This window comes from Aporhodopirellula sallentina SM41 (assembly GCF_000346505.1).
GTDB classification, from domain to species: domain Bacteria; phylum Planctomycetota; class Planctomycetia; order Pirellulales; family Pirellulaceae; genus Rhodopirellula; species Rhodopirellula sallentina.
In genome coordinates this window covers 1-45,513 of sequence record NZ_ANOH01000097.1, presented here as the reverse complement: position 1 = coordinate 45,513, position 45,513 = coordinate 1, and the positions used below count along the sequence as shown (strand labels likewise).

General features: G+C 55.4%; 26 protein-coding genes. 24 read left to right on the top strand and 2 right to left on the bottom strand.

Annotation, left to right across the window (positions count from 1 at the left end):
• The 9 genes from RSSM_RS05810 to RSSM_RS05775 form a co-directional block, all read left to right on the top strand.
• Positions 1 to 3,079: tetratricopeptide repeat protein (locus RSSM_RS05810; RefSeq protein ID WP_044301297.1), on the top strand; the 3,079-nt coding region annotated here is incomplete at its 5' end.
• A gap of 262 nt (positions 3,080 to 3,341) precedes the next feature.
• Entirely contained in the window at positions 3,342 to 4,301 is a 960-nt protein-coding gene (locus RSSM_RS05805) for a MotA/TolQ/ExbB proton channel family protein (RefSeq protein ID WP_085979986.1), read from the top strand.
• A 207-nt stretch (positions 4,302 to 4,508) separates the two neighbouring features.
• Entirely contained in the window at positions 4,509 to 4,931 is a 423-nt protein-coding gene (locus RSSM_RS05800) for an ExbD/TolR family protein (RefSeq protein ID WP_008675570.1), read from the top strand.
• Positions 4,932 to 5,098: 167 nt separating this feature from the next.
• Entirely contained in the window at positions 5,099 to 7,798 is a 2,700-nt protein-coding gene (locus RSSM_RS05795; protein ID WP_236620972.1) for a prenyltransferase/squalene oxidase repeat-containing protein, read from the top strand.
• A 257-nt stretch (positions 7,799 to 8,055) separates the two neighbouring features.
• Entirely contained in the window at positions 8,056 to 9,852 is a 1,797-nt protein-coding gene (locus tag RSSM_RS05790) for an arylsulfatase (protein WP_008675565.1), read from the top strand.
• 519 nt (positions 9,853 to 10,371) lie between these two features.
• Positions 10,372 to 11,607, top strand: coding sequence for a DUF1559 domain-containing protein (locus tag RSSM_RS05785; protein WP_044301287.1), 1,236 nt, complete (start codon positions 10,372 to 10,374; stop codon positions 11,605 to 11,607).
• Positions 11,608 to 11,769: 162 nt separating this feature from the next.
• Positions 11,770 to 11,937 carry a hypothetical protein gene (locus tag RSSM_RS34075; protein WP_008675560.1) on the top strand — a complete coding sequence of 56 codons (168 nt, stop codon included), beginning with the start codon at positions 11,770 to 11,772 and terminating at the stop codon, positions 11,935 to 11,937.
• Positions 11,938 to 12,214: 277 nt separating this feature from the next.
• The gene (locus tag RSSM_RS05780; protein WP_044301283.1) at positions 12,215 to 13,588 is read left to right on the top strand and encodes a sulfatase family protein; all 1,374 of its coding nucleotides are present in this window, start codon (positions 12,215 to 12,217) and stop codon (positions 13,586 to 13,588) included.
• Between the two features lie 343 nt (positions 13,589 to 13,931).
• On the top strand, positions 13,932 to 15,434 hold the full coding sequence (locus RSSM_RS05775) for a sulfatase family protein (RefSeq protein WP_081613695.1): 1,503 nt from the start codon (positions 13,932 to 13,934) through the stop codon (positions 15,432 to 15,434).
• Positions 15,435 to 15,591: 157 nt separating this feature from the next.
• Here RSSM_RS05775 and RSSM_RS05770 read toward each other — a convergent pair whose 3' ends face one another.
• Both RSSM_RS05770 and RSSM_RS05765 read right to left on the bottom strand, forming a co-directional pair.
• Positions 15,592 to 17,469 (bottom strand): LamG domain-containing protein, encoded by a 1,878-nt coding sequence (locus RSSM_RS05770; RefSeq protein ID WP_044301282.1) that lies wholly within the window; start codon positions 17,467 to 17,469, stop codon positions 15,592 to 15,594.
• Positions 17,436 to 17,924 (bottom strand): sigma-70 family RNA polymerase sigma factor, encoded by a 489-nt coding sequence (locus tag RSSM_RS05765; protein WP_008675550.1) that lies wholly within the window; start codon positions 17,922 to 17,924, stop codon positions 17,436 to 17,438. The genes RSSM_RS05770 and RSSM_RS05765 overlap by 34 nt, the downstream gene beginning before the upstream one ends.
• A 742-nt stretch (positions 17,925 to 18,666) precedes the next feature.
• Here RSSM_RS05765 and RSSM_RS05760 point away from each other — a divergent pair.
• From RSSM_RS05760 to RSSM_RS05690, 15 genes are all read left to right on the top strand, one after another.
• Positions 18,667 to 19,611 carry an AraC family transcriptional regulator gene (locus RSSM_RS05760; protein ID WP_008675546.1) on the top strand — a complete coding sequence of 315 codons (945 nt, stop codon included), beginning with the start codon at positions 18,667 to 18,669 and terminating at the stop codon, positions 19,609 to 19,611.
• A 399-nt stretch (positions 19,612 to 20,010) separates the two neighbouring features.
• On the top strand, positions 20,011 to 21,252 hold the full coding sequence (locus RSSM_RS05755) for a DUF1559 domain-containing protein (protein WP_044301278.1): 1,242 nt from the start codon (positions 20,011 to 20,013) through the stop codon (positions 21,250 to 21,252).
• A 127-nt stretch (positions 21,253 to 21,379) separates the two neighbouring features.
• The gene (locus RSSM_RS33055) at positions 21,380 to 21,565 is read left to right on the top strand and encodes a hypothetical protein (protein ID WP_008675538.1); all 186 of its coding nucleotides are present in this window, start codon (positions 21,380 to 21,382) and stop codon (positions 21,563 to 21,565) included.
• A gap of 262 nt (positions 21,566 to 21,827) precedes the next feature.
• Positions 21,828 to 24,176, top strand: coding sequence for a PSD1 and planctomycete cytochrome C domain-containing protein (locus RSSM_RS05750; protein WP_236620969.1), 2,349 nt, complete (start codon positions 21,828 to 21,830; stop codon positions 24,174 to 24,176).
• A gap of 3 nt (positions 24,177 to 24,179) precedes the next feature.
• Positions 24,180 to 25,643: a DUF1501 domain-containing protein gene (locus RSSM_RS05745; RefSeq protein WP_008675534.1), complete on the top strand. Its 1,464-nt coding sequence runs from the start codon at positions 24,180 to 24,182 to the stop codon at positions 25,641 to 25,643.
• Positions 25,644 to 25,674: 31 nt separating this feature from the next.
• Positions 25,675 to 27,096: a sulfatase family protein gene (locus RSSM_RS05740; RefSeq protein WP_008675532.1), complete on the top strand. Its 1,422-nt coding sequence runs from the start codon at positions 25,675 to 25,677 to the stop codon at positions 27,094 to 27,096.
• Positions 27,097 to 27,197: 101 nt separating this feature from the next.
• Positions 27,198 to 28,466 (top strand): sulfatase family protein, encoded by a 1,269-nt coding sequence (locus RSSM_RS05735; protein WP_008675530.1) that lies wholly within the window; start codon positions 27,198 to 27,200, stop codon positions 28,464 to 28,466.
• Positions 28,463 to 30,475 carry a hypothetical protein gene (locus tag RSSM_RS05730; protein ID WP_008675528.1) on the top strand — a complete coding sequence of 671 codons (2,013 nt, stop codon included), beginning with the start codon at positions 28,463 to 28,465 and terminating at the stop codon, positions 30,473 to 30,475. Before RSSM_RS05735 ends, RSSM_RS05730 begins: the two co-directional genes overlap by 4 nt.
• A 447-nt stretch (positions 30,476 to 30,922) precedes the next feature.
• Complete coding sequence (locus RSSM_RS05725) at positions 30,923 to 33,850, top strand: glycoside hydrolase family 2 protein (protein WP_236620968.1); 2,928 nt, start codon at positions 30,923 to 30,925, stop codon at positions 33,848 to 33,850.
• Positions 33,851 to 34,141: 291 nt separating this feature from the next.
• Positions 34,142 to 37,549 (top strand): glycosyl hydrolase, encoded by a 3,408-nt coding sequence (locus RSSM_RS05715; protein ID WP_008675520.1) that lies wholly within the window; start codon positions 34,142 to 34,144, stop codon positions 37,547 to 37,549.
• Between the two features lie 84 nt (positions 37,550 to 37,633).
• Positions 37,634 to 39,058, top strand: a complete 1,425-nt coding sequence (locus RSSM_RS05710) for a BNR repeat-containing protein (RefSeq protein WP_236620966.1) — start codon at positions 37,634 to 37,636, stop codon at positions 39,056 to 39,058.
• Between the two features lie 26 nt (positions 39,059 to 39,084).
• Positions 39,085 to 40,500, top strand: a complete 1,416-nt coding sequence (locus tag RSSM_RS05705) for a sulfatase-like hydrolase/transferase (protein ID WP_008675517.1) — start codon at positions 39,085 to 39,087, stop codon at positions 40,498 to 40,500.
• Positions 40,501 to 40,593: 93 nt separating this feature from the next.
• On the top strand, positions 40,594 to 41,499 hold the full coding sequence (locus tag RSSM_RS05700) for a glycoside hydrolase family 78 protein (RefSeq protein ID WP_144059597.1): 906 nt from the start codon (positions 40,594 to 40,596) through the stop codon (positions 41,497 to 41,499).
• Positions 41,417 to 43,762 carry a family 78 glycoside hydrolase catalytic domain gene (locus tag RSSM_RS05695; RefSeq protein ID WP_044301273.1) on the top strand — a complete coding sequence of 782 codons (2,346 nt, stop codon included), beginning with the start codon at positions 41,417 to 41,419 and terminating at the stop codon, positions 43,760 to 43,762. The genes RSSM_RS05700 and RSSM_RS05695 overlap by 83 nt, the downstream gene beginning before the upstream one ends.
• A gap of 49 nt (positions 43,763 to 43,811) precedes the next feature.
• The coding region (locus RSSM_RS05690) for an alpha-L-rhamnosidase-related protein (protein WP_008675512.1) at positions 43,812 to 45,513 on the top strand (1,702 nt) is incomplete at its 3' end.

Below are 45,513 nucleotides of genomic sequence, written 5' to 3'. Positions count from 1 at the left end.
GTCGGATCCGCCGGAGTTGATCGAGGCTGCCCGCGCGTTCGGACAGGCGTTGCAAAACAAGAAGTACGAACTTCGCGAAGAGAGTCTTTCCAATCGCGGGTGGTGTTTTTACGCCGCCGCGATCGGGGACGACCAAATCGACAAAGGACTCCTGCAAGAATCGCTGGACGCGTACAAGCAATTGCTCAAAGAGAACCCGAAGTCACGCTACCGCGAACGAGCGTTCTTCTACAGCGGCGAGGCGGCGTACACGATGGGGGATCCTCGGCAAGCGATCGACTACTACAGCAAATTGCTAGCGATGGATGAGGCCGAGAAGTCACCGCTGCGATGCGACGCGTTGTACGCCCGTGGGATTGCTCAGGAAGAAATCGACGAGTTTGACGCGGCGGCGGAGTCTTACGAACAACTGTTGCAGGCCTGCGTGGAGTCGGACCTCGTGGTTGACGTGCAGTTGCGACTCGGGGACATCCATCTTTTTGCCAAACGTTATGATCGCGCGATCGGCATGTTTCAAAAAGTGATCGACGATCCGACCGATTTGGCCACGGATGGTGATCGAGCTCATGCGCTCTTTCGGCAAGGGTTCTCGTTTGCCCGGTTGAAGAAAGCGGACGAAGCCGCCGAGCGATACGAACGTTTGGTCAAACAGTATCCCGAATCGCAGTACACGACCGCGGCAACGTTGGCGGCGGCTCAAACCCGTTATCAATCCGGTGAAATGGATGCGGCAGCAGACGGGTTTCGCAAACTGCTCGGCAGTGACGACGTGAAAGCGTCGACCGAGGCCGCACACTGGCTCGCACGGATCGAATTGGCCAAGGCGTCTGCGGCACCAACGGGTTCACCGGAGATGCAACGTGCCGCCGAGAACGCATACTCGGTCGCATCGACACAGTTGGGCGTGGGAGCGGAAGGCGACTACGCTCTGACGCTGCGACTCGACGCGGCTGAAGCACTTTCATTTCAGAATGACAAACTCGCCGACGCACTCGACCTCTTTGTCGAGATCGCGAATAACCACCCGACGTCGCCTCTGGCGGCCCGTGCGATTTACAATGGTGCCTTCACCGCGCTGCAGCTCGGTGAACACGACCGAGCCATTCGTCTCGCCGACGACTTTGGGAACCGATATTCCGACAGCCCGTTGGCTGCGGACGCGGCCTTCATTGCCGCCGAGGCACGTTTGCTTTCCGGCGACGCGGACGAAGCGGCCAAGCGATACCAAGGTCTGATCGACAATCCGGCGTACCGAAACAACCCCCAACGTGTGCAGTGGATTCTGCGAGGAGCGACCGCGTACAACTCTGCCACGCAGCCGAAGCAGGTGGTCAGTCTACTCGCCGAGGAACTCACCTCGATCGACGATCCGAGTTCACGTGCAGAGGCGTTGTTGTTATCCGGACAGGCCCAGTTAAAACTCGGCGATGCCGCTGCGGCTGCGCGAGCGTTCCGCGAAAGTCGCGAGGCGGATCCGAAGTGGGCACGCAGCGATGAGGCGTTCTTGCTAGCCGGCGAAGCACAAATGCAAGCCGGCAATCGGGACGCAGCGGTTGGCGTTTGGCGTGAGCTGATCTCCACGAATTCCGAATCGAAACTCGCCGACCAGGCACGCTTCAAACTCGGCCAACTCGCCAGCGACGAGGGACGATACTCCGAAGCGATCGAAGAGTTTGATCCGGTGATTCAATCGGGGCGTGACGCGACTCTGCTACCGTTCGCGCTCTATGGCAAAGGTTGGGCACAAATGTCGCTCGGCGAACATGATGACGCGGTCGAGACGCTCAGCCTGACGATCGAGAAGTTTCCTGAACATGCGATTCGTGACGACGCTTTACTCGCGCGGGGAATCTCGTATCGGAGTCTTGAGGATTTCGACAACGCGGCGATCGACCTGACGCAGTTTCTCGATACCGACCCAAGTGGCATCTTGCGAGGACATGGTTTGTATGAGCTCGCGCTGGTTCGGCAGAATCAAAACCGCCCTGAACAAGCCGCTGAGCGTTTGGCGGAGCTCGTGCACGATGTACCCGACTATCCCGGGATGGACAAAGTCGTCTATGAACTCGGTTGGTCGTTGAAGGAGGCCGGTCAGGAGGAGCAGGCGATCGAGCAATTCGAACACTTGATCGAAACCTTTCCGGACAACCCGATGGTCAACGAAGCGGCATACTTCGTCGGCCAAAAACGATACAACGACGAAGATTGGGACGCGGCGGCCCGAGCGTTCGAGATCGCGGCTCAATCCGGTGACGCGTCTTCGAATGAGTACAACGAACTGCTCGAGAAGTCACTCTATCGACTCGGTTGGTCGTACTTCAAAGCGGGCAATTACCCGGCCGCGGAAGCCGCCTTTGTGCGTCAGTTTCGCGAGGCGTCGAGCGGCCCGTTGTTCCTTGACGCGATGATGATGGTCGGCGAAGCTCGTTTCAAACAAGAAAACTTCGATGCTGCCCTGCGAGCCTACGGGAAGGCCCGCGAGAAAATCGAAGCTGACAACGACACCGCACAGTCGATCCGTGACGACGCCGAACGACAGGTTCGTGAGCTTACCCTGCTGCACGGCGGCCAAAGTGCGGCGCAGTTAAAGGACTGGGATACCGCGATCAATTGGTACGACGAGCTGCGGAAACGCTTTCCGGCAACGACCTATCTCCCCCAGGTTTTCTATGAGACCGGTTTTGCCCACCAACAGGCGGGCAACGAGCCACAAGCTCTGAAGTTGTACGGCCAGGTTGCAAATAACTACCGCAACGAATTGGCCGCGCGGGCGCGTTTCATGATGGGCGAAATTCATTTTGCCAACAAATCGTATTCCGAAGCGATTCCCGAATTCCAACGGGTGATGTACGGATTTGGTGCGGAAAAAGCTGACCCGAGCATCAAAAACTGGCAAGCGAAGAGCGGTTTCGAAGCCGGGCGGTGTGCGGAATCTTTGTTTGATGTCGCGAAAACTGAGTCTGCAAAAGAAAAAGCCCGCGGTTATGCTGTGAGGTTTTACGAGTATGTAGTGAACAAACATCCCGGTCACGAGTTGGCGACTCAGTCGCGAGATCGACTCGCGGCGTTGAAGGGATGATCGGCGGGGGAGACCTCCCCCTACGGAAGTTTGCTTAGGCTCATTGGGCCGCCCTTGCGAGCGTTGACGGGATTGGCCCGTTCGACAACCCAGCGGGGCCATTGGTAAGATTACCTCGTCACACGTTCGAGTCGAAACCGAAAGTTCTGGTATGCGTTTTCCCTCGCCCGCAGAAAATATTCTGAACCGTTCGCGGTCTCTCCGGTCCCGAACGGATCGACGGAAGGTGGCTCGCCGTTGGGTGCACGTGTTGGTTCTCGCGATGGTCGGTTGGGTCGTCGCAACGTCGGCCTTTCCCTCCGTGACGTCACCTTTGCCGACCGCTCACGCGCAAGGCATCGCGCCGTCGGAGGAAGCCGGCCAGAACGTCGAAATGATCGATGCCGCCGACATCGAAGACGTGATGAACGAGGCACCGGAAATAGCGATCGGCGATGGAGGTGACGCTCCCTCGGGAATTGACCTGTTGTCGTTGTTTCGGCGCGGCGGATGGTTCATGGCCCCGATCGGATTGATGAGCATGTTGGTTGTGACGCTCGCGGTGGAACGATCGCTGTCGCTGCGGACCAGCAAAGTTCTGCCACGGGGCCTGATGGAGGAACTGTCTGACCTCTCGGCGCACCCCGATCACTTTCCACCTTCGACCGCATGGGAAGTTTGTCACGAATATCCCTCCCCGGCCGCTCGAGTTGTGATGTCGATGTTGATGCGGACCGGGCAACCGCTCGGCGAGATCGAACGAACCGGGACCGAAACGATCCAACGCGAAGCCGACCGATACGCGTCGCCGGTTCGTTGGTTGACGTTGGCCGCCGCGGCGACACCGCTGATGGGATTGCTCGGAACGGTTTGGGGGATGATTGTTGCGTTTCATGAGTCGAGCACACTGACGGCCGATCGCAGTCGCAGCGAACAACTTTCCGAAGGCATTTACACCGCGTTGGTAACGACGCTGGCTGGTTTGGTGGTCGCGATTCCCGCGGCGATCTTCGCACAATATCTGGAAAATCGGATCACGAAACTGTTTCACCGAATCGAAGAACTCGCCTTTGCTGTCGCACCGGGAATGGCTCGTTTCGCTGGCCGGTCCAAACTCGACAACGACGGGCAACTGCGTCCGATAGAGGCCTCGCCACCGCCGGTGGGCACCGGAGCGCCGCCGAAGGAACCCAATCACGCGAACGGAGTCGCCACACCGCCACCGGTTGCATCGCCGTCCTAATTACTCGCCGTTGTGATGTTGTTCAGCGGCGTGGATTGGCTCGAAAGCTTTGTGGTGATCGGAGCGATCAAACCGCTGCTCACTGGTGTCGCTCATACGAACGTCAACGCCCAATCCATCATCGCGGTCCACTCGCCGAAGTCCGTAAACTCGCCATTCCCCGTGGCATTTGAACGAAACCAACTGCCTGTTTTCAATTGATCACGCATGGCCATCGAACTCAAGAAATCGAACGTCGCCGGAACGCTCAGCCTCACGCCGCTGATCGACGTCGTTTTCCTGTTGTTGATCTTCTTTCTCGTTACGAGCGAATTCGAAGATGAAGAGCGACGCCTCGACATTGTCCTGCCGTCGGCAACCAGTGCGGTGCCGATGACCAGCAAGCCACGAGAGGTTGTCGTCGATGTCGACTCGGCGGGCAAGATTTACCTTCGCGGTAAAATCACACCGCTCGAAGAACTCGAAGAGTTGCTCAAGAAGGCCGTTGCCAACAACCCGACCAATCAAACCGTCGTGATCCGCGCCGACCAAGCGACGAGTTTTCAACCGGTTGTCAACGTGATGGACGTGTGCAATCGCACCGGCGTGAGTGACTACTCCGTCACGACCAAAGATGGCCCCGCAGGTTAGTCGTTCCCGTGACATCGAACCAACCCAAACAACCGTTGCCTCATCCGTCGGGAAAGCCCGCTGCGGTGGGCTCGCGTTCGGTTCACACGCCGTCATCAGACACGCATTCGGTATCGGGGAATCCGTTGTTTCCGATCGATGAGGTCGAGGACGAAGGTGTCGAACGGATGTGGCCGCTCGATGTCGGCATGGCGGCGCTCGGTGGGCTCGTCCTCTACATGGTGTGGAACTATCTGTCGTTTGACGACACGAGGATTCTGCACAACCGGCTGACTTACCTAATCTCGGTTCCGTTGATCACCGTCGCGATATCGTTCGCGCTGCGGATGATCGCCTCGCAGTTTGTTCAAAAGTCAATTCAGGTCGGGTTTCTATTCAGCACGATCGTTCACCTGTTATTGCTGATCTTGGCCGTGCAGTTGGTGATCTTCCCGCATTACTTTCCCGAGGCGTTTGCGGGGGCGAAACCGGAACGATCGCCGATTCGCAAAACGGTACCCGAGTATCTGTTTCAGAAGCCTGAGGAGACCGAAGCGGTGACTCCCGATTGGTCGCAACCGGTCGATGCTGAGACGACGTCGCGTGTTGTTCCCCGAGAAGATCGGAAACTGCCGCCGGTGGCGCGGTCGGCTCCGCAACTCGAAGTGCCGCGACCGCGTGAGAAGCCGCAACCGAACGAACGTAAATTCTTGATGAAACGCCCCGAGCCGGAGGCGTCGATCCCGAAACCCGCCGACGCGCCATCGAAACAGGCTCGGCGGCGGATGCAACGGGAAGCCCCCGCAATGCCAGCCCAAGCTTCGCCGCAGGCACCAACGATCGAAACGACGCCGACGCCGTCCCCTCGAGTCGCTAGCGCGGAGAAGCCGACTCGCCCCACGCGTCCGACCAAACGACCACGACAGCCGACGGTGTCGATCGCCGCCGCGGCGCCGGACCTGCCTCGCGTCGAACCGACACCATCGCCATCACCGGCGGTTCGGAAGCTCGCCGATGCGATGCCTCAGGTGGGCACGTCGGGCTTGTTGCGTCAGAAAAGCCAACGTCGCCGACCCAATCGCGAAGCGCCCGCCGGTTCGGCTCCCGCACCGCCGTCGGTTGCGATCGCCAAACTGGACGTGACCGCCGAACGCATGATCGCCCCGATCGATACCCCGATCCAACGCCGCAGTGATGCGGTCGGGGCACAGCTTTCCGCGGCATCGTCGGATTTCCCATCGCCCGCGGCGGAGTCCCGTGCCGAAGAATCGGCTGGCAATCTGCCCCAACGCAGCGAACTGGCGTCGATGGCTGGGTTGCCTGAACCGACGGTTGAGTTGCAGGAGTTCAGCCGTCCTCGATCGACACGTCGCCGGGGGAGATCCGGCCAAGGGCAAGCCGCCGGAGATGCACCGGACGCGGGAGCGATTTCGGAAATGCTCGCGGAGGCCCAAAGCGATCCGGGCGATTCGGGACAGGAGAGCGACGACGAGTCCGAACTCGCGATGCGAAACACGGAACTCGAACGGACCGCTCGCGCCGATGACGATGGCTTGCCCGATCTGTCGACGACGGCCGATCCGATCTTTGACCTCGCCGCGCCCGAAGGACCCGCAGGGCTAGCCAAAGCGTTCGCAGAGAAAGCTGGTGTGATCCCTTCTACCGATCCGGTCGAAATGGCGTCCATGGATTTGTCGCGTGACCGACGTGAGCGTCGCGAAGTCGGCGGTCCGATCACTCCCGCCGGAATGGCCATCGCTGCGGTTGAACAATTCAGTCGCCGGGTGCAGCGTACGAGCGGCGGTGCCGCGCCGGCACCCGCCGGCATGGTCGGACCGGCGACCGAAGAGGCGATCGAGTTGGGGCTGGCGTACCTCGCGTCGCTGCAGAACGAAGACGGCAGTTGGTCGCTGCAGGGGCACGGGGAAGACGTGTTGTTGCAGAGCGATACGGCGGCGACGGGTATGTGCTTGCTCGCCTTCCAAGGGGCCGGCTACACGCATCGACAGCATCAATACGCGTCGGTGGTCGCCAAAGGACTCGCGTTTTTGATACAGAACCAACGGTCCAACGGTGATCTCTACCGGCTCGAGAACGCCGTCAGCGATCAGAACGTTGCCTTGTACTCGCACGGGATTGCCTCGCTCGCGTTGTGCGAAGCGTACGGCATGACGCAGGACAGCGAACTTCGCGACGCGGCACAACAATGCATCAACTACATCGAGGCGACTCAGCACCGTCGTCGCGGCGGTTGGCGTTACACACCGCAGGTCAGCAGCGACACGTCAGTGACCGGTTGGATGATGATGGCGGTTAAGAGCGGCGAGTTGTCGAACCTCGATGTTTCTCCGGATGTTTATAAAGGGATCAACCGATGGTTGAGTCTGGCTCAGGTGAGCCCGGCCCGACGCGATCTTTATGTTTACAATCCCTATGCACCGGATACTCCGCAACAGGCCCACGGTCGACGCCCCACGCCAACGATGACTTCGGTCGGTATTCTGATGCGGATGTACTCCGGATGGAGTCGCGAGAATCCAGACATGCAATCGGCCGCTGACTATATTCTCGCCAGCCCGCCAAAAATCGGCACACGCCGCGCACCGATGCGGGACACGTACTACTGGTATTACGCAACCCAAGTGATGTTTCACATGGGCGGCGATTATTGGAAGAAATGGAGCGGCTACCTCACGCCCGTTCTTATCGACAGCCAAATCAAGCGCGGCCCGGAAGCCGGCAGTTGGGATCCCGAATATCCCGTGCCGGATCGCTGGAGTGCCCACGGAGGTCGCCTGTACGTTTCCGCGATGAACCTTCTTAACCTCGAAGTCTACTACCGGCACCTGCCGATCTACGAGGAAACTGCCGGCGAAGAATCGCGGTAGCGACACGTGGCTGAGTTTCTGCGAGGCTCGAAAAGCTAAACCGTGCACGTAGCCGCGTATCTCCAAGACCCGATGGCACTGAACATCGGTCTCGGAAAGACCAAACAACGTGGGACCTCTTCGCCACGGCCCGAATCGGATTGTATAGAATAGCCGCACTGCCGCGCGCTCGTCCGTGCGCCGAGTCGCGGCCCGTCGAAATGCACGGCTTCTTTGAGAGGCCCGTCTTCCCCACTCCAGTCTCAATCTCGCGTCTCATGCTCTCACAATTCAGACTTTGTTTATTCACCTTCACCTGGTTGGTGATCGGAACGCTCGCCGCCTCCGCAACCAACGTGGTTTTCGTGATCTCCGACGATCAAGGCTACGGTGATCTCGCTTGCACCGGCAATCCGATCATCAAGACGCCCAACATTGACAAACTTGCCTCGCAAAGTTCCAGGCTCAGCGATTACCACGTCGCCCCAACTTGCTCGCCAACACGTTGTTCGTTGCTGACCGGACACTGGACCAACCGGACCGGCGTTTGGCACACGATCATGGGGCGTTCGATGCTTCGTGAGAACGAAGTAACGATCGGACAAATGTTTGCTGACGCAGGCTACGAAACCGGGATGTTCGGCAAATGGCACCTCGGCGACAACTTTCCCTATCGACCGGAAGATCGTGGTTTCACGGAGGTCTACCGTCATGGTGGCGGCGGGATCGGACAAACTCCCGACGTTTGGGACAACGCTTACTTCGACGGATCGTACTTTCACAACGGAAAGATCGTTCCTGCCAAAGGCTTCTGTACGGACGTCTTCTTTGACCAAGCCAACCAGTTCATCACCCGGTGTGCGAAAGCGAACAAGCCTTTCTTCGCGTACATCTCCACAAACGCGCCGCACAAACCGCTGCATTGCCCCAAAGAATACACGGACATGTACGAAGGCCAGTCCGAAAGCATCGCGGCATTCTATGGCATGATTACCAACATCGACGACAACGTCGGAAAGACACGCCAGTTGATCGATGATCTGGGAATCACGAACGACACGATCTTTATCTTCACGACTGATAACGGCACCGCGAGTGGCGCGAAGGTCTACAATGCGGGAATGAAAGCTGGCAAGGGAAGCGCGTATGACGGAGGCCACCGTGTCCCGTTCTTCCTGCATTGGCCTGCCGGCGGGATCACCGAACAGCATGACGTGAAGACACTCACGCACGCAGTCGACATTGTTCCGACACTCCTCGAAATGACAGGTGTCCCTAAACCAGAAGGAGTGAAGTTCGACGGTTTGTCGATAGCCGACCTGCTCGATCCGAAAAAGGATGTCGAATGGCCCGAACGTTTTGTGATCAGCGATTCGCAACGCGTGCGTGATCCGATCAAGTGGCGAAGTTCAGCAGTGATGTCGCAGAAGTTCCGTTTGATTAATGGAAAACAACTTTACGCGATCGATGTTGATCCGGGACAGAAGAACAACATCGCCAAGGAGCACCCCGAAGTTGTTGAAACGATGCGACAGTTCTACGAAGAATGGTGGGCGGACATCTCGCCATCGTTCTCGCAAACAACGGAGATCTATCTGGGACATAAAGATCATCCGGTTGTCAGCCTCACCGCCCACGATTGGATTCAAAAGATCTATCCCCCATGGCACCAAGGATCGATCCGCGAAGCGAGTCGCAAGAACCCGGATCCGGGAAAACTGACCCACAAAGGTTATTGGGCGGTCAAGGTGGTTCGCGACGGCAAGTATCAGATTTCGCTACGACGCTGGCCGGTCGAATCGGGAGCCGCGATCAACGCTTCGCTGCCACCGGGAGATGATGTGCCCGGTGCCACCACTCCGTTTCGCGTGACACCGGGGAACGCGATCAACGCTTCGCACGCGGTGCTGCGAATCGACGGCGAAGACCTGGAGCGAAAACCGGTACCCGCCGGTGCGGAGGAAGTCAGTTTCGAAGCCGAACTCAAAGAAGGCTCGTATCAGCTCGCACCGATCTTCGAGATCCCCGAAGGCGAACTCGGCGCCTACTACGTGGTCGTCACGAGTTTGAATTAGAGCGATCCAGTAGCCGAGTTCGCCAGATCGAAGTTCTTCCGGAGTCTGGCGACTCCGGCTACGGTGATTCTTGTCCTTCCTCTTCCCCGCCGTAGCTAAACTCGCCAAAGTTCAAACTCCGCACATCGAGCCCCGTCCGAAGTCTTGGCGGCTCTGGCTACGTTGTTGGGGTACCACTCGATGCACCGCCAAATTTTTGCTTGATAAACGCGCGTCTCCTTTCTGTTGGGGCGAGCATCTTCCCTTTGCGATGCACTGCGGTAATGCACGACTCACTGACTAAAAGAGTCACTGCGAGAATGTTCAGCACTTCGCCTTTGGCACGCAAAAACGTTGTGCGCGGAAACATCGAAGGGTGGCGATGAAAACACAGAACGATGAATTAGCAACTGTATATTTAACTTTTAGTTAATCGAATCGGGGGGCCGCAGCGGAGACAGATGTCACGTCTCGATGTTGGGTGCCCGCGAATTTGTTTGTTACATCTCAACGCGTTCTGTTCGGATTTTGGGGAAAATCATGCGTAAGTATTTGGGGCGAAGAGGATTCACTCTCGTCGAGCTTCTCGTAGTCATTGCAATCATCGGAGTTTTGGTAGGGCTGCTGTTACCAGCAGTGCAAGCCGCCCGGGAAGCAGCTCGACGGATGAGCTGCAGTAACAACTTCAAGCAAATCGGCTTGGCGATCCACAACTATCACTCGGCCTACAACCAGTTGCCGGTTCAATGCGGTGGGACCTACACGGTATCAAGACGAGAATACGCTCCTGGGCAAAACTCGCTGGAACTCTCTGCTTTGGTCGGCCTGACGCCGTTCATCGAACAGCAAGCCATGTGGGAGCAACTCGCGAATCCATACCAAGTTCCCGCAGGTCTCCCTGGTGCCGGGAACATCTACTCGCCGATGGGGCCTTACCCTGGTCGCACATTCGACAAACTCACGAACAGCCAGGCTGGACCTTACGCGCCGTTTGAATCGGACATTCCTACGTTCCGATGCCCCAGTGATCCTGGCGTTGGGCTTCCGGCGATGGGGCGTACGAATTATGGCGTCTGCCTGGGAGACTCGATCGCCCAAACCAACGCCGCGGCTGTCATGAATCACAAAGGCGTGCCACACGCCTCGACGACGATTGCATCTGCCAACGCCAGCAACCGTGGCTTCTTCAAATGCCAAATGAAATCGGCGTTCCGAGATGTTCTCGATGGTCTGTCAAACACCATCGCGATGGGTGAGTTTGTTACCGATCTCGGCGATGACGATAAACGGACGCGAATGTTGAACGGTACATCAACACGGAACGTCAAGTCACCGGGCGGTGCATTAGCATGCGAGCCATTCGTCGATTCGGAACGGCCACAGTTTTGGGACGCGAGTGCTCCCTTCGCCAGCAACGCTCACATCGACAATCGACGTGGCTTTCGTTGGGCATGGGGCATCCCAATTCACTCGGGCGTTTACGCCGTGTTGCCTCCGAACCGAGAGCTTTGCTTTACGCAAAGCTGGTATCAATCCGAGGGGATTTGTCCTCCAAGTAGCCGGCACCAGGGTGGGGCTCATATTTTGATGGGGGACGGTGCGGTCAAGTTCATCACGGACTCCATCGAATCGGGCAACCTGTCTGGGCGTGCGATGGTTTCCACAGCGTCTGTCAACACGGACCCATTGTCGGTACCCGGTGCAGCGAGCCCGTTTGGATTGTGGGGCTCTCTTGGTACTCGCGCATCGAGCGAAGTAATCGACGCCGAGTTCTAAATCCGCAAGATCGTCATAACAGCGAACGCGTCTGCTCGTCGGACGCGTTCGCGAGATGTCGACCGTTTCTTGTGTTTAGCGTTCGCAAAAGCGATCGAGCCGAAACGTGTCGCTCACGAGCTACGTTGTCACCCGTTTACCATTTACGAGTCTAGGATTGCTATGAAGGTTACCGCCCATTTGTTGGTTCTCGCATTGGTCGTCACATCCATCGGATGTGCTGAAGAAAAGCCTGAGAGGGCTTACGACATTTCGGATGTTGAACAACTGCTGATAGATCACCCGGAATTGGCCGAACCACCGCCGCCAGAATATCGCGTCGAAGACTGAGCGTCGCATTAACTAGAGAAACGCAACAGGACTGAGTTTTCCTCTCTTCAGTTGCGTTGGGAGTGCTCGAGGGACAGCGCGGTACGGGCGCATTGGTCGCGATTCTCAGTGTCGCGATTCTCAGTGTCGCCATTCTCAGGGGAGCGAAACTCGGCATGAGTTTCGGCGGGCCCCTCGAATCACCGAAAGTCTTGGCGATTTTCGCTACGGATCCGTTCGTGGCTTCTGGTTGAGATAGTACTGGTGTACAGATCGAATACGTCAACTTCAAAACAACATGAGGCACATCGTGCACCGCATCCTTCGCCTGCTACCGATGATCTTGATGGTCGCCACCGCGACAGCGTCTGAGGTTAAACCACCGAATGTTGTTTTGATCCTCTCGGATGATCAAGGTTACACCGACTACGGTTTTATGGGGCACGAAGAAATCGAAACGCCCAATTTGGACAAGCTTGCCAAAGAGAGCACGTTGTTTCGGCGTGGCTATGTTCCAACCGCGTTGTGCCGGCCGTCCCTGATGACGCTGATCACGGGACTATATGCTCATGAGAACAAGACGAGCGGAAACGATCCCGCTCGCACCGCAGCAAACAAAGCCCACGCCGAAAAATCGGGCGGTGACATCCGCGAAATGCTGATCTCTCACATCGACCGCACCGGTGCACTACCCCAGTGGTTGGCCGAAAAAGGCTATGTCAGCTTTCAAAGCGGAAAGTGGTGGGAAGGATCTTATCAGCGTGGTGGTTTTACCGAAGGCATGACCAAAGGGTATCCCAACCCAGGCGGACGGCATGGTGATGAAGGTTTGGCGATCGGACGCGAAACCATGAAGCCAGTCACTGACTTTATCGATCGCAGTGTGGAGGCGGATAAGCCGTTCTTTGTCTGGTACGCGCCCGTCATGCCTCACACGCCACACAACCCACCGGCTGAACTTATCGAGAAGTACCTTAAGAAGGGAGTTCAAGAACGGATCGCCAAATACTATGCGATGTGCGAATGGTTCGATGAAACATGCGGAACGTTGATAGACCACATCGACAACTCGGGCATCGCCGAAGACACGCTGATCATCTACATCACGGACAACGGTTGGATTCAAACAGAGGCTGGTCGTTACGGACCACGTTCCAAACGAAGCCCCTACGAACTCGGGACGCGAACACCGATCATGTTCCGCTGGCCCGGTAAAATTCCTGTGGCAGATCGAACCGAGCTTTGTACGTCGATGGATTTTGTGCCGACGGTTCTTGCTGCTGCGGGAGCGAAAGCTCCACACGAGTTTGATGGCCTCAATCTGCTGCCGCAGCTCATGTCGGGCGATTCGATTGATCGAGACACGATATATGGTGAAGCGTTTGCACACGACATCGCTGACATCGAGAACCCGCAAGCGTCGCTGTTATACCGTTGGGTGATCAAAGGAAATGACAAGCTGCTGCTGACATACGATGGAGCACCTGGATACATGAGGTATCCACCGCAGGATGCGGCACCTCAACTCTACGATCTGCAAAGTGATCCTGACGAAAACAACAATCTCGCCGAATCCAATCCCGACAAGGTGATGGAACTCGGTAAGCTATTGATTGACTGGTACGTCCCCACCGGACGCCAAGCCGGCACACTCGCCCCAGCCGCGCCATAAGCACAGCCGCGCCATAAGCACAGCCGCGCCATAAGCACAGCCGCGGCATAAGCACAGCCGCGCCAAAAGCACGGCCGCGTTAAATGATTGTCCGAAATTGAGCTGTCGGACATCAACAAGATTTCCGGACATTGTGTGCTAGGAAGCGATCCGATAGCCACGAGAAAAAATTAGCCGCCGGGCGCTAGTCTTGGTTTTCCACCGGAAACCGCGGCTAATGCGGATTCGCTAACGTGTTATCCTATCGGTGGTTTGGGATCGGTGTCGGACAACCATGCAAACCGATGTCTGGACGGGCGATTCAACCGCGTTCGGACGCAATGAGAACGTATAGTAATCAAAAATGAAAATTTGCCTTGGATCGTTAGTCCTGCTTCTCACCGTCTGTTGCTATGCACATGCGGCTGATGACCGGCCCAATGTGATCGTCTTTCTGGCCGACGACCTCGGTTACGGTGACCTTGCGTGCTACGGCAATCCAATCGTTCAGACGCCTCACCTGGATCGGTTCGCATCCCAAGGCGTGCGCATGATCGACTGTCATTCCGGTGGAACGGTTTGTTCGCCGTCGCGGGCTGCGCTGCTGACTGGACGAAATCCATACCGCAGTGGGTTCTTCTACATCCACAACAAGGACACTTTCTTGAGAGATGAAGAGGTCACCGTTGCGGAGGTGCTCAAAGGAAAGGGCTACGAAACCGGGTTCTGGGGCAAGTGGCATCTTTCGACACTCGAGAAAGATCGTTACGTCCATCCCGGCCCTGGCGATCAGGGATTTGACTACTGGATGGGAACGACGCTCAACGCGTTCGACGAACTCGGCGGGCCACGCCGGCCGAAAGCGTTTATCAAGAACGGAGAGCCGCTGGGCACGGTCGACGGTTGGTACTGCGACGTGATTGTTGATGACGCTCGCGAATGGCTGGCCAATCAACGTGATAAGCAGAAACCGTTTTTTATGTATGTTTGCTCGCACGAACCACATACCCCAATCGATCCACCCGAGGAATACAGCGCCCGGTACGACAACGCCAACGTTGAACGATTGGAAAAGGAGATTCAGTACGGTCGGGTCAAGCGTCCGGCACGAGATATCTCTGACCATAAGAAGGACTACTACGGAACCGTCAACCAACTCGATGACGCCTTCGGACGACTGATGAAGACGCTCGAGGACGAGGGGCTGGAGAAGGACACCTTGGTTCTGTTCACCAGCGACAACGGACCGGAAGCCCCGGTGACTGTCGAAGAGTCGCTCGGCCAGTGGGAGGATCCCATCCGCGATAAGTGCTTTGGCTCGCCCGGCGTACTGCGCGGCATGAAACGGTTTCCCTTTGAGGGAGGTCACCGTGTCCCAGGTCTGGTCCGTTATCCCGGAGTCATTCCGGCGAACACGCGCAGCGATGTGCTCTTCAACGGAACCGATATTCTGCCCACGATTTGCAGTCTGGTGGACGCGGACGTGCCCGCTGGCCGCAACGTGGACGGCGTCGATGCTTTTGACGCATTTCTGGGGCAACCGGTTCGGCGTCGTGATTCCGCTATCTGGTTCTTCCCGCACCACGGAGACACGTGGTTCCGCATGCCACAGATCTCGATGCGGGACGGCAACTACACGTTGATCGCTTGGTTGCCTCAACGCGAAGTAGGCGTTTCGCTTGACGAGTGGCTCGCGACGTCCGACCCTGATCGTGTGGAGCTCTACGACGTTTCGGTCGACCCTTCACAGAGCAACGACATCGCAAGCAAACATCCCGAACTCGTCAGCTCGATGAAAAAGGAAATGACCGCGCTCTGGCGTGAGATGCGTGACGAAGGACTCGCGAGTCAAACGCAAGCTGATTAGAGCGTTTCGATAAATGATGTTGCCGAGTTTTGCCGCGTGAACGTTGGCGACATCCGGCTGGTAGCTGCGGCTTTCCTGGACGGTTTGACCCTTAGTTGGACTCGCCAGAGTTAGTCTTCGCACGTTCGATGCCCGTCCGAAGTCTTGGCGACTCCGGCTACGTTGCTGGGGTGGTTTCTGGCGTTTGATCTTCAGAGACCGATTCGGAAGCATCCGCGACGGAACGTCCGGCGGCTTCGATATGCCGTTGGATTTCATCTTTCGTGATGGCCCGGTCGTAGACGGCGACCTCATCGATCTGGCCCACAAAACGTCGATACTCCGAATCGGGATAGACGCGTCCAACGAGCAACTGAACGTTGGCATTAAGCGGTACCGGGTTTTGACGTTCCGCCACGATTTGTCCGTTGAGCCACAGTCGTTGGCTGTTGTCCTTCTTCTGTGCCACCACGTGCTGCCACATTCGCGCCTCGTAGGTGGTTTCGGAGAAAATATTGGTGGCACTTATCGGTTGGGTCTCCCCGAGTGCACGATGGACGAATCGGATGCGGTTGGGTTCAGATTCGCTCAGACGATGCGTGAAGTAGTGTTTTGCCGTGACCTCGAGCATCATGGTGTGTTGGTACCTTCCGTCCTTGAGCACCAACGGATCGTGCAGACACAGCAATTCACCGTGATGATACAGCTGTGGCTTGACCCATAGTTCGATGCTGTATTCGTCCAATGCGGACGGTGGCCATTGCTCTTCGGCGTGAAACGCTGCGGCGGTAGGCGTTCCGATTTCGGCGACACGGTTTTCGCCATATTGACGCCAGGTCGGGTTGCCGATGATCAACGCGTTCATGCCCTCTGCGGTGCCCTCGTTCTCGACGTAGAACGGGAAGTCACCTTTGAGTTGTTCGAAACGCCAATACACTTTCGGCGCGGATTGTTGGATCGTGTTGGCGTATTCATCGTCGAGGTTCAGAGGGTCGAAATTGGGCGAACGTGCCGACACGAAATTTCCAACGCTCGCATCGAAACGCACGAGCTGGATTCCTTCGTCGGTTTGCTGAAACACGCGAACCGCTTCACCTTCCTCCAAGCGAATTTCGTGTAGTTCATCGTTCAAATCATGGGGCGTTAGTACTGCGTTGCCGCGAAAGACATGCAGTTCGCTCGAGGTGTCATCGGAAACCAATCCGACGAAACTCTGTGGGCCGATTGTCACTCGGCCGGCAGCGATCGAAACGGAGTTGTCTTCGGTATTCGCGCCGATGCCTTTGAGAGTCATCGAGCCACGTAGCAGACCGAGTTCACCGTTGCTTTGATTGTGAACGCTCGCGGGGCCTTCGATGCGAACCAATGCGTCACGACCGGTGTTTTCACCGAGTCGCAGTTCCGCGATTCCTTCGACGAGATTCAGGACTTCGCCCGAATCGATCGGATCGCCGATCGTTGGAGTGGTTTCGCGGGTTGACCGCCAAACGCATGCGGTCATCGATACGAGTTGCGGTGCGACGGATTGGGACGCGGCGTCGGAATCGCGGTCGGGAGTGTTGGTTTGCAGCAGATCTGACGACGCAACACGATCGAAACCCGACTGGCTTTTTGCCAGCGACCAGGCAAAACTCGCGACAAGGATGTTGCTCGCGACGAGTGCGAGCAACCATGCGTAGTGTCGATTTTCGCCGGAGTTTCGCGTTGTCGGTCGATGCGACGCTGCTCGCTCTTTACGTGCGACTTCAACGTGGGGCGCCGAGGCCGTCGCTGCACCTGCGGCGGTCGATTCCGGTTGTTCTCGCAACGCCTCAAACACCTCCTTCACAATCGCGGGTGACTCCAGCGAATTGTGATCACTCAACGCACAGAACTGGTCGATCAACGCAACCGCCTCTCGCGATCCCGCTTCGGTTCGGGCGATCTCATTGACGCGCCGGATGTCTTCTTTCGTCAGCAACTCTTGCTGCGACTTCAGAATCAAACCACGCAGTTCGGATAGGTTCGGGTTATCGGGTGTCACTAGACTTCCTCGGCCAAAGTTCTTTCGATGCATCGAGACAGCGATCCGTGGATCCGGCTCAATTCTCGGTAAATTGCGTAGGTGGAACGTCCCACATGTTCCGCGATTTCTTTAACGCTTAACTCGTCGTAGTAGCGTCGGCGGATGAGTTCACGATCGGCAATCGGGAGCTCGCTTAAGCATTTGCTCAGTGCGGTGCGACGATCGCAGACGTCCTGCGCCACCATGCATGCGTCGGACGAAAGGTATTCAATTGTCTCGTCATCGAAGACTTTGACTCGCTTCTGCGAGTCTCGCAGTTTCAGCATTTCGTAGCGTGCGATTCCGCATGCCCACGCAAAGAAGTTCTCCCCATCGAAATCGGAGAACTTCTGCCAAAGGATGATGCATGTGCGTTGGAATACGTCTTCCGCATCGTTGTGCCGGTTCATGGTGATGATGCGAATGAACGACATCAGCCGACTCGAGTGAGTCGCCAACAACCGCACAAATTCGTCCTGCGATGATGGGGAATTAATCGTCAACCTCGAAACAGGATGGGAAAGAAGGCTATCGGTGGGGCATCCCTCGTGATCGGGAATCGAAAAATCTATCGCAGTTCGGCCGCCTAATGTGGGGGCGGGGCAAATTTTGGTGTCAGACATGGTGGAACGTTCGCGAGAGATCGCCGGTTTCAGACAGCATGCCGAATCGCTGCACTTAGTTTGCCCCGGGACATTTCGGTTTATCGATTTAATCAAGAGTCAACCAGTTTTCGTTTAACCGGTAGCCGTAGGCGATGTGCAGTGGCAAGTAGGTCGCCTACGGCTGCCCGTTAAACGAAGCAATCAACAGCCCGGGTTGCCTCGGATCGCTCAATAGGCCGGGGAACATTCCGCCGGCCTACCGTCTCCGTCAGTTTCTGATCCGCCCTCAAACGCCGTGTTTTTTGAGCGTAGGGAGAGAGCCACCAATTACCTCAGTGTGCAGGTGATTTTTGCAGTGTTTCTGCTGCAAATCGGAAGGAAATTTCAGCAAACCCTTAATGCCGCGAAAAATTTCGAATTTCAGCGCAAAAGGTCGCGCCTAAGGGCTGGTTAACGCACGCTGGCGAGATTCATTGGTCCGATGCCTTCAATTACATTTCCCGTGAGTAATACAGAAGTACCTGCTGATTTCCGTTTTCACCCCAGTCCGCTCGCGCGGTGCTCGGGTGGAGGTGCGGTCTCAGGGGCTCCGGCGACGAGGTCCATGGGCGAGAACGAACTAGAAGATTTTTATCACTACCTTCCCGTCAACGACGCCGCGATAACCTGGGGCGCTTACTTGACGGGTGTGGGCCGCGCGCGCACCGGACCGGATCAGGAGTATCCGCCGAAAGGGCACCCGGGCCTGTATGACCACTGTTGGTCGCGGGGGCGCGTGCTGCCCGAATTTCAGATCCTCCTGATTTCCGAAGGCCGCGGGGTCTTCGAAACCAAAGAGACTGGCACGGTATCGATTGGCCCAGGGTATGCGTTCATTTTGTTTCCCGGCGTTTGGCATCGCTATCGTCCGGACGCGGATGTCGGTTGGCGTGAGCGTTGGATTTCCTTCAACGGCGTGATGACACACCGGCTTCAAGAGCTCGAGGTGATCGATCCGTCTCGCGCGGTGCACCGTGCCCGGGACTTTGATCGGTTGATCGAGGGTTTTGATCAACTGCTCAGTCGTGTGCGATCATCACCGAACCAGAACTCCGTCATGCTTTCGATGCAGGTGCTGTCGCTGATCGGGAACATCATCGAGTCCATGGTCGATCCGGGGCAGATTCCCGGCGGAGATCGAACCGTTCGTGAGAACACGATTGGTGATCCTTTGGTTGCCGATACGCTGAATTTGATTTGGACACACAGTGACCGTGCTTTCACGGTGAAGTCGTTCGCGGATCGTTTGTGTGTGAGCAGGCGTGTTCTTCAACGGCGCTTTCATGCCGAGCTCGGGCACAGCATCCTTCAAGAAATGATTGCCTGTCGATTGAGCCGGGCGAAACGTCTGCTCAAAGAAACCGATTTGGGAATCAAAGAGGTGGCGTATATCGCGGGCTTTCCGAGTGAAGAGCGAATGCGGGTCACGTTCAACCGAACCGAAAAAGTATCTCCATCTCAATACCGAGCCGCCGCGGTGGCAAAAACACGTGGCGAAGCATCGAAGTGAATGCGGTAACGCAAGTCGAGTGGAAATGCATGATGAATGAATGTCATCGTGTTATGTGTTTCTGCGCTCCGGTGCGGGGTCTGGTTAACAATTGTCGCAAAGTAGTCACAAAACAAGGGGTAATGGCTCATCGTCAAGTTGGGCGGCAATGGTAAAATCCATTTCGTTGGCAGGCCATAGGGGATCGCACGCTTCCATATCAAAGCGTCGAGATATTCTCGATTGCGTCGAAGCGGTGGTTGGGTTTGGCAGTCATGGCAAAAGATTCAGTCGGCGACATGTCTCTTGGCGGGGGCTTTTTCGAGCGTACTGGTAAGGCTGTGTCTGGCAACTCAACTCGGTGTCTTGTGTTCTGCCAGCGTGTTCTCGTTTCTTTTCTTTTCTAGGTAGGTGTTTCAAATGAAACGTAATCGATTGGGGTTTACACTTGTGGAGCTGTTGGTGGTGATCGCCATCATCGGCGTTTTGGTTGGTTTGTTGTTGCCGGCTGTGCAAGCAGCACGTGAAGCGGCTCGTCGCATGAGCTGCAGCAACAACTTCAAGCAACTTGGTTTGGCGGTTCACAATTATCATTCCGCCTACAGTAAATTGCCTATGCAGGGCGGTGGTACAACAACCCTCAACGGAAGTGCTTCCGCGGGCGGACTGGCTCAGACCGCGGGTTCGGAGCCTCTGGCGACCAACGCTTTGGAACTCAGTTGGTTGGTCGGTCTGTTGCCGTTCATTGAGCAGCAGGCGCTTTGGGAGCAAATTAGTAATCCTTTGGATTCGGACGGAAATGCCAGCACGACGGGCGATGTTTTTCAGGCGATGGGGCCAACGCCACGTCGACGTCTGCAGGACCAGAACGGTCAGCCTTATGATCCATGGGTAACCGAGGTGCCAGGCTTCCGCTGCCCGAGCGATCCGGGTGTTGGTCTCCCTGCGTTCGCACGCACTAACTACGCAGCGTGCATGGGCGATTCGGCGATCTATGTTCACGGTGGAATCAAAGACAACGGAACTTGGAACACCAGTGGTCCTGAGCGACAGCGTGAGTCGTGTCGCGGTTTCTTCGTCTATCGAAATGAAGCTCGCTTCCGCGATATCCTTGATGGTCTGTCTAACACGATTATGGCCGGCGAGATCGCCACGGACCTTGGTGACCGTGACAAGCGGACTCACCCCGCCAAAGCGCAGGGTATCTCCTGGTTGGGCGATCAAGGAACCAATAGCGCTTGTGATAGTATGGTCGATGCAACGCGTCCCCAGTTTTGGAGCAACGGCCTGATCGAAACCGACTTCAACGCCAGTATCGGTCCGCTCGGGGAAGTTAAGCGTGGTTTCAAGTGGGCGTTCGGTCGCGTGCTCTTCAGTGGTTTCAACACGACCGTGCCTCCCAATGGAGCGTACTGTGCCGGAACCTTTGGCATCAGCGACGCCACCGCCTCGGCGAGCAGTCGTCACCAGGGTGGCGTGCACATCCTCATGGGTGACGGTGCTGTGAAATTCGTGACTGACTCAATCGAGGCAGGCAATCAAAACAGCTACCACGTCGGCTGGCGTGGGCCAGCACTTGATGCTGGTGCCCAGAGCCCGTTTGGGTTGTGGGGAGCTCTCGGGTCGCGAGCGTTCAAGGAAACGATCGATCAGGAATTTTAATAGGCAGCGGCGGTTCACTCGCCGTCAATATTTACAAGGGGGCCAGGCGACAGCAGACGGCTGGCCCTCTTGCATTTCCAATCTGCAACTCGGATGTCAACATGGCATCAAAAATTAAGGAGCTATCATGAAACAGTTTTACATGCTTGCCGTTTCGTTGGGGGTCGTGCTCTCGATGGTCGGATGTGGAGATTCAGGTTCGACGTCGATGCCAATCGAGAAGAGTGAGCTTGAGAAATATGTTGAAGAGAATCCCGTGCCGTTGGTCGGTGCAGAGGATTTTGGTGACGTCGAGGAATCGGATATGGAGTGATTGCTTGGACCGGGGACGCTGGTCTCGATGTGGCAATGCCACTACTCGGTTTTCCAGTGCACCGTAGGTAAGCGAAATACCTGATCGCGATTGTTTCGGTTTGTGCACGTTCGCGGCAGACATTCTAATGTGTGCCGCGATCACCGTTTGGTTGCGAGCGAATTTGGTCTAGCAAAAGAGTTGCAACATGGTTCCAAGGCGAATCCGAGCGAAGCTATCTCACGTGCCAATTATTTCCGTGGTTTCCGCCGTAATCGTGTGCATGTCAGTTACGATGGCACATGCGGACAACCCGGTTTCTTTCAACCGCGACATACGTCCGCTGCTCTCGAGTCGGTGCTTTGCATGTCACGGCCCCGATCCTGAATCGCGAGAGTCGGGGCTGCGACTCGATGTAGCCGATGATGATGACGGACCGATCGGATTTGTGATCGAGCCCGGATCGATCGACGACAGTGAATTGTGGCGCCGGATTACGACGGACGACGAATCCGAGTTGATGCCGCCAACCGATTCGCATTTAGAGCCATTCAAGGATGAAGAACTGCAGTTGATTCGTCGGTGGATTGAATCGGGTGCGGAGTATGAAGGTTTCTGGGCGTTCGAGCCCCCGCGTGTTCCTGCTTTGCCTGAGGTAAGCGATCCTTCGTGGGACGTTCATCCGATCGATCGTTTGGTGATGCAGAGGCTCCGCTCTGACGGACTCCAGCCATCGTCTGCGGCAGATCCTCGGACGCTGATCAGACGCGTCACGTTTGATCTAACCGGCTTGCCTCCATCCCGCGAAGAGATCGCGACGTTTCTGGATCGCTATCAACAGGCACCGGAACAAGCTTGGCAAGACTTGGTCGATGACCTGCTCAGTCGGCCACAGTTTGGCGAGCACGTCGGACGATACTGGTTGGACTTGGTTCGATACGCCGATTCCAACGGGATGCATAAGGATTTTTATCGCAATCACTATGCGTACCGTGATTGGGTGATCCGAGCGTTCAACGAGAACCTCGGGTACGACGATTTTCTGACCTATCAACTCGCCGGTGATCTGTATCCCGAGCCGACGCGTGATCAACTGATCGCGTCAGGGTTCCATCGTTTGCATTTGATCATTGACCGAGGCACGGCGCTGCCCGAAGAAAGCTTCTCAAAGAACGTGATCGACCGGGTGACCTCGGTTGGGACCGCGTTCTTGGGTTTGACTGTCCATTGTGCTCAGTGCCACGATCACAAGTTCGATCCGATCACGCAGGAAGATTTCTATTCGCTCTCCGCGTTCTTCAATAACATCGACGCAAAGCCTGAAACGGTTTCGCGGGATGGTCCGAAGAACGGTCTGCAGCCGCCGTTCATTTCGTTGGCCACTGACGAGCAATCCGCTCGGCTTGGAGAGTACGATCGCTTGCTTCGTCAGTTGTCAAAATTGCAGCCGACGCTTGAGAAAGTGGGGGCCGCGGAAGAAACCACCGCTCTGCTCGAGCGAATTCAGCAGAAACGCGATGCGTTTGATGACGGGATCGCGAAGGCGATGGTGATGAAAGAACGCAGCAACGTTCGCCAAACGTTCATCCTCGAACGCGGCCAGTACGATGCCCCGGGTAAAGAGGTGAGTCGAGGCACTCCCGCGTTCCTGCCGCCTTTGCAAACGACCGGCGAGGTTCCGTCGAGAATGGATCTCGCACATTGGTTTGTTTCGCCGGATCATCCGTTGACCGCACGCGTGGCCGTGAATCGTTTTTGGCAGCAGTTCTTTGGTGTCGGACTCGTGAAGACCTCCGAAGATCTCGGTAGCCAAGGCGAGGTGCCTTCGCATCCCGAGTTGCTCGACTACCTTGCCGTTTCGTTCGTCGAATCGGGGTGGGATGTCAAAGCGTTGATGCGTCAGATTGTATTGTCGAACACCTACCGGCAGTCATCGATCGCGACGCCAGAGCAGTTCAACGCGGATCCGGAAAATCGTTTGCTCGCACGCGGGCCCCGCTATCGTTTGGACGCCGAGATGATCCGTGATCAGATCTTGGCGACGAGCGGTTTGTTGTCCGACCGAATGTACGGACCTAGTGTGAAGCCGCCGCAACCGGACGGTTTATGGCAGTCGGTCTCGATGATTGGCGAAGTTTACCAACCTGATTCGGGGGAATCGATTCGGCGCAGAAGCGTTTACACGTTTTGGAAGCGTTCGATGCCTCCGCCGCAAATGACAATCCTTAACGCTCCTCTACGCGATTCGTGCATCGCACGGCGTGAACGGACCAACACAGCGACACAGGCGTTGTTGTTGCTCAATGAACCGGAATACCTCAATGCGGCGCGAGCCTTGGCGAAGGAAACATTGAAGCAACCCGAATCACAACGTATGTCGTATCTCTGGGAGACCGTGACGTCCAAACTGCCCGACCGGGATGAGGTCGCCACTATCGAATCGTTGCTCGGTGATCTGGTGCAAAAGTATTCGAGTGATCGGGAGTTGACGCGGCAGATGACTCACGGGGCGACGGAAGCTAACTCGGAATCATCCACTGTTTCGGCAGTAGGAAACGACGTGGAACTCGCGGCGTGGACTGTACTCGCCAATGTTGTTTTCAATCTCGATATTACCAAAACGAAGGAGTAGACGATGGAACGCATGCAAACCGTTGACCTTCGTAGCAACCGACGCCGTTTCCTGACAAACGCCGGCATGGGGTTGGGCGTGTCCGCTTTAGCGAACGCTCTCGCGAATACCTCGTATTGCAATTCGTCGATTCCCAACACGGATCTCGGCGGCCAACCGGGGCTGCACTTTCCGGCCAAAACGAAACGTGTCATCTTTCTCTTCATGGCGGGCGCGCCGAGTCAACTCGATTTGTTTGATTACAAACCCGAGCTGCACCGACTGTTCAAGAGTGAGTTGCCTCCGTCGGTCAGTCAAGGCCAGCGAGTGACGGCAATGACGAAGGGAAAAGCACAACTCGTCGCGCCATCGAAATTCCAATTTTCGCAGCACGGCGAAAACGGTATTTGGATGAGCGAGTTGCTGCCCCATTTAGCCAAACGCGTCGATGATCTGTGCATCATCCGCTCTCTCAATACCAACGCAATCAATCATGACCCGGGCAAGACATCGTTTTGCACCGGATCGGAGATCCCCGGCAAGCCGAGCATGGGGTCTTGGTTGAGTTACGGATTGGGGACGATGAACAAGGACCTGCCCGACTACGTCGTTTTGCCGTCGGCGTTTTGGGGCGGCAAGGTGAACGTGCAGGCACTCTATTCGCGTTTGTGGGGCAGCGGTTTTCTGCCTTCAAAACATCAAGGAACGAGTTTCCAGGCGGCTGGTGATCCGGTGTTGTTTCTTTCCAACCCGAAGGGAATCGACCGATCCGTGCGTCGACGCATGCTGGACTCTCTCGGCGAGCTGAACCAGAAGCACTTCAGCGAGATTGGCGATCCGGAAATTGAAACAACCATCGCGCAACAAGAGATGGCGTTCCGAATGCAGTCATCCGTTCCCGAGCTGACTGACCTTTCGGAAGAAGCCCGCGAAACGATGGAAATGTATGGCCCGGACGTCGACAAGCCCGGTTCGTACGCGAGGAACTGTCTCTTGGCGAGACGGATGATTGAACGTGACGTCCGGTTTGTTCAGTTGTTTCATCGCGGATGGGACCATCACTCGCGATTGCCCGAGAACCTAACGGCGCAGTGCAAAGACGTCGATCAGCCGACCTCGGCGTTGTTGATGGATCTGAAGCAACGAGGGTTGTTGAAGGACACGCTCGTGGTTTTCGCCGGCGAGTTTGGACGCACCGTTTATAGCCAGGGTAACTTGACGCCCAATAACTACGGACGCGATCACCACCCGCGATGTTTTACCGCTTGGATGGCAGGTGGCGGGGTGAAAGGCGGCTTCGAATACGGAACGACGGACGACTTCAGTTACAACGTTTTGGACGGATCCGTTCATGTTCGAGATTTTCACGCAACAATGCTTCATCTACTGGGGATTGATCACAATCGATTGATCTTTCCGTTTCAAGGGCTCGACCAAAAACTGACGGGCGTTGACCCCAGTCGTGTTGTGACGGAGATCATCGCGTAGCCACATGCCCTCTTTCAGTCGAAATAGCTCCATGAAATACCGTTTGCTAATGCGATCGACATGCCCACTGTTGGCAGTGACTCTATTGGCATCTCTGTTCGCGACCAAATCTAGTTCCGCTGAACCACAGCGACTTCCTGACATCGTGGTGTACTTGGCCGATGATCTTTCCGCAGACGACGTTTCATCCTACGGCGGCACGAGTATTCAAACGCCGGAAATTGATCAGTTGGCCGCCGATGGGATGGCGTTTGATCGTGCTTTTGTCGCCAGTCCTTCGTGTGCGGTCAGCCGTGCGGCGTTATTGACCGGATTGATGCCCGCCCGCAATGGTGCGGAAGAAAATCATAGTTACCCGCATGAAGATGTCCTGCGACTGCCAACGATTCTCAATGACCTTGGCTACCAAACCGCCGCGTTTGGGAAAGTTGCTCATCTGCGAAGTGCCCCAGACTATCATTTCGACGTCATCGATTCCAAACAGCACATTCCGGATCTGCGAAAAACGGTGAGGAAGTTTTTGGAGGAGCGTACAGACCCGCGTCCACTGGCGCTCTTCGTCGGAGTCTCCGACCCACACGTTCCATGGCCCAGCGAGTCAACAGTCGATCCCGAGTCAATCGCAATGCCACCGCAGTTGCTCGACACGCCACGCACGCGAGTTCAGCGTTCACGATACTTGCAGGAGGTGAAAGACCTCGACAAGTATCTGGGTGAACTTCGAGCGTTAGCTGACAAACATTTGTCTGACGACAAGCTGTTCCTATTCTCCAGCGATCACGGTGCCCAATTCCCGTTCGGCAAGTGGACGCTTTACGATGAAGGCATTCGCGTGCCATTGATCGTCGCTCAACCTGGAAAAATTGAAGCGGGGACGAGAACGGATGCCATGGTTAGTTGGGTCGACGTCTTGCCAACCTTGATCGATATCTCCGGCGGCGTTGTTCCGGCCGATCTCGATGGACGCTCATTTGCGCCGGTCCTTCATGGCGAGACCGATTCGCATCGTGAACGCATCTTCACAACGCATAGCGGTGATTTGCTGATGAACGTCTATCTCAGCCGCAGTATTCGCACGGATCGATATAAATTGATTTGGAACCCACACCCCGATTTTGCCTTCACATCGTATATCGATTTGCTTTTGCGTGAAACATCCGGCGACTACTTCAAGGAGTGGATCGAAGCAGCCAAGACCGACGATCACGCCGCTGCTGTGCTCGCTCGTTACTACGGGCGTCCTGAGTACGAGCTCTATGATTTGGAGAACGATCCCAATGAACTCAATAACCTAGCCGGTCGCGAAGAGTTGTCGTCCGTTCAACGCGAGTTGACGCAGGAACTCAACGAGTGGATCCAATCGCAGGGAGATGAACTCACTGTGTTCCATCAGCCTTTGATGCTCGACGAACCTGCGACCTGGGTGCCACGGAAAATCTCACGTAAGAAGTAAGAACTATCCCCAATCATCTTCCCATCCTGTCCTTTCCCCACCTCCCCATGATGGACACCTTGAGTATGTATCGAAGAGTTATCACTGTCACCCTATTTGTGATGTCGGCGCTAGCGAGCGTGGCTGCGAATGCGGACCGCCCCAACGTTGTCTTCTTGCTGAGCGACGATCAGGGCTGGAACGATTACGGATTCATGGGACATCCGCATATCCAAACGCCTCATCTGGATCAGTTGGCAAAGTCGGGTTTGGTTTATGAGCGAGGCTATGTCACCGCGCCACTGTGTCGGCCATCGCTCGCGAGTCTCGTCACGGGACTCTATCCACATCAAACCGGCATTCGGGGCAACGACCCGGTGATGCCAGCGTCGACCAATCGCAAGAAGGATCTTGGGGTATTCGCGTCTCTTCGAAAACGAATGACCGCGCCTCTGCACGAGCAGCCTTCGTTTGTGAGGATGTTGAAAGAGAACGGTTACGCGACGCTGCAAACCGGCAAATGGTGGGAAGGCGACCCGAAGGAGCATGGCTTTACCGATGCAATGACCCACGGTGTGGAATCGCGAGGCGGTCGGCACGGTGATGTGGGGCTGAAGATTGGACGCACGACGATGCAGCCGATTTATGATTTCGTTGACAACGCTAAATCGAAACAACAACCCTTTTTCATCTGGTACGGTGTTTTCCTGCCGCACGCTCCCCATAACGCACCGCAGCGACTCTATGAGAAGTACAAAGACGTCGCCCCCGACGAGCCAACGGCGAGATACTGGGCCAATGTCGAATGGCTCGATGAGGGTTGCGGACAGATCGTCGACTACCTCAAACAGAACGGTTTGTACGAGAACACGATCTTCGTCTACACGTGCGACAATGGATGGGTTCAAGATCCGAAAAGAATGAACGTCAGCGTTCGATCGAAACGCCACCCCGTGGAAGCCGGCATTCGCACCCCGATCATCGTTTCGCATGAAGGAGAAATCACGGCTTCGCGTGATCGCGAAACACTCGCGAGCAACATTGACATTGCCACGACGATTTTGCACGCCTGCGATATCGATCCGCCGGCCGCAATGACCGGACTCGATTTGCGTGATCCAGAGCAATTGCAAAAACGCGATCGTGTGTTTGTGGACGTGTACGAACACGACAGCGACCTGGATCGCCTCGTCGATTTGGATGACGGACTGGTTGCTCGTGTGGTGATTGACGGTTGGAACAAATTGATCTCTCGTCCGTCGGCCGATGAACTTTACGACCTGAAGACGGATCCTGATGACCGCAATGACTTGTCCACGAAGCAGCCCGAAAAGGTGGCGGAGTTGAAAGCAGCACTCAACGAATGGTTGCATGCAGGGAGCGTGAAATGAATCGTTCCCACAAAGACGCCTGCGCAACGAACCGTCGCCATTTTGTTAACCGATCATTCGTTGGACTCGCGAGTCTTGCGGTCGCGAGTAACGGTTTGATCGCTTCAGAAGAGCACGCAGAAGAGCACGCAGAAGAGCACGTAGACGCATTCTCTCAATCCTCTTCGGCATCGCACAGCAACGAACGCTTTCTCGAGTTGACCAAGAGTCTGCTGGTGGATTGGTGCGACGGGATGATCCGACGCCAGGTAAACAATCCGAGCGATCCGAGCCGCCATGGTGCGTTGATCTGTCCGGCATGCAGTCACATTCATGGACGTTGCAGCGATGCGTTGTACCCGTTCATGCATCTGGCACGCGTGACCGGGGAACAGAAGTACCTTGACGCGGCAATCAACGTGTACGACTGGGCTGAGAACAACGTCAGCCAACCCGACGGCAGTTGGACCAACGACATCAATCCAAAAGCGTGGCGTGGTACGACGATTTTCGGAGCGATCGCGCTGGCGGAAGCGTTGCATTATCACGGCGAGCTTCTCGATGCAACTCGGCGGGAAGCGTGGACGAAGCGTCTCGACGAAGCTGTCGGCGGATATCTCTACCGAGACTTCCGAAAGATCGACTTCACGAATCTGAACTACGGCATGACCGGGGTGTACGGATTCCATTTGTTCGGCAACCTGCTCGGCAACCCGAAATACACGGCGCGTAGCGATCAGTTTGCCAAACGGGTGAAGGAGTTTTTCACTGACCCGAACATGCTGCTGTGGGGCGAGGGGAAACCGAATGACAATCGAAGCGGTCGCGGATTGCTGCCGGTCGATCTCGGATACAACGTTGAGGAATCACTCAACGGTGTTGTGCTGTATGCCATCGAGGTTGGCGATCAAGAAATGCTCGATCTCGCCACCAAGACACTCAATGGGCATCTTGAGTTTATGTTGCCTGACGGGGCGTGGGACAATAGCTGGGGAACCCGGTCGCAAAAATGGAGCTACTGGGGCAGTCGCACGTCGGACGGATGCCAACCGGCGTTCAGTTTGATGGCCGGCTACAACCCGGCGTTCGGAACGGCTGCGATTCGCAATGCGGAGTTGTTGCAGCGCTGCACGGCGGACGGGCTACTGCATGGCGGGCCAGATTACGTTTCGCATGGCATTAAACCGTGCATCCACCACACGTTCGCTCACGCCAAGGTGATGGCGCTCGTCCAAGATCGAGCCGCGACGTTGCCGAAAGTAGACGACACCGCTCCGCTGCCTCGCGCAGTCGCTGATGGTGTGAAGCATTTCAGTGAACTCGACGTATGGTTGGCTGCGAGAGGTCCCTGGCGAGCGACGATTTCGGCGTACGATTCGATCTACAAAACAAAAAAGTCGGGGCTGTTACAGCAGCCCACAGGCGGGTCGCTTTCGGTGTTGTATCACGAGAAGGTTGGCACGCTGCTGGCGTCGAGCATGGCTCGATACGAAATGGTCGAACCGCTGAACATGCAGCCACAACCGGGCAGGGACTTCCCGCTAACGACTCGTGTGGAACGACACGTTGACGGCAGTTGGTTTACGAACTTGTATGAGCTCGACGCGAAAGTCTCAACGGAAGAAGACGGAGAAAATGTCGAAATCCGAGTGGAGACGTTTCTCGAAAACGAATCCCGTGAGTTAATCTCCGAGGGCGAAGCTCCATGGCAGATTCAATATCGGTTTGGACCTGACAACGCGACGATCATCGTCGAGGCACCAGAGCAGGTATCGCCGGGCGATGATTCCCTCATTGTGCCGATCCTCTCGCCGGCCGGTGAGGAGGTTCGCCAGGTGTCGGACACTCGCATCGAGGTTGTCAAACCAAAGGGGACAGTCGTTATCGAATCCAACGCGACGCTGTCTGTTCAAGGTGATCCGACAAAGCGAGTCTTCAACATGGTTCCGGGTGCGGAAGCTTTGCCGCTGGAAATCAAGATTCCGGCGGGGAACGATTTGGCGACTCGGTGCGTGATCTCGGTGATCTAAAGCATTGTGAGATTTGTCGTCTTCAACACCAGGAGATGAATTCGTCATAACTGAGACCTCCAATGTCTGGTGACGTTCGTTAGATCGATTTCGATGACACTTGAGAGGCTCAGTTGCTTACCTCGGCTCTCGTTCCGCGGTGCTCAGGTCGCGGAGAATTGCGGGTTGGTGGTCAGATTGACGTTCTCCTTCTTTCACGGTTGCGAAATTCGCGATATTTAGCTCAAGTCGGCGATAATGTTCGCGAAAATGTCGCACGCTAACGGGTATGTATACGTCGTCAGGGCTCTGGCGACGGTACCCATCCGTCCGTAACCCGCGTGTGCATTGATGACGACGTCGCATAAAGAGTGTCTCCTCGAGAAATTGGTTCCAAGGTTTTCACGCGCGCGAGTAGGACTCGTGTTTCTTGCGTTGCTTAGCGTTTTTTTTGTCGACGTGGAATTGGTGTCCGCAGAGACAGAAGACGCATCGTTCGGTGTGCGGAAATACAACCTGAATATCGGGTGGCGTTTCATTCGCGATGACGTCGAGGGGGCCCATCAGTCGGAATTTGATGATCAGAATTGGGACATCGTCAGTTGCCCTCATACGTGGAATGACGTCGATACCTTCAACGATTTCGGAACGGGAGGCCACCAGGGCGAAACGGATCTTTGGCAAGGGGCCGCGTGGTATCGCAAGGAGTTTTCGTTGCCGGAATCGGCGGTGGGCAAACGTGTCATCGTTGAGTTCGAGGGAGTGCGGCAAGTCGCCGATGTCTACATCAATGGCCATCACCTTGGCCAGGATAAGACAGGCTTTATACCGTTTGGATTTGATCTGACTCCGCACCTCGAGGAGAACGGGACCAATGTGCTCGCGGTCAAAGCGGACAACACCGTCGAGCCAACTCTGTATACAGGCGCGACACCGTGGCACCATCAAAACTGGCATCCGCCGCACGGTGGCATCTATCGCAATGTCTATCTGCACGTGCTCGATCCGGTTCATGTCACGCTGCCACTGTATGGGAACCTGGGGTCCGAAGGCGTGTATGTTTGGACCGATTCGCTGACGAAAAGTAGTGCGTCGGTGGGCGCCATCGCACAAATTGGCAACTCGCAGTCTTCTCCGGTCGAAGCCAACATCACCTTCTCGATCATTGATCGAGAGAGGGAAATTGTTGCGTCGGCGAGCGAGGTGGCATCGATCGATGCGAACGGGCTATGCAAAGTTGACTGTTCGTTAGACGTCTCGGATCCGCACCTTTGGGAACCTGACTATCCGTATTTGTACGAACTGAACGTCGAGGTCACGGTGGATGGTGTCGTTCGCGACATATCGAGTGTCCCCGTTGGCATCCGGAACTTCCGTTTTGATAAAAACAGTGGGTTTTGGATCAACGGGCGTCACCTGAAACTACACGGTTGGGGGCAAAAACCGATTGCCGGATGGGCTGGGCTCGGCGCCGGGATTCCCAATTGGATGCACGACTACACGTTGCGGATGATGGAGGATGCGGGCGGCAATTTGATCCGGTGGGGGCACTGCGCAGGACCACCGGTCGGCGTCGAAAGCAGTGATAAGTATGGGTTTGTCACGATCATGCCAGGCGTGGATGGAGAAAAGGATTGCCAGGGTGACGCGTGGCAAACGCGAACGAATGCTTATCGCGACATGATTGTCTACTATCGCAACCACCCTGCGATCTGCATTTGGGAAGGCGGCAATTACAGCGTCAGTCCTGAGCATGCCGCCGAACTGAAAGAGATTGTTCAGAAATGGGACCCCAAGGGCAAACGATACTTCGGGTTCCGAATGTCAACTCCGGCGATGCGCGAGAGCATCGACATTGAGCTCGGTACGGTGGGGCGGACACGGACGTTTCCCTCGCTCGCTGTGGTGGAAACGGAATACGACCGTACCGAAACACCACGTCGCGTTTGGGACGAGTATTCACCGCCTGACTTCGGGCGACTCGGGAAGTTGGAAGAACTCAATACGTATTCGTTGACTTCTGAAGGATTCGCTACCAATGCCATTGACCAATGGTGGACGCTCTTTGGCAGCAAGCCTGGACACAGCGGAGGTGCGAATTGGATTTTTTCGGACGGAACACATGGGACGCGACAGCGAACCGATTGTGCCCGAGCGACGGGAGAGGTCGATGGCGTTCGTTTGCCCAAGGAAGCCTACTGGGCATTGCAGGCGACTTGGGATGATGAAGACCGGGTGCATTTGATCGGCCACTGGACCTACCCCGCAACCACCGTCAAAAACATGTACGCCGTTGCAAAAGCGGATCGTGCCGAGTTGTTTGTCAACGGCAAGAGCCTCGGAGTGGGCGAACGCAGTTTCGACACGCTGTTTACGTGGCCGGATGTCGTTTATGAGCCCGGTGAGATCACTGTGGTCGCTTATCGGGACGGTCTGAAGATCGCAACGCAGACAAAGCATACCGCTGGGCAGCCGCACGCGATTCGGTTGACCCCAATCACTTCACCTGCCGGTTGGCGAGCCGACGGCTCAGACGTTGTGCTGGTGGACTTTGAGGTCGTTGATCAAAAAGGACGTCGGTGTCCGGTCGATCAGGCTCGTGTGGATTTCGCGATTTCCGGTCCCGGCATTTGGCGCGGCGGATACAACAGTGGGGTTGAAGACAGCACAAACAAGAAACACCTCATGACGGAGTGTGGTATCAACCGTGTTAGCATTCGATCGACGTTGCAACCGGGCGAGGTCACGCTGACCGCCTCCCGTGACGGTCTGCACCCGGCCGTCATTCATCTCACGTCGAAACCGGTCGAGGTGGTCGATGGACTTAGCGAAACACTTCCCTCGGTTCTCGGCACGTCGCTTCCCGATCGTCCATACGTCGATGCGGAGCGGATTGCGGAACTGGAAGCACTGCGAGCCGTGCCGGTTCCTGCGCGTGAAGAAGCGAATCTCGATGATCAAATGTTTTCAATGTTCGCCTACACCGGTGAAGGTGCTGGGGGACAGGAAACACAGTATCAACACGAAATGCTTCCCTACTCCGATGAAGCCAGGATCTACATCAAGGAAGCACCATCTTATCTGCATGAATCACGCGTCATTCGAACCGCGAAGAATGATAGCGACTACTGGGCGAATGATTACATCGTTGCCTCTGCGGCTCGCGAAATGGAGTTCTTTGTTGCTCACGATGTGAAGGCCCCGGTGCCGGAATGGTTGTCGAGTTATCGAAAAACCGGCGACAAAGTCAAACTTAACCGAGGCACATTGGCGCTCTATGTGAAACGCCTCGCAAAGGACGAAGCCATCAAAATATCTGGCAATGCGGATCAAGCAAAAGGGAAAGGTTCGCATCTGAACATGATCCTCTTCTGCAAACCAGTTAGCTCTGATTGATCGAAGCAAGACGAAATGACGGGTGTTCTCCCTGAAAGAGAATCAACAGCGAAACCTCGCGTCGATTCTTGAAATCGTATCGGATACCTCCCATCGCTACCCACACCATGCAACATCACTTCCTGCCTGTTTCCTACAAAAGCGATTTGCGACCGCATCTGCGGCGCACTCCATTTGCCGCTTTGACGCGTGGTAATGTTATGCGCAAGTGGATCGGTGACGACCAAATCCAAAGTCGACACGCGCCGCCGAGTGAAATGAAGCACCAGCGAAATTGCGAGGGTGGTTAGCATGCGGATTTCACAAAACGCTCGCACCATTCTGGTTCGATTGCAGTTCGTGATCGTTCTATGGGGGTGTCTTGCCTGCTGCAGTCTTTCCGCAACCGAACCACTGTGTGAGAGATTTCAGTCGCCACCGAACTCTGCCAAACCACACACGTGGTGGCATTGGATGAACGGTTATGTTTCGGCCGAGGGCATAACCGCAGATCTGGAAGCGATGCACCGAACCGGCATCGGTGGATTCCAGGCGTTCCAAATCGAGCGCCGCATGTCCCCAGGACCGATCAAGTATCTGAGTGATGATTGGCGCCGGTTGATGAAACACACAATCGAGGAAGCCGATCGGCTCGGATTGGAAGTGTGCTTTCATAACTGCGCGGGATGGTCGAGCAGCGGCGGCCCATGGATTACGGCTGAAGCGTCGATGATGAAGGTGGCGTGGACCGAGCGGCAAGTATCCGGACCGCAGCCGGTGACGATCAAACTAGAACGGCCAACGGATCGCGACCCATACTCACGCGACATCGCAGTCCTCGCCTTTCCCACGCCGCAATCCGAATCGCATGGAGAACCTGGATTCCGCATTGAAAACTGGCGAGCCAAAGCGGGTTTTGAACGCGATAACTACATCCAGCCTGACACTCGCACCGTGGAAACCGGCGACGTGATCAGCACTGATGCGATTGTCGACCTGGGTGAAGAGATGACTGCCGATGGAACAGTTGCGTGGGATGTTCCCCACGGTGAATGGACCGTTGTGCGGTTTGCTTACACCCCGACTGCTGTTCGCAACCGGCCGGCTCCGCGGGAAGGGCGAGGCTACGAGTGTGACAAACTCAGCAAAACTGCTGTCGATTTGCACTGGGAGAATTGCGTTCAGAAGGTGCTTGACGACGCCGGTCCTCTGGCAGGGAAGGTGCTCAATAACATTCTCGTCGATAGCTATGAGGTGATGCAGCAAAACTGGACCAAGGGTTTTGAGATCGAGTTTCAAAAACGAATGGGATACGATCTCAAGAACTACTTGCCGGTATTGACCGGCCGAGTGGTCACGAACATGGATGTCAGTGAACGATTCCTGTGGGATTTTCGCCGGGTGATCGCAGATCTTCTGACCGAAAACTACTACCAGCACTTTGCCGATCGATGTCACCGCAGCGGACTCGCCTTATCGATCGAACCTTACGGAAAACCCGGAAACCTCGACAACTTTGCCGTTGCTGATGTCGCGGATATTCCGATGGGCGAATGGTGGGCGCGAACTCCGCCGGGATTGCACTTTGGATCGTCCAAGATGGCAGCGTCGGCCGCCCATACCAACGGCCGTCGAATCGTGGGCGCGGAAGCCTTCACGGCGGGGCGTGCTACCGCGGCGTTTGTTCAACATCCGTACCGTTTGAAAGCACAGGGAGATTATTTCTTCTGCCAGGGCGTCAACCGTTTCATCTTTCACACGTTCGTTCATCAACCGTGGGCTAAGGATGTTCTGCCCGGGATGACGATGGGGCCCTGGGGGTTCCAGAACAACCGCAACAACACGTGGTACGAACAGGGAAAAGCGTGGAACGAATATCTGTCCCGCAGTCAGTATCTGTTGCAACAGGGTGAATTCCAGGCGGACCTTTGCTACTTTCCAGGCGAGGACGCGCCGCAGGTTTGTCCGAACCGTAACGACATGCAACCGGCGGTTCCGGACGGATACGATTACGACACAATCTCCTGCGACAACTTCATGAAACTGACCGTCCAGGATGGTCGCATTGTTATGCCCGGACGAATGCAGTACCGCGTTCTGGTAATGCCCGAAGGACCGGTTAGACAGCAGGTGTTCGAAAAGGCGCACCAACTCTTGAAGAGCGGCGGTCACCTTGTTTGGGCCAAACCAAAACGTGCCCCAGGGCTGCAGAACTATCCGGAAAGTGATCGGTCAATCCGGCAAACCGCAAACGCTATCTGGGGTGAGTGCGACGGAACCGATGTATGCGAAAATGCTGTGGGGCAAGGAATGGTTTACTGGCCCCGTTCGCTTCAGAAGATCCTCGCATCGCTGGATGTTCAACCCGACGTGGAATTTCATTCGGTGCAACCGATTGCGACAACGTTGTATTCAGGGGTTGGATACGAATGGATTCACCGTTTAATCGATAACGTGGATGTCTATCTGATTTCAAACCAACAGGAAGTCGCCAGGCAAGTCGAAGTCACGTTCCGCGTCGATGGGCGAACACCGCAACTTTGGAACGCTCAAACCGGCGAAATCAAGCAGGCTCCCGTGTATGAATCCACCGACGATGGACGCACCCGCGTTCCACTGTTCTTGGATCCGGCCCAAGCCGTTTTTGTAGTCTTCAATGAACCATCGAAAGATCGCTCCGTCGTCGACATACTGCATAACGGCTCGACTCCATTTTCAAAGGGAAGAAAGCTGGCCGAACCACTGATCATTCACCGGGCGACCTATGGCGATCTTAATGGCGGTGCTGGTCGTCAGGTCGACGTGACCGGGCGAATACGATCCAAAATCGCTAGCAATGCGATCAATGTCGAAGTGAAATGGGATCTTTTTGGCCTTGATCCCGCCCCAGGCTCGCCGAAGCAACTGCGGGTGAAATACTCCGTAGGTGACAAGAAGTTCTTAACGGTAGTGAATCAAAACGAAACGCTCGTGTTGAATCGAGTTACCAACCCGGTTCCCGCCACAGCGGAACCGGCGACGTTGGCAGTCTCGAGAAAAAGCACTGCTCTTCATGCGTGGGAACCGGGCACGTATGAGGTGGTCTATTCGGATGGAACGCGTAATTCGTTGGAAGTCCCGAGTATCCCTGAGTCGATCGATCTCTCAACCGATTGGAAGTTGCAGTGTCCCCGCGAATGGGGCCCCGAGAATATCGATTTGGACCGATTGGTTTCATGGACAGAACACAGTGATCCGGAACTGAACTACTTCTCGGGAACCGCAATCTACCGCAAAGAATTCGATGTCCCGGCAGACAGGATAGGCCAGGATAAATCGGTTCGGCTGGACCTCGGCGACGTCAAACTGTTCGCCGAAGTCATCTTCAATGGGAAAAATCTCGGCACGTTGTGGAAGCCGCCTTTCCAGGTCGATGTCTCAGGACTTGTTCAGCCCGGTTCAAACCAGCTGGAAGTTCGTGTCACGAACTTGTGGGTAAATCGGCTGATCGGTGATGAACGATTCGAGCCGGCCGATCGCTATGAGCCAAACGTGAAGCCTGGAGAAGGTTTGATTCTGAAGATCCCTGCATGGTTAGAGAACGGCTCGCAGCGCCCGGCGACAACGGCGAAGACGTTCGCGACATGCAAGTTTTATACTCAAGATTCACCGCTGAGCGAATCCGGATTGCTAGGTCCGGTCAAACTCGATTTCGCGATTCGCCGAACATTGGAACCATAGCGTGTTCATCAAACAATGAAGACTCTCAGAAAGAACTTTCGTATGCACGTCGCCTTTCGCTCTACCGTCATGGGGTGTCTTTGCGTGGCATCAGCCTTTTCCTCTGAAAACGGGCACGCAGGAGATTTTCAAAAAGTCGAGAATACGATCGTGGATGCCCGTGCGCTGACCTTTGCCGAAGGGCCTGCCGCTCGATTCGGTGGCACGGTGAATGGGCGTTCGCACCAACAATCGCCGATTGTCTCGTACCGAGGCTACCAATACGTTGGCTATGTGGACTCGAGAAGGCGGGTGTGTCTTGCACGACGAGAACTGCCTGCCTCGGATTGGTCGGTCATCCGCTTTGAAGATCATCATTTTGGATCAAATGATTCACACAACACGATCGTCATCGGAATTTGCAAAAAGGATGGAACCATTCATCTCGCGTTCGATCATCACGCTAGTCCGCTGCACTACCGTGTTTCGAAACGGAACGTTGCCAATCGCGGAGAATCGTTTGACTGGGAGCCAAGTCTGTTTGGGCCGATTCAGAGTGCGTTGGGACCAATCGAGACCGCTGAAAGAGTCACCTACCCGCGTTTCTTCTCATCCCCTGATGGCGACCTGATGCTGTACTACCGGGCCATGACGTCTGGCAACGGTGACGGCATGATCGAACGATACGACGGCGACGCCCACGATTGGGTTCCGGGAATGGGGAAGTTCATTGCCCGTGATATTGGTGTTTATGAACACAACGGTCGCACCAGCCTTTATCGATGTCCCTACATGAATTCGTTGTCGTTCTCTAATCAACGACTCCACGCGACGTGGGTTTGGCGTGATCGGTTTGAAAAGACCAATCCGCGAAACCAACATGACTTGTGTTACGCGTACAGCGACGACATGGGGAACACTTGGCACGACTCCAATGGAAAGATCATTGGTGAGACCGGAACGAACCCCATACATCTAGATACGCCCGGACTGGTCGTGTTGCCCATTGCGCCAGAAAACCACGTTGCGAACCAGAACACTCACTATGCGTTTGATGATGGCAGCATCCATGTGATCGCGAGACAACGACAAGCGGGCAGGTCCGAGCATCGGTATCACCACTATTGGCGTGGCGGCAATCGTAAGTGGAATTTGGAGGTTTTACCGTTTTCGGGACAACGACCGAAGCTCGTGGGAAACAAAGACGGAGTGCTATTTCTCGCGTACACCGACGAAGTCAACGACGAATATCAGTTGTTCATTGCTCGTGGAATCCCTAATGCGTCACGTAGCCTGTGGCAGTGGGAACGACTTCCAACTCCCGAACAACCTACTTTTGGAGAGCCGTTGGTCGACGTTACGCGATGGGAGGAAGAACAGGTTCTGTCGGTCTACGTTCAGTCTCCTCCCAAAAGAATCATTCGTACCGACAAACGCGATCCGATTGATGGCGTCCCTTCACCTCTACATGTCATCGACTTCCATCTCAAGCCAATCGTCCATGCCCCAAAAATGGAGAGTTCCCTTTGACATTCTCGCGAACTCATCCGCGTTCCATGCATCTGTGCTGCTGCCTCATCTTTGGTGCGTTCGGCTTCGCGGCGATCTCGCTCTCGAAAGCGACTGAGCCGACCACGCCTGATCCGCCCAATATCATTTTCGTGTTGGCCGACGACATGGGGTTCAACCAAATTGGCGCGTATGGCGATACACCGATCAAGACGCCTCAACTGGACCGTCTTGCGGCGAACGGGATTCGGTTCACGAACGCGTACGCGGGCAACACCGTTTGTTCGCCTTCTCGTGTTTCACTGTTCACGGGACGCGACGGACGTCTCATGCAGAACAATTCCAACAAAGTTCAATTGGCCGATATCGATGTCACGATAGCTCACGTGCTCAAGCATGCTGGTTACGACACCGCTCTGTTTGGCAAGTATTCCATCGGATCGCAAATGGGTGTGACCGATCCGTTGGCGATGGGGTTTGATACGTGGTTCGGCATGTATTCGATTCTCGAAGGTCATCGACAATACCCGACGATTCTGTGGCGTGACGGACACAAACTGCGCATCACTGCAAACGAGGGCGGCAAAAAGGGGGCGTATGCACAAGAGTTGTTTGCTCAAGAAGCAATCGATTTTATCAATCAAGATCACGAGAATCCTTTCTTTGTGATGCTCGCGTTTTCATCCCCTCACGCTGAACTCGCCGCACCGGAAGAGTTCGTCAAACCGTACGAATCGCTGTTTGAAGAAACCCCGTATTCCGGGATGTCTAAGGGCGAACCATCGGACCAGTACGCATGGTACTATCCCGAACCGGTCGTGCGGCCTCGTGCAACACTCGCGGGGATGGTCACCGCATTGGACTCCTACGTGGGCAAGATCGTTGACGCGCTGAACCGCCGCGGCATCGCCGACAACACGTTAATTATTTTTACGTCTGACAACGGTCCGCACGATGAAGGCGGAGGCGATCCAGACTTTTTCAAAGCCGCTGCACCGTTCAAAGGAATGAAGCGTGATCTGTTCGACGGAGGCATTCACGTGCCGATGATCGCTTGTTGGCCGGCGAAAATCAAAACCGGCCGAGTCGAGGAGACGCCATTGGCCTTTGCTGACGTGCTGCCAACGTTCGCTGACATTGCCGGTGTTTCTTTGAATTCCGTCCCACGTGTGAAAACCAACGGAACGTCGATTTATCCGTTGCTCAGTGACTCGCCTAATTCAATTCCGGAACGAACGTTGTACTGGGAATTTGGCAAACAAGTCGGTGATCCCAACTCAGGTGTCGTCGGCGAAGTCTTTCAAGCGGCTCGTCGTGGCAACTGGAAAGCGGTTCGCTACGGGCTGGATCAACCAACCCAACTATTTGACCTGGCAACGGACCCCGGTGAGACGACGGATCTCGCAAAGCAGCATCCGGAGATTCACCATGAGTTCGTTTTCCTGTTCGAAGAGAACGAATAATAGCCGACTCCAAACTCGTTTCTCCTACACCGATTTCTCGCGATTTCCCTCGCTAGCATTGCTGATCAATCGAATTTGGTCGCATCCCCACCAATGAACGCCCGACCCACCATCGTTCCACGCACTTATCAACTGATGCTTTGGATGACGCTTTTCTTTGTGTCTGCCAATTGCTGTGCTGCGGTGGTTCCCGTGGACTTACGCTGCGAGTATCGAACGAACCCACTGGGGATCGATAATACGCGTCCAAGGCTTAGCTGGAAGATCATCGACACGCGGGCCGAGCGAAACCAGCGGCAGACGGGCTACCGAATCGTCGTCGCAAGCAGCCTTGCGAAACTCGATGCCGATTTAGGTGACCTCTGGGACAGCGGGTTGGTCGAACATTCTGATTCGCAAAACGTTGTTTTCGCAGGCGAGCAGTTGACGTCAGGAAGGACCTGTTACTGGAAGGTAAGAGTTCGAGACGCGGCAGACGCAACTAGCGCATGGAGCAAACCGGCACGTTTCACAATTGGGCTACTGAATCCAAGCGACTGGTTAGGCTCCTGGATCCACAAAGAGGATCAAATCAAAACCGATCACAACTGGTTCCGTAAAACATTCTCACTGTCTCAGAGTCCTTCGACCGCGTTCGCCTACGTTGCTTCGTTTGGCTATCACGAGATCTATGTTAACGGACGTAAGGTCGGCGACGGGGTGATGAATCCAGCGCAATCGTTCATGAAGAAGCGGATTCCCTATCTGACCTACGATGTTCGTGACTACTTGCAACCGGGCAAGAACGTCGTCGCGATCTGGCATGCGGCCGGTTGGGCTCGTTGGCCTCGAGTCACCGAGTATCGGAATCCGCCTTTTGTCTTTAAGGCACAGGTCGTGATTGAGGACGACGCGGAAACCACGACACTGGTGACCGATGAAACATGGAAATGTCGTAAGAGCAACAGCGAGTACAGTCGGGGGCTGGAATATCCTCGATTTTGGTGGCGAACGCATTGATGCTCGCAACCGAATCTCGGAATGGAATCAGCCGAACTACGACGACACGCAGTGGGATCAAGCGACAGTCTGGGAAAGCGACATCGCTGTGATCTTGAGTGCTCAGAGGGTCGAACCCCAAGTCAAATACGAAAAAATCACGCCGTGCTGTGTCACGCCACTGGAGGATCAGTCGTACGTGATCGATATGGGGCGTAACTATTCCGGCTATTTCCAAATGCATCTGCGTGGCGGCAAAGCCGGGCAGAAAGTGGTGTTTGAAATTTCGGATCAAAAGGAAAAACGCTGCAATTGGAATCAAAAGAGCGAGTACATCTTCGCCGAGACCGGGGAAGGAGTGTTCTCAAACCGTTTCAATATCGCAGGCGGACGCTGGATCACCGTAAGCGGTCTCGAAGCCACCCCGCCGTTGGACGACATTACGGGGTATGTCATCACAAGTGATCGGAAGCGGACCAGTTCGTTTGAGTGTTCAAACGAATTGCTCAATCGCATCTACGATGTGAACATTGACACGTATCTCGCCAATACGCTCGATGGGATTTTGATGGACTGTCCTCATCGCGAGCGTCGTGGTTGGGGCGAGGTTACTGTTGCGGCGATGTACGGTGATGCTTTGACGAATTTTGAAAGCGGAGCCTACATGGACCAGTACACACAGTTCATGCGGGACACTCAGTTCCCCGATGGCAGAATACGTGCTGTCATCAACGAGCAGGATCGCCCCTTCTTGATGTGGAAAGCCAATTGTCCGATCACGATCTGGGCGACGTACGAGATGCTCGGCGACAAAAAGCTTTTGGCAGACAATTACCTATCCATGGAACGGTGGATGACATGGTTGTTTGAACACTCCGACTACGCCACCGACGGAGCACTCGTCATTGGCGAAGAAGGCGAACGGCAATTCCCAGGCCTCGGTGATTGGTGTACCCCAAAGGGCAATTTCTGGGATAGCAGCAATTCACCGGAGGCGGCGCACTTCAACAATTGTTTGTATGCGTTCATGCTCGATCGTGCCGTGAAGATCGCGACAGCCTTGGGAAAGCACGTCGACGCGGCAACCTATTCGGATCGGTTAACCGTTCAACGTCACGCCACCCATGCGTTTTTTTACGATTCGGAATCGGGCGACTACGGAAACGGCCAACAAATCAATCAAGTATTCGCGCTCATTGGCGGCGTTACTCCTCAATCCGAACGACAGAAGGTGTACGGCCGGTTGGTCGACGAAGTGCTTTACGGATTCCCGTACTACGACTGCGGCAGTTCAGGGCAAGCGATCTATACTCGCTATTTCACGGAGTGCGGTGAGCGTATGGACCTCATCTACGAGATGTTGTGCGACGATGCTCACCCCAGTTACGGCTACTTCCTCGCGCAAGATGAAACGTTGTGGCCTGAACGATGGTCCGCAACCGGACAAAGCCGAATTCATACTTGCTACACCGGTATTGGCGGATATTTCATCAAAGGATTCGGCGGCATCCGGCCTGATCCAGAGCACCCAGGAATGCAACAGTTCTTAATTAAGCCATCTCCGGTCGGGGATCTGACGTATGCCAATGCATCTTTTCAAACCAACTACGGCAAGATCGTCGTCAACTGGAAACGTGGCGACAACATTGCAACCTACCACATCGAGGTTCCTGTCAACTGCTCGGCCAAATTGTTCGTTCCTTCGGTCAGCAAAGAACATGTTCGAGAAAGTGGCCGTCCGGCCGAGCAGTCCGAAGACGTACGCTATCTCGGCGATCAACTCAGCGACGCCGTTGGGAATTGCGTCGTCTACGCGATCGGATCGGGTACGTATGACTTTGCAGTATCCGCGATTCCCGAAGTAGCTTACCCCGACCCAATCGATCAGCAACGCAATCTCGCCAAGATCGCACGCATGAGTGCGTCGTCGATGCATATCGAAAGTGAAAAGCTCCCAGGATTCGAAGCTTTCAAGAGCAACGATCAGAACGCGGAGACTTCTTGGAAAGCCGCATCTGCTCAATCTCAATGGCTAGAGGCCGCTTGGATCAAACCACAAACTTTCGACACCATCGAAATCGACGAGATAGGCGATCGCATCAAGAGTTATCGCCTTCAAGTCTGGGACGGCGATCGTTGGCGCGATTTATTCGAAGGCAAAGAATGTGGATCAGGTCGGATTCATCAATTCGATGTAGTCACCGCCAGCAAAATGCGGTTGCAGATTGACCAGTGCTCAGACCTGCCGGAAGTCGCGGAGCTAAGGATCCTCAATGAACGTTGATCCACGCGGGCGGCACAGGCAATGTCCTAAATACATTGAGGAACCTTCTATGAAAGACGCACCCATTGATCCCCATCCCACTCAGTTTGAAAACCTTCGCATGAAAAGTGTCTGCACCGTTCTGTTCCTCGGTTTGTTTCTGGTTTCGATCTGCGCTACATCCACTTGCGCCGATGATCAGACGATTGAGTGGAACGCTCAGTGGATCTGGCAACCGGAAGACGGGCCAGCCAATTCCTGGGTCGCGTTTCGCAAGCAGATCGTAGTTGGCGAAGTTCCCAGTAAAGCCGTTGCGAGCATTGCGGCCGACAGCAAGTACTGGATGTGGATCAACGGCGAATTGGTCGTGTTTGAGGGGAGCGTCGCCCGTGGTCCGAGTCCCGCAAAGCCATGGGATCGTGTGAAAGAGATGTGGGAGCTTCCTCCCAATCGTAAGCCCTCCAATACGTGGTACGAGGAGGTAGATCTCGCTCCGTATCTCCGTCCCGGCAAGAACACGATTTCAGTTCTGGTTTGGTACTGGGGCAACGAGACTCATAAAGGCACTCACGTCGATAGCGGGAAGGGCGGTTTTATCCTTCAGGCCGATATCGGTGATCAACGAATTACCACCGATCGGTCATGGAAAACGAAACGCAATCCCGCCTACGCGTTGGATAGTGGTGACACGGGAACGAGCATCGTTCAGTACAACGTCAAGTACGACGCCCGCGACGCGATGGGCGATTGGCAGTCACCTGGGTTTGACGACACCGACTGGTCGAATGCAACGGAAAAAGGGATTCCGCCCGTCGCGCCCTGGAATCATCTCGAAAGGAACTACGTTCCCTCGCTGGTCAATCACGGTTTGCAATTCTACGCGAGCCATCCGGAATCGAAATTCCCGTTCGTCAGCGATGGGACGCCGATCCGATGCCACCTGCCATGGAATCAACAGATCACGCCGTGGCTAGAAATTGAATGTGATGAGGGCGTCGAGATTGGTATCACGACTGACAACCGTCAAAACAAGATCACCGCGCACTATACGACGAAACAGGGCCGGCAGGACTTCGAGAGTTTCTCGTGGATGAACGGGCATTGGGTGATCTATCAAATCCCCGCTGGCGTCAAAGTGCTGGGGCTGAAGTACCGCTGGATGAGCGTTGGCAATATGGCGGGAATGTTTGAATGCAGCGACCCGTTCTATCAACGTCTGTGGCAGATGGGACGCAACACGCTCTTCGTTTGTGCCCGTGATAACTTCATGGATTGCCCCGATCGCGAGCGTGCGTGCTGGATCGGAGATGTTGCCGACCAAGCCAGTTACCTCTTCTACTGCATGGACGATGCCGGTCGTCAGCTACTGAGAAAAGCGATCCGGGTAACGATGGCGTATAGCCACGACGATATCTACGCGGCTCTTGGCCCATTGCGGTTGCGTGAGCTACCCAGCCAGAGTTTGCAGTTTGTCGATCAGGCCATCTGGCAGTACTACTTCAACACCGGCGACATCGACACGCTACGTTACGCGTATCCGCATGTTCGTGAATACCTCCAACTGTGGAGCCCAGGTGCCGACGGTTTGCAATTGCGCAAAAAGTCGTCAATGGATCATTGGAACTGGAGCGACTGGGGGAAAAAGGACACGATCGACCAACAAATTGTGATCGATTCGTTGTACTTCATGGCGCTCAACAGCGCTGTGAAGATGGCGATAGAACTCAATGAAGCAGACGATATTGCTTGGTACCAAAGTCGAATCGATTCCA

Excerpts from the sequence above, each read along its gene's own strand:
- RSSM_RS05805 (WP_085979986.1), top strand. The coding sequence starts at position 3,342 with ATGGTCGGTTGGGTCGTCGCAACGTCGGCCTTTCCCTCCGTGACGTCA.
- RSSM_RS05800 (WP_008675570.1), top strand. The coding sequence starts at position 4,509 with ATGGCCATCGAACTCAAGAAATCGAACGTCGCCGGAACGCTCAGCCTC.
- RSSM_RS05795 (WP_236620972.1), top strand. The coding sequence starts at position 5,099 with ATGTGGCCGCTCGATGTCGGCATGGCGGCGCTCGGTGGGCTCGTCCTC.
- RSSM_RS05790 (WP_008675565.1), top strand. The coding sequence starts at position 8,056 with ATGCTCTCACAATTCAGACTTTGTTTATTCACCTTCACCTGGTTGGTG.
- RSSM_RS05785 (WP_044301287.1), top strand. The coding sequence starts at position 10,372 with ATGCGTAAGTATTTGGGGCGAAGAGGATTCACTCTCGTCGAGCTTCTC.
- RSSM_RS34075 (WP_008675560.1), top strand. The coding sequence starts at position 11,770 with ATGAAGGTTACCGCCCATTTGTTGGTTCTCGCATTGGTCGTCACATCC.
- RSSM_RS05780 (WP_044301283.1), top strand. The coding sequence starts at position 12,215 with ATGAGGCACATCGTGCACCGCATCCTTCGCCTGCTACCGATGATCTTG.
- RSSM_RS05775 (WP_081613695.1), top strand. The coding sequence starts at position 13,932 with ATGAAAATTTGCCTTGGATCGTTAGTCCTGCTTCTCACCGTCTGTTGC.
- RSSM_RS05770 (WP_044301282.1), bottom strand. The coding sequence starts at position 17,469 with ATGCATCGAAAGAACTTTGGCCGAGGAAGTCTAGTGACACCCGATAAC.
- RSSM_RS05760 (WP_008675546.1), top strand. The coding sequence starts at position 18,667 with ATGGGCGAGAACGAACTAGAAGATTTTTATCACTACCTTCCCGTCAAC.
- RSSM_RS05755 (WP_044301278.1), top strand. The coding sequence starts at position 20,011 with ATGAAACGTAATCGATTGGGGTTTACACTTGTGGAGCTGTTGGTGGTG.
- RSSM_RS33055 (WP_008675538.1), top strand. The coding sequence starts at position 21,380 with ATGAAACAGTTTTACATGCTTGCCGTTTCGTTGGGGGTCGTGCTCTCG.
- RSSM_RS05750 (WP_236620969.1), top strand. The coding sequence starts at position 21,828 with ATGTCAGTTACGATGGCACATGCGGACAACCCGGTTTCTTTCAACCGC.
- RSSM_RS05745 (WP_008675534.1), top strand. The coding sequence starts at position 24,180 with ATGGAACGCATGCAAACCGTTGACCTTCGTAGCAACCGACGCCGTTTC.
- RSSM_RS05740 (WP_008675532.1), top strand. The coding sequence starts at position 25,675 with ATGAAATACCGTTTGCTAATGCGATCGACATGCCCACTGTTGGCAGTG.
- RSSM_RS05735 (WP_008675530.1), top strand. The coding sequence starts at position 27,198 with ATGTCGGCGCTAGCGAGCGTGGCTGCGAATGCGGACCGCCCCAACGTT.
- RSSM_RS05730 (WP_008675528.1), top strand. The coding sequence starts at position 28,463 with ATGAATCGTTCCCACAAAGACGCCTGCGCAACGAACCGTCGCCATTTT.
- RSSM_RS05715 (WP_008675520.1), top strand. The coding sequence starts at position 34,142 with ATGCGGATTTCACAAAACGCTCGCACCATTCTGGTTCGATTGCAGTTC.
- RSSM_RS05705 (WP_008675517.1), top strand. The coding sequence starts at position 39,085 with ATGCATCTGTGCTGCTGCCTCATCTTTGGTGCGTTCGGCTTCGCGGCG.
- RSSM_RS05700 (WP_144059597.1), top strand. The coding sequence starts at position 40,594 with ATGAACGCCCGACCCACCATCGTTCCACGCACTTATCAACTGATGCTT.
- RSSM_RS05695 (WP_044301273.1), top strand. The coding sequence starts at position 41,417 with ATGAAACATGGAAATGTCGTAAGAGCAACAGCGAGTACAGTCGGGGGC.